Annotated in this window: 37 protein-coding genes; 17 read left to right on the top strand and 20 right to left on the bottom strand. The window is 64.5% G+C overall.

The window, feature by feature from the left end:
* Positions 1-373: 373 nt before the first annotated feature.
* From GNK13_RS06050 to GNK13_RS06035, 4 genes are all read left to right on the top strand, one after another.
* Positions 374-2,116, top strand: coding sequence for a calcineurin-like phosphoesterase C-terminal domain-containing protein (locus GNK13_RS06050; RefSeq protein WP_164101607.1), 1,743 nt, complete (start codon positions 374-376; stop codon positions 2,114-2,116).
* A gap of 349 nt (positions 2,117-2,465) precedes the next feature.
* A complete protein-coding gene (locus GNK13_RS06045; RefSeq protein ID WP_203328945.1) occupies positions 2,466-3,455 on the top strand; it encodes a helix-turn-helix domain-containing protein in 990 nt (329 codons plus the stop codon).
* Between the two features lie 58 nt (positions 3,456-3,513).
* A complete protein-coding gene (locus GNK13_RS06040; RefSeq protein WP_164101606.1) occupies positions 3,514-4,161 on the top strand; it encodes a DUF417 family protein in 648 nt (215 codons plus the stop codon).
* Between the two features lie 56 nt (positions 4,162-4,217).
* Positions 4,218-4,601, top strand: coding sequence for a group I truncated hemoglobin (locus GNK13_RS06035; protein WP_164101605.1), 384 nt, complete (start codon positions 4,218-4,220; stop codon positions 4,599-4,601).
* 181 nt (positions 4,602-4,782) lie between these two features.
* On the opposite strand, the gene GNK13_RS06030 is transcribed toward GNK13_RS06035, so the two are convergent.
* The 4 genes from GNK13_RS06030 to GNK13_RS06015 form a co-directional block, all read right to left on the bottom strand.
* A complete protein-coding gene (locus GNK13_RS06030) occupies positions 4,783-5,397 on the bottom strand; it encodes a cysteine hydrolase family protein (RefSeq protein WP_235934814.1) in 615 nt (204 codons plus the stop codon).
* 34 nt (positions 5,398-5,431) lie between these two features.
* Positions 5,432-6,457: an SDR family NAD(P)-dependent oxidoreductase gene (locus GNK13_RS06025; RefSeq protein WP_164101604.1), complete on the bottom strand. Its 1,026-nt coding sequence runs from the start codon at positions 6,455-6,457 to the stop codon at positions 5,432-5,434.
* A gap of 63 nt (positions 6,458-6,520) precedes the next feature.
* Positions 6,521-8,404, bottom strand: a complete 1,884-nt coding sequence (locus tag GNK13_RS06020; protein ID WP_164101603.1) for an FMN-binding protein — start codon at positions 8,402-8,404, stop codon at positions 6,521-6,523.
* Positions 8,405-8,638: 234 nt separating this feature from the next.
* On the bottom strand, positions 8,639-11,056 hold the full coding sequence (locus GNK13_RS06015; protein WP_164101602.1) for an FAD-dependent oxidoreductase: 2,418 nt from the start codon (positions 11,054-11,056) through the stop codon (positions 8,639-8,641).
* Positions 11,057-11,313: 257 nt separating this feature from the next.
* Between GNK13_RS06015 and aroF the strand changes: the two genes are divergently transcribed.
* The 7 genes from aroF to GNK13_RS05980 all read left to right on the top strand — a co-directional run bounded on the left by aroF (position 11,314) and on the right by GNK13_RS05980 (position 16,140).
* Complete coding sequence (gene aroF / locus GNK13_RS06010) at positions 11,314-12,351, top strand: 3-deoxy-7-phosphoheptulonate synthase (RefSeq protein WP_164101610.1); 1,038 nt, start codon at positions 11,314-11,316, stop codon at positions 12,349-12,351.
* The gene (tpiA, locus tag GNK13_RS06005) at positions 12,348-13,112 is read left to right on the top strand and encodes a triose-phosphate isomerase (RefSeq protein WP_164101601.1); all 765 of its coding nucleotides are present in this window, start codon (positions 12,348-12,350) and stop codon (positions 13,110-13,112) included. Before aroF ends, tpiA begins: the two co-directional genes overlap by 4 nt.
* Before the next feature lie 31 nt (positions 13,113-13,143).
* On the top strand, positions 13,144-13,755 hold the full coding sequence (secG, locus tag GNK13_RS06000; protein ID WP_164101600.1) for a preprotein translocase subunit SecG: 612 nt from the start codon (positions 13,144-13,146) through the stop codon (positions 13,753-13,755).
* Positions 13,756-13,819: 64 nt separating this feature from the next.
* Positions 13,820-14,704, top strand: coding sequence for a YicC/YloC family endoribonuclease (locus GNK13_RS05995; RefSeq protein ID WP_164101599.1), 885 nt, complete (start codon positions 13,820-13,822; stop codon positions 14,702-14,704).
* 5 nt (positions 14,705-14,709) lie between these two features.
* Positions 14,710-15,309: a guanylate kinase gene (gene gmk / locus GNK13_RS05990; protein WP_164101598.1), complete on the top strand. Its 600-nt coding sequence runs from the start codon at positions 14,710-14,712 to the stop codon at positions 15,307-15,309.
* Positions 15,294-15,557 carry a DNA-directed RNA polymerase subunit omega gene (locus tag GNK13_RS05985; RefSeq protein ID WP_164101597.1) on the top strand — a complete coding sequence of 88 codons (264 nt, stop codon included), beginning with the start codon at positions 15,294-15,296 and terminating at the stop codon, positions 15,555-15,557. The genes gmk and GNK13_RS05985 overlap by 16 nt, the downstream gene beginning before the upstream one ends.
* Before the next feature lie 7 nt (positions 15,558-15,564).
* A complete protein-coding gene (locus tag GNK13_RS05980; RefSeq protein ID WP_164101596.1) occupies positions 15,565-16,140 on the top strand; it encodes a flavoprotein in 576 nt (191 codons plus the stop codon).
* Positions 16,141-16,280: 140 nt separating this feature from the next.
* Here the strand turns inward: GNK13_RS05980 and GNK13_RS05975 are convergent, their stop codons facing one another.
* Positions 16,281-17,453, bottom strand: a complete 1,173-nt coding sequence (locus GNK13_RS05975; RefSeq protein WP_164101595.1) for a metallophosphoesterase — start codon at positions 17,451-17,453, stop codon at positions 16,281-16,283.
* 159 nt (positions 17,454-17,612) lie between these two features.
* The gene (locus GNK13_RS05970; protein ID WP_164101594.1) at positions 17,613-18,095 is read right to left on the bottom strand and encodes a SixA phosphatase family protein; all 483 of its coding nucleotides are present in this window, start codon (positions 18,093-18,095) and stop codon (positions 17,613-17,615) included.
* Between the two features lie 214 nt (positions 18,096-18,309).
* Here GNK13_RS05970 and GNK13_RS05965 point away from each other — a divergent pair, with 214 nt between their 5' ends.
* From GNK13_RS05965 to GNK13_RS05955, 3 genes are read left to right on the top strand one after another with little or no spacing between them, the layout of a single operon-like run.
* Positions 18,310-19,659 (top strand): PQQ-binding-like beta-propeller repeat protein, encoded by a 1,350-nt coding sequence (locus tag GNK13_RS05965; RefSeq protein ID WP_235934810.1) that lies wholly within the window; start codon positions 18,310-18,312, stop codon positions 19,657-19,659.
* Positions 19,649-20,020: a DUF6384 family protein gene (locus GNK13_RS05960; protein WP_164101593.1), complete on the top strand. Its 372-nt coding sequence runs from the start codon at positions 19,649-19,651 to the stop codon at positions 20,018-20,020. The genes GNK13_RS05965 and GNK13_RS05960 overlap by 11 nt, the downstream gene beginning before the upstream one ends.
* A 24-nt stretch (positions 20,021-20,044) precedes the next feature.
* Positions 20,045-21,472: a hypothetical protein gene (locus GNK13_RS05955; protein ID WP_164101592.1), complete on the top strand. Its 1,428-nt coding sequence runs from the start codon at positions 20,045-20,047 to the stop codon at positions 21,470-21,472.
* 104 nt (positions 21,473-21,576) lie between these two features.
* Here GNK13_RS05955 and GNK13_RS05950 read toward each other — a convergent pair whose 3' ends face one another.
* Positions 21,577-22,941: a glucuronyl esterase domain-containing protein gene (locus GNK13_RS05950; RefSeq protein ID WP_164101591.1), complete on the bottom strand. Its 1,365-nt coding sequence runs from the start codon at positions 22,939-22,941 to the stop codon at positions 21,577-21,579.
* A 128-nt stretch (positions 22,942-23,069) separates the two neighbouring features.
* Between GNK13_RS05950 and GNK13_RS21655 the strand changes: the two genes are divergently transcribed.
* Both GNK13_RS21655 and GNK13_RS05940 read left to right on the top strand, forming a co-directional pair.
* Entirely contained in the window at positions 23,070-23,789 is a 720-nt protein-coding gene (locus tag GNK13_RS21655) for a tributyrin esterase (RefSeq protein WP_164101590.1), read from the top strand.
* 53 nt (positions 23,790-23,842) lie between these two features.
* The gene (locus GNK13_RS05940; protein ID WP_164101589.1) at positions 23,843-25,231 is read left to right on the top strand and encodes a hypothetical protein; all 1,389 of its coding nucleotides are present in this window, start codon (positions 23,843-23,845) and stop codon (positions 25,229-25,231) included.
* Between the two features lie 73 nt (positions 25,232-25,304).
* Here the strand turns inward: GNK13_RS05940 and GNK13_RS05935 are convergent, their stop codons facing one another.
* The 10 genes from GNK13_RS05935 to GNK13_RS05890 all read right to left on the bottom strand — a co-directional run bounded on the left by GNK13_RS05935 (position 25,305) and on the right by GNK13_RS05890 (position 40,790).
* On the bottom strand, positions 25,305-25,760 hold the full coding sequence (locus tag GNK13_RS05935) for a carboxypeptidase-like regulatory domain-containing protein (RefSeq protein ID WP_164101588.1): 456 nt from the start codon (positions 25,758-25,760) through the stop codon (positions 25,305-25,307).
* Positions 25,761-26,207: 447 nt separating this feature from the next.
* Positions 26,208-27,182: a DUF1559 domain-containing protein gene (locus tag GNK13_RS05930; RefSeq protein WP_164101587.1), complete on the bottom strand. Its 975-nt coding sequence runs from the start codon at positions 27,180-27,182 to the stop codon at positions 26,208-26,210.
* Positions 27,183-27,389: 207 nt separating this feature from the next.
* Complete coding sequence (locus tag GNK13_RS05925; RefSeq protein WP_164101585.1) at positions 27,390-28,088, bottom strand: pirin family protein; 699 nt, start codon at positions 28,086-28,088, stop codon at positions 27,390-27,392.
* 14 nt (positions 28,089-28,102) lie between these two features.
* Positions 28,103-29,926: a hypothetical protein gene (locus GNK13_RS05920; protein WP_164101583.1), complete on the bottom strand. Its 1,824-nt coding sequence runs from the start codon at positions 29,924-29,926 to the stop codon at positions 28,103-28,105.
* 25 nt (positions 29,927-29,951) lie between these two features.
* Positions 29,952-31,607, bottom strand: coding sequence for an ABC transporter permease (locus GNK13_RS05915; protein WP_203328944.1), 1,656 nt, complete (start codon positions 31,605-31,607; stop codon positions 29,952-29,954).
* 10 nt (positions 31,608-31,617) lie between these two features.
* Positions 31,618-32,619 (bottom strand): ABC transporter ATP-binding protein, encoded by a 1,002-nt coding sequence (locus GNK13_RS05910; protein ID WP_164101581.1) that lies wholly within the window; start codon positions 32,617-32,619, stop codon positions 31,618-31,620.
* Positions 32,616-35,273 carry a hypothetical protein gene (locus GNK13_RS05905; RefSeq protein WP_164101579.1) on the bottom strand — a complete coding sequence of 886 codons (2,658 nt, stop codon included), beginning with the start codon at positions 35,271-35,273 and terminating at the stop codon, positions 32,616-32,618. The genes GNK13_RS05910 and GNK13_RS05905 overlap by 4 nt, the downstream gene beginning before the upstream one ends.
* A gap of 107 nt (positions 35,274-35,380) precedes the next feature.
* Positions 35,381-38,434: a PVC-type heme-binding CxxCH protein gene (locus GNK13_RS05900; protein ID WP_164101578.1), complete on the bottom strand. Its 3,054-nt coding sequence runs from the start codon at positions 38,432-38,434 to the stop codon at positions 35,381-35,383.
* Positions 38,435-38,459: 25 nt separating this feature from the next.
* Positions 38,460-39,752, bottom strand: a complete 1,293-nt coding sequence (locus GNK13_RS05895) for a glucose-1-phosphate adenylyltransferase (protein WP_164101576.1) — start codon at positions 39,750-39,752, stop codon at positions 38,460-38,462.
* A gap of 72 nt (positions 39,753-39,824) precedes the next feature.
* On the bottom strand, positions 39,825-40,790 hold the full coding sequence (locus GNK13_RS05890) for a ferredoxin--NADP reductase (protein ID WP_164101575.1): 966 nt from the start codon (positions 40,788-40,790) through the stop codon (positions 39,825-39,827).
* A 232-nt stretch (positions 40,791-41,022) separates the two neighbouring features.
* Here GNK13_RS05890 and GNK13_RS05885 point away from each other — a divergent pair, with 232 nt between their 5' ends.
* Positions 41,023-42,369, top strand: a complete 1,347-nt coding sequence (locus GNK13_RS05885) for a hypothetical protein (protein WP_164101573.1) — start codon at positions 41,023-41,025, stop codon at positions 42,367-42,369.
* Between the two features lie 294 nt (positions 42,370-42,663).
* Here GNK13_RS05885 and GNK13_RS05880 read toward each other — a convergent pair whose 3' ends face one another.
* The 3 genes from GNK13_RS05880 to GNK13_RS05870 form a co-directional block, all read right to left on the bottom strand.
* Positions 42,664-43,557, bottom strand: a complete 894-nt coding sequence (locus tag GNK13_RS05880; RefSeq protein WP_164101571.1) for a DUF1559 family PulG-like putative transporter — start codon at positions 43,555-43,557, stop codon at positions 42,664-42,666.
* 308 nt (positions 43,558-43,865) lie between these two features.
* Entirely contained in the window at positions 43,866-46,922 is a 3,057-nt protein-coding gene (locus GNK13_RS05875) for a zinc-dependent metalloprotease (protein WP_164101569.1), read from the bottom strand.
* A gap of 345 nt (positions 46,923-47,267) precedes the next feature.
* Complete coding sequence (locus tag GNK13_RS05870) at positions 47,268-53,768, bottom strand: hypothetical protein (protein ID WP_164101567.1); 6,501 nt, start codon at positions 53,766-53,768, stop codon at positions 47,268-47,270.
* Positions 53,769-54,012: the final 244 nt, after the last annotated feature.

The following is a 54,012-nucleotide window of genomic DNA, read 5'->3' as shown; positions in this document are numbered from 1 at the left end:
TCGGCTTGCCGTTAAACGACTTGGTAGCCAACTGCTGGGCACTGCTGACTTTATGGCAATTCAGCGTGAGAAAGTGGCGCTGTCCAGCTAGGCTCTGTCAGAAAACCCTGAGCCGACGGCGCTAGCCGCGGGTGCTGCAGCGGAAATCCCGGGGCTGCGAGGCCCGAGGCTAGCGCCTACGGCTCACCCGAGGCTAGCGCCTACGGCTCAAAAGACCTCCCCGCGGCAAGGGTGGCGGTGACGTGGGTTTCGGTCCCTCCTTCATGCGATCCTCACCAAACCTTCGCCGGTTTCGGCTCTGGGCGATCGCTGGGCTGAGGGATTAGGCTAGGGGGCGTTTGAAGGCCAACCCCTCCTTTCGAGAGTCCACCGAATGTCCTGCGTTGTTGCTCTTCCGACGTTCTGCAGCCGCTCGCGGCGCTGCTGGCCCCGGCTGTTGGCCGTCCTCCTCGTCGCTGGGCTCGTGTCCGCCGCATCGAGTGGTCCGGCGGCGGCTCATGAAGGGCACCACGGGCCCGATGACTCTACCGAGCAGGCTCTCGAGGGGAAGATTCAAGTCGCCACCGGCTACGTCTTCCACGACACCAATGGCAACCGGCGGCGCGACGCTGGCGAACCCGGTTTGCCCGACGTCCGCGTCTCCAATGGAAGCGACATTGTCCGCACCGACGCCGAGGGGCGGTATGAGCTGAAGGTCGACGACGATCAGATCCTGTTCGTGATCAAGCCACGCAACTGGAAGACGCCGGTCAACCAAAACCAATTGCCCCAGTTCTACTACATCCACAAACCGGCCGGTTCGCCCGATTCGCATTTTCCTGGTGTCGAACCGACCGGTCCGCTCCCCGATTCAGTCGATTTCCCGCTCTACCCGAATGACGAGCCCGATACGTTCCGTGCATTGTTGTTCGGGGACACGCAGCCGCGAAACTTGAAAGAGGTCGACTACATCACCCATGACGTGGTCGCTCAGATTGTTCGCGAGGAGGGACACGATGCTTCGTTCGGAGTCACGTTGGGTGATATTGCATTCGACGATCTCAATACCATGGAGCCCCTGAATCGCGCGATCGCGCTGATCGGCATTCCTTGGTACAACGTGATCGGCAACCACGATCTCAATTATGACTCACCCGACGATGAGCATTCGGATGAGACTTTTGAACGAATCTATGGCCCCAGTTACTACTCGTTCGATTATGGCGCCGTGCATTTCATGGTGCTCGACGATGTGAGGTGGACGGGTGGGGAGAATGGGCAGCGAGGCAAATACCATGGCGGTCTGGGCGAGACGCAGATGGAGTTTATCCGCAACGATCTCGCAATGATCCCTGAGAACCAGCTCGTCGTGCTGATGATGCACATTCCACTGGTCAATGTGGAAGATCGACACGAGCTGTATCGATTGATTGAACAACGTCCCTTCTCGTTGTCCTTCTCGGCGCATACGCATTACATGGAACACCGCTTCATCGGCGAGGAAGACGGTTGGCAAGGACCCGAGCCGCATCACCATGTGATCAATGTCACTGCCTGTGGAAGCTGGTGGCGCGGAGCCCCCGATGAGAACGGTATCCCGCACGCGACGATGAGCGACGGAGGTCCCAACGGTTACTCGATCATCAGCTTCGATGGTCACCAGTACTCGCTGGAATTTCGCGCCGCCCGACGCCCGGCCCATCACCAGATGAATATTCACGTCCCGTATGAGATTGCCGCAGATGCCACCGCGGAGACGGAAGTCCTCGTTAACGTGTTTGCAGGTTCGGAACGCTCGAAGACGGAGATTCGCTTTTCCGCCGATGGCCCCTGGGTGCCGATGGAGCGGGTTGTCCGCAGCGACCCCTACTTTGAGGAGCTGAAGCAGCGCGAAGCGGCGCTTGCCGAGCGGTTGCCGGTGAAGGAGGGTCAGAAGGTCGGAGCCAATCTCCCCTGGATCGCTCTGCCCGGTGCCCATGCCACGGAGCATTTGTGGCAAGCGATGCTGCCGGCCGAGATGCCAGTGGGAATTGCAACGATCGATGTCCGCACCACCGATATGTCGGGCAAGACCTACACCGACCAGCGCTCGATCCGCATCACCGAGCCGGCCCAAGCAACAGCCGGTAGCCGGTAGCCGGTAGCCGGTAGCCGGTAGCCGGTAGCCGGTAGCCGGTAGGGAAATCGTTGAACGGCAAGTCGAAGGCGACAGGTTGCCGAGTGACGGGGAACCACGAAGGACACGAAGAGCACGAAGAAAGAGTGGAGAACGGAACCGCGGATAGCGCAGATATCGCCGATTGTTGGTTCTCGATCGTCCCCTTTCATCCGCGTTCTCCGTGCTATTCGCGGTCCTTCCATTTTTCGTGCGTTTCCGTGTCCTTCCGTGGCCACCATTCGTTGAATTCGTGTTATTCGTGGTTGTTTCCCCAGCCAAGCCCGGTCGTCGATTCGGCGAGAGTCAGTAAATCGTGTAACCTGACACCATGCACGCAGACGACCCGACCGACAGCACTCCCGACGAGAGCGAGGCTTTTTATGATCCTCGCCGGCGGATGGAGGCGTTTCGGCTGAGCCCGCTGGCGAACCGCAAGTTCGACTTCGAGCCGCCGCGGACGAACTATTTCACCGTCGTATGGGTCGAAGCGGGGTCGGGCTTCTTTTGGGCGGACGCCGCGCAGCACAATTTTGGCCCCGACCAACTGCTATTCTTCGTCCCCTACCAGTATCTCCGTTTTCGTCAGGAGCAGCCCGCGCGGGGCAGCGTGCTGTGCTTTCACGCAAACTTTCTCTGCGTCGAAACCTTTCATGAAGAGACCGGATGCAGCGGCGCGCTATTCAACGATCCGTACGGTCCGCCGATCGTCAGGCTCGATGAGCGGACGAAGGAAGACGTGACCGCGATCGTGTCTTGGATGCGTCGAGAGCAGGAGGAGCGGCAACTCGCCTACCAGGACACGTTGCTCTCTTATATGAAAATTCTGCTGGTCTTGGCTGCCCGACGGAAGGCCGCATCATCGCCGAGCTGCGACGCGGCCAAAGTGGAATTTCGGCATCCGGTGATCAACCGGCTGCGGGATCTGATCGAAGAGCATTATCGCGTCTTGCACGCTCCTTCGGATTACGCCGCCCTGTTGCACATGACCCCCAAGGCACTCGGTCGCTGTGTGCGTCAACAGCTTGGCACCACGTTGACAGAGCTAATCCGCGGGCGAATTCTTACACACGCCAAGTGGCAATTGCTGCATACGCTCAAACCCGTCAAGGAAGTGGCTGCGGAAGTTGGGTTTCAGGACGAGCTGTACTTTAGCCGGCTGTTCAAAAAAGCGACCGGCGTCTCTCCAAAGTTCTTTCGCCAGTTCGAAACGGAAATTCGCGGAGGAAGCAATCTGTCCATGTCTTCGGCCCATGCGCCCATTCCGGGGCCTGCCGAGGATGCCGAAGATGCCAGGAACTCGACGCGCGGCGGCGAGTAACGAGGCTCCGGACACTCCGGTGCGGACGGATTGGAAGACTGAATTTTGGAGAGAGATGATGAGCGTTGTGCGGCTGTACCAGTGGGCGTCCCGGCTGGACCGCGTGGGGATCGCGCTGACGCGGTTGGGATTGATTATCGTGCTGCTGTGGATTGGCGGCCTGAAAGCGTTCGAATACGAAGCCGAAGGGATCATGCCATTTGTTGCCAACAGCCCGTTGATGAGCTTTTTGATTTCCGATCCGGAGAACTACGCCGCCCACCGCAATCCCGAGGGAGCGCTTGTGCCGGAGAACCGCGCCTGGCACCAGAGCAATGGGACGTACGTGTTTGCCTATGGACTCGGTAGCATTATCGTGCTTTATGGCCTGCTGCTTTGCACCCATCCCTGGCTGCCCCAAGTGGCGGCGGCGGGCAGCTTTCTGGTGCTCGTGATGTCATTCGTGACGCTGTCGTTTTTGATTACGACGCCCGAATGCTGGGTCCCAGCACTCGGGGGCGACCACCATGGGTTTCCCTATCTGAGCGGTGCCGGCCGACTGGTCCTCAAGGATGCGATCATGATGGGGGCCGCGGTAGTCACGATGGCCGATTCAGCGCAAGCGTACCTGGCGCGGCGCGCGGTGAAGGTCCCGCGAGTGTCCTCGCTGGACGGCGGCAGGTCCCAGCCCGCGGACGAGCCGGTCGAGCAGTTGGAAACCGCCTGAAGTGGTACAATTTGGGCGTTTCCGCTCGTTCCCTTCAGACCATCGCAGCCCTCGCCATGCCGACCGATTCTCCGACGCTGTTTGACCGAGTGGGGGGCCGCGAAGAATTGCCCCGGATCGTCGAGGAATTCTATCGCCGCGTGCTCGCCGACCCGCTGCTCGCTCCTTTTTTTGAAGAGGTCGATATGGAACGGTTGAAGCTGCGACAGATCCGTTTTCTGACCTCGGTGTTCGATGGCCCGGGAACCGCCAGCGGTGAGGATCTGGCGGCGGCGCATCACGGCCGAGGGATCGAACGGGAGCACGTCTCGGCGTTTGTCGAACATCTGGCCGACGTGCTCGAGCAACACGGCGTCCAGCCGCACGACGTCGATGACGTCCGCGGACGACTGGCGACCTACGTCCCTGAAATCACCGGCCGCCCCATCAGCGACGGTTAGGGTCTGTCAGCGAACAGCAACGACACCCACCCTCCGGGAGGGTCGCGAGGAACGAGCGGGGAGGGCGAAGCGTGACGTAGAGTCTGGGGCGAGTCTGCGTTCAGCTTGGCCCTCCCCGGGCCCGAAAGCCCGGCCCTCACGGGAGGAGGGTAACGGTGAATGCCCGGTGTTCCGCGGGAGTCTAGCTGTAGCGGGCGAGCAGAGCGGAGAGGTCGATCTCGGTCGAGGAGGTGATCTCGGCTTTCATCACTCGCTCCATCTGAGTCAGAGCGAACTGGTTCAGCGACTTCTCTTCCGAGGCGATGCAGTCTCGGGGAACGATCAAGTCGTACTGCCGCATGTAGGCGTCGTGCGCAGTAAAGAGGACGCAGATGTTGCCGGCCAGTCCGGTCAGGATCAGCCCCTGCACATTCATCGATTCGAGCAGGAGCGAGAGCGGCGTCAGGTGGAACCCGGAGTGCTTGGGTTTGAGGATGAAGTAGTCGTGCTCGTCGGGTTGCAGCAGTTCGGCAATCCGCTGGCCGCGCACCCCGTCCTCGAGGCAGTGCCGCACCTGGAGTGCGAAATCGCCTCGCCAGCGTCCAAAGTTATCGTTCACATAGATCACCGGGACCTGCTGCTCGTGCGCTTGCCGGCGGAGCTCGGCGAGCCTTTCGGCCATCGGCTCTGCGTATCGCTGCAGTGCTTCGGCGCCTGGGAACTCAAGGTCGTTGATGACGTCGATCAGGACCAGCGCGAGCGGGCAGTGGTCCGGCGCCATGCCGCTCAAGGTGTCATTGTCAGCGGTTTTCCGCACGTCTCAGGACCTGTCCAGCAAAGGCGACGACTGATTAGAAGACTTCGTTGTTTCTCGCGGCGGCCTGTTCCCCCAGGACCGTCAGCGACGAAGGAGACCACTCGGAATAACTTTCGCTGCCGCTGAAGCGACTCGCGCGGTCGCCGTTGGAAGAGGGCAGGAAGCGATTGACGATGCCGAGCAGGTTCGCCGTCAGGCCCGGTGCGACCCCCGCCGCGCGGGCCGCGATTTGGGCGGGCAGGCCGATGATCAGATCCGACTGGCCCACCCGGCAGGCATGCATAATCTTCGCCGCCGCTTCGTGGGCGTCGGCTGATAAAAATGGCAGCGAATCGGAGATACTGAACCAGGCGTATTCTTCGCGGTGCTTGCCTTTGAAAGTCGCTTTGTGGGGGCTCCCGGTTCGCATCAGCCCTGGGCAGACGGTGGTGACTCGCACACCGCTCGAAGCCAGTTCCGCACGAAGCCCTTGGGAGTAGCCAACGAGGGCAAATTTACTGGCGCTGTAGGGCAATAGGTGGGGTACGGCCATTCGCCCACCGACCGAAGCGATATTCGCAATCCGGCCAAAGCGGCGAGCTCGCATGCTGGGCAAGACGGCGTCGATCAAGTTCATCGCGCCGTACAAATTAACCTTCAGTGCCTCGTCGAAGTCGCCGCGCGACATCGTGTCGGCCGGGCCAACTTGGATCACTCCCGCATTATTGATCAGGACATCGATCGGTCCCAGCCGTTGCTGGACCGTGCGGACGAGCTCCTCGACGCGCTCTCGGTCGGTGATGTCGCACTCGACGGCCATCACCAGAATCCCCTGTTCGCGGAGATACGACGCGGCTCGCTCCAGCTCTTCTTGATTGCGGGCGCATATCACCACGCGCGCCCCTTCGTTGCCGAACAAGCGGGCCAGCACCAGCCCGAGCCCACGAGAGCCACCGGTGATCAGCACGACGCGGTCACGAAAGCTGATGGCCCGCATCCGACGAATCATTGCTCGGGTGAGCAGGGAAGTCGCAAGGGCCCCGGCCAATAAGGTCGTCGCTCGGTTGCGTGTGAGTCGCATGGAGTCGCTCCGGAAGTCTCGCAAAATACACCCACCGCAGAGACGAGCATTTGCCGTACCGAATCAGCCGCCGAGGACCCACAGCCAGCCGATGATCGTCAGGGCGGCGACGACCGCGTCCCGCCGCGTGAAGCGGTCGCTGCGGGCGGTGCGGCGGACGTAATCGAGCAAGCGGCCGGTGGGGCATCCAAAGCGGCAATAACCCATCGGCACCACTGCGGCGACGGCCAACGAACCGATCGCCAGCACAACGCTCCCCCAGGCAGCCACGGGCCACAGATAGGCATCGAACGGTTCCCAGTGAGCCAGCGGAACGCTGGGAGCCGATGGAACGCTCAGCCCAAACAGGGTGAGGAGATAGGCAGCGACGAGCAGCACGCCGGGGATCGTCGTCAGCGCGGCGGTCGCTCGCGGCCCCGGCTGCCAACTCCATCGCCGCCGACCCCGGAGCAACTGCTGGGCAGCTCCGTGGGGACAGAGATGATGGCAGTAGACGTTGCGTTTGCTCAGCGGCGGCAGCAGCATCGCCATTGCGACGACGAACGCCAGGCCCGGCGCCAGCCGCCACGCAACCCCCTGCTCTGCCCAACCGACCAAGAGCGCCTGCGAGAGCAGGTTGCCGGTCCACAGCCCAAACCCCACGACGAGCGCGATCTGCCACGCAATGCGGAGGGAGCGGATGCCGCGGAGCCGAGTGCTGCTGATAGCGATCGCGCCGACGACGAACAGCACCGACACCAGATCTTTGCCCGTCCACCGGATCGACTGCCACATTTCTTGCAGCCTGCCCCAGTTCAGCCAACCATCTTCACTGGCTGCGAACTCCGCGGCGGACGCCTCAGCCGCCGCTCGACGGTCCACCAGATATCGCTCGGCCGCCACCTGGATCGTCTCGGCGACCGTTTGGCTGGTCATCGTCGCTCCCGAAACGCCTTCGATCCCCGCGGCGTCGAGGGCTGCGAGTTCGGCGAGCGTACGACCGCGGAAGTGGTTCCAAAAGTATCTCTCGTCGCGAACGTAATCGACGTACGGCTCGTTGTCATAGGTCGCCCGCAAACGGGCATCGAGCACCCGCTCTTCGGGATCGAGGACGAGCAGGACTTCGCTCGGCCCTTGGTAACCGACCAGGGAATCGACCAGCGGGCCGGTTCGCAGCAGGCGGCCGAGCGGTTTGCCCGCCGCGTCGAAAATCGTCAGCTCGGTCTCGCTGGCAGGGCCGCCGGGAGCTACGACCGGAAGTCGATCCGAAGGGGAACGGGGAGCCCGATCGGATGCCGGTGCACTGCCCGTTGTCGATTTATTGGCCGTTGTCGATGCACTGGCCGCGGTCGATTTATTGGCCCCCGCGGCTGCGAGAGCATCGCCAGCTTCGGCGGCGGTGAGCGGGCGCGGGAACCGCAGCGAGGGACGCTGGCCGGCGAGTCGCAACGAGACCGCTTCGGCGATCGCGTAGCTGGTCAGCGTCGCACCGCTGACTGCGTCGACCGGCTCGATTGCCTCGCCGATCCGCAGCCCCTGGAACTGGTCGAAGAACGTGGCCGAGCCGGTGACTGCCGCGACATGCTCGGGGGTATCGCGGCTGGAAATCAGTTCCGCGGCGACGATTCTCTGGTCGGTGTCGGCGAGCAGCAGCACGTTGCTCGGTCCGCGGTAACCGATCGCCGCATCGCCGGCGGGCGAAGTCTGAGCGACCAGAGCGAGCGGCTCCTCGTCGCCGCCGAGCACGCTCCACCAAGCCTCGCGGGCATCGAGCGGCGCGAGTGAGGCCGCAGCAGGCAGTAGCCGCTGCACGCGCTCCAGCGACGGAGCCCCGCGGGTCCCGATCGCTTCCGCGTGCCGCTCGGCCACGATCCGCAGCGGCACCGCCAACGCGACCAGCAAGCCGATCCGCAGCAAGTGGACCAGCCAAGGCTTCCACGCTCCAGTTGTTGCACTTTTAGCCGCCACGCGTCCTCCTTTGAGCCGACGGCGCTAGCCGCGGGTTCCGTCGCGCTGCCGGATGGATCGAATTTTGATCAAACGCCGCTGCAGCCTAATGCTTTTCCGCGGCGCGGACCTGAAGGGACCCGAGGCTAGCGCCTACGGCTCACCCGAGGCTAGCGCTCTGTCAGAAAACTCCCTTTTGGCATTACCCTCCCCCCGGGAGGGTGTCGTTGCGGGTTTTCTGACAGAGGCCAGCGCCTACGGCAGGGGCAGGAGCTGGACCGCGTCGGCGTGGACGGTTCCTTTGGCGTCGTCCGAGCCGATCAGGACGCGGACGTCCTGCCCGGCTGCGAGCTGGACTTCGGCGACTTTCTGAAAACCCTCCTGCGGTGCCGCGGTTCGCTGGTTGATCCGCGTCGTCTCGGTGTAGTCGCCGACTTCGACCAGCACCGGAACTTGCGTCCCTCGGTTTTCGTGCGAGAGGTAGTGGATGCGGACGGCGTAGCGACCGGGCTTCTTCGCCGCCAAGCGATACTCGAGCGAAGCACCCGAATCAGGCGACGCGTAGCGATATCCCCAGCCGATGTAGCCTTTCAGTCCCGTTCCTTCGGTCCAGTTGCCGGTGCTTTTGGCTTGGCGATCGTCCACGACGACTCCCGGCAGCGAACGCATTTCCACGCCGCTCTCGGGACCGAATGGGCCGGCGTTGGGGAGGGCGTCGTCGGGAATCGTCACCGGACCGCCGACCGTGTCGCGATAGGCCTTGCCGGGCAATTCGAGCAGCCCCAGCAGATCCGGGAGGTAGTCCTCGTACACTCGCCGCGGCGTGCACTGGTTCAACACGCACAGCGACGCCGCCTTGCCGACGACTTCCCCCATCATCCCGCAGGTCTTCATCACCCGCGTGGTTCCGAGCGCCTCGTGGGTGACGCTGATGTTGCGTCCTGCCATAAACAGGTTGTCGATGTTCCGCGAGTAGAAGCAGCGATAGGGCACCGGGTAGCCGTAGGAGCGATCGACGCGGCGGTCGTGGACGGCGATCGAGATGAAGGGGTTGTCGGGGAACTTTTTGGCGTACTGTTCCTTCGGATAGTGGAGGTCGATCGACCAGGTGCTGGGGACGCAGCCGTCGGGAAATTCCCGCTTCTCGACGATGTCATCCTGTGTCAGAACGACGTCGCCCAACAGCCGCCGGCTCTCGCGGGGGCCGCCGATGTAGGCGACCCAGGTCAGGATCGCGTTGCGGTGATCGGCCGCTCCGTCGCGATTTTTCATCGCATTAAACGCCCCGTAGACGGCGCGGAGATTCCAGTCGCGGATCGCTTCGGCATCACCGATCGCATCTTTATTGAACCCGCTCTCCCAGAACCATTGGCCGTGGTGATCGCGAGGATAGGGAAAATCCTCCATCGTCAGGTCGAGCGCCCAGGGCGTTTCGGGAAACTCGGTCTCCGTTTCCGCTTCGTCCCACCGCCACATGTTGCTCATCCCCATTCGGCCTTCGGGCGTCATCTCCCAATCGGCATCGGCCCAGAAGCCGAGCGAACCGTGGCCGGTGCAGTCGGCGAACAATTGCCCGCTAAACCGCTTTTGCTGGCCGCTGCGGGTATCGAAGGCCCAGACCGCCGTGACCTGCGAACCGGTCGTCTCGGCTCGATAGGCGTGGTGGTTCAGGAACAGGTCGATATTCTTTTCCGCACGCACGATCTGCTCTTTCAGCTCATCGCCGAACTCTTCGGCGCGGCCTGGCGACTTGGTCGCTTCGTCAGCGAATTCCTCGACAATCTCACCGATCCGCGGGAAGCGACCGCGGCGGATCAGGCCCTGGGCCCAGACCCGCACTTCGCTGCTGCCGTTGCCGCCGAGCACCGGGCGGTTTTGAATCAGAGCCACCTTGCAGCCCATCCGCGCGGCGCTGATCGCCGCTCCGAGCCCCGCGTAACCGCCGCCGACGACGACCAAATCGTAGGGACCCTTCTCGGCCGGCTCCGCTGGCAGATTCAGTTTCTCCAGCCGCCAGGTGGGGAGGACTTCGGAGAGGTTCGGGGGCGGCTGGTCGGCCGCGGTGGTCAGGTAGATCGCATCGCAGCGACCGTCGAAACCGGTCAAGTCGCGAAGCTTCAGCTCGACCTTGCCCGGGGCGAGCTCGACCGCGCCGCCGGGCTGCCAATCCCACGCGGCACCGCGGGTTCCGAAAGTCTCCTCGAGCGGCTGGTCATCGACGAGGACCTGGAACCGTCCCGGCGTCCCCGGCGCGTCCCAGCGGGCGACCCAGTCGAGGGTCCGGACGAACACGTGGTAGCGGCCCGCTGCGGGGACTTCGATCGTCGTCGTCGCGTCGGCCACTGGACGGCCCAGCCCGTGAGCGAGCAGGTAGGGCGAACCCATCTGGTTGATAAACTGCGTATCGAGCTTCCAGCCGCCGGGGTCGGTGAACGACTCGGCCTCGACCAAGATATCAGCCGAGTTCGCTGGCTGAGCCCACAGGGCCAGCGGCGCGGCGGCGGAGGCGAGCAGCAAGAGGGCGAGACGGTGCAGCACGAGTGACTCCCGAAAGTAAGCCGTGGGGGGAAGGGAATGGCTGAATCTTAACCCAAGCGGCCACGGTTGTCGTTGTTCTCGCCCCCCAGGCCAGCGGGTTCTGCCCTGGGATCCTCCGCATCGAGTCCCCCGCATCGAATCCCCCACATCCGGCCTCCCCCTCTCGATCCGGCCTCGACGCAACTTGGTGAGCTTTGCTAGATTAGGGACCCGCCCATTCTCCATGTGCTCTCGTCGATTAGCCGCCACGCGCCAGCGTCCGGTTCTTGCGAGCTCTCGGGAAACCGGACGCTAGCGCGTGGCGGCTGATGCGAATGCTCCACGAAGCCACGATGCGGCTGGGCCAAATCCCCCTTCCTGCGTTTTTTTCCTCCATTCTGCTGGCGCTGACTGTGATCCTGATTCTCAAGAGTGGTGTCTCCGAGGACCAGGTCACGCATGTCCTGGAACGCGTCGAAGCCCTCGGTTTCCAAGCCCACCTGAGCCGGGGGACGTACCGAACGATCGTCGGCATCATCGGCGATGAGTCGCAGTTGACTCCCGAGTCGCTGAGCGCGATCCCCGGCGTGTCCAAAGTGATCCCCGTGCTTCCCCCCTACAAGTTGGCCTCGCTCGAAGCCCATCCCGAGCCGAGCGTGATCGATGTGTCCGGGGTCAAGGTCGGTGGTGGGCACTTGGCGATGATCGCCGGCCCCTGCTCGGTGGAAGACCCCGAGCGGATGGACCGGATCGCTGGCCTGGTGCGTGCCGCCGGAGCGAATTTGTTCCGAGGTGGCGCGTTCAAACCGCGGACCAGCCCCTACGCCTTCCAAGGACTCGGCGAAGAAGGGCTGCGAATCCTCCGCGACGTCGGCCGCAAGCACCAGATGCCGACGGTGACCGAAGTCACCGACCCGCGGAACGTCGAACTGGTCGCCGAGTACTGCGACATGCTCCAGGTCGGGGCTCGCAACATGCAGAACTTCGTCCTCCTGACCGAGGTCGGGCGGACCCAACGCCCGGTGCTGCTCAAACGCGGGATGAGCGCCACGATCACCGATCTGCTGATGAGCGCCGAGTACGTGCTCTCGCAGGGCAACCCGAACGTCGTGCTCTGCGAACGGGGCGTCAAAGGTTTTGATAGCGCCACCCGAAATCTGTTTGACGTCGCCGCCGTGCCAGCGGTCAAGACGCTCAGCCACTTGCCGATCATCGTCGACCCGAGCCACGCGACCGGCCGGCCTGATCTGATTCCCGCCTGTGCGATGGCTGGGCTGGCGGCCGGTGCCGACGGAGTGCACATCGAAGTGCACGATTGTCCCGAAGAAGCCAAGAGCGATGGGCCGCAGGCGCTGTTGCCCGGCCAGTACGCCGAATTGATGCACCAGCTCCGCGATCTCGCCCACTTGCTCGGCAAATCCATTTCACCTCTTCCCGGAGTAGCGGCGTGAGTCGACGGACGTTTGTGGCAGGCAATTGGAAGATGAACACGCGGGCTGACGCCGCGGTGGCCCTGGCTGGGGCGGTCCGCGACGGGTTGCCCAGCGACAGCCGCTGCGAAGTCGCCCTTTGTCCGCCGAGCTTGTACCTGCACGCGGTCCGCCAAACGCTCGGCGACTCGCCGATCGGCGTCGGCGGCCAGAACCTGTATCCCGAAGCCGATGGCGCTTTTACTGGCGAGATCAACGCCGCGATGCTGGTCGACGTCGGTTGCCGCTATGTGATCCTCGGCCACAGCGAACGCCGCCAACTGATGGGTGAGACCGATCAGGACGTGGCGTCCAAATGCCGCGCGGCGCTCGACGCCGGGCTGACTCCGATCGTGTGCATCGGCGAGACGCTTGAGCAGCGCGAAGCGGAGATGACCAACTCGGTCGTCGATTCGCAGATCCGCGGTTCGCTGCATGGCCTCTCGCCCGAGGATGCTGCGAGAATCGTGCTCGCCTACGAACCGGTCTGGGCGATCGGCACCGGGCGGACCGCGACTCCCGAGCAGGCCGAAGCGGTGCACGCGTTCATCCGCGCGCTGCTCGGCGAACTGTTCGGCGAAGCGGTCGCCAATCAGATCCGGATCCAGTACGGCGGAAGCGTCAAACCGGGCAACGCCGCCGAATTGCTCGGCCAGCCGAATATCGATGGAGCCTTGGTCGGGGGAGCCAGCCTGAAGGCGGAGGACTTCCTCGGGATCATTGCCGCCGCTCCCCAATCCTGAACACATTTTCTGAATTCTAAGGGTGATTGAGATGGTTCTCGGCCTTTTGGCCAGCTTTATCGGCGGCCTGTTCGGCTGGTTGATGGGGCTGCTGTCGGTGTTCTTGATTCTGCTGGTGCTGGTCCAGCGGGGCCGCGGCGGTGGATTGACCGGAGCCCTCGGTGGACCCGGCGGCCAAAGCGCCTTCGGCAGCAAAGCGGGAGACATGTTCACCCGCATCACGTTCGTCGTTGCTGGCGTCTGGATTCTGCTCTGCGCCCTGGCGATGTGGTCGCTCGGCAACGCCCGGAGCGTCGTCGCCGTTCCTCCCGAAGGTGTGGTCGGTGAAACTGGACCGGCCGGCGGCGTCGTGCCGGCTCGCGAAGGGGACGCCGCGGCTCCCGGAGCCACGCCCGACTTGAGCGGACTGGGCGACCTGAGCGAACTGCTCAACCAGTCGGCGGGCGATGCCCCCGACGCGGAAGCTACTGACGCGGAAGCTACTGACGCGGAAGCTACTGACGCGGAAGCCGCGCCGGCCGAGGAGCCAGCGGCTGAGGAAGCACCGGTGGTCGAGCCAGCGGCTGAGGAAGCACCGGCTGAGGAAGCATCGGCTGAGGAAGCACCGGCTGAGGAAGCGGCACCCGCGGCCGATCCGTCGTAATTTCCATCCTGCCGAATCTACGTCCGCTTGGGCCTCGCCCGGGCGGGCTCATGGAACACGCCGAATGCTGCGGAGCATGACTGGCCAGGGCCAGGCACAACAGGACGGACCGCTGGGGACGTTCAGCGTCGAGTTGCGGACGGTCAACAATCGGGGACTGAAGGTCTCACCGCGGCTGGGCGACGCGCTGGGGCGATTCGAGCCGCGGATCGAAGCGACGGTCCGGGGGCACGTGCATCGCGGCAGTGTCCAGCTGAACGCAAATTGGAAACGCGTTCACGCCGAGGGGAGTTATCGGATCGATACGCACGTCGTGGCGGGCTATTTTCGCCAGCTCGAAAAGCTGCGGGCCAAGCTCGGAGCGGCCGCTCCGATCGATCTGACGCGGTTGGCGACGCTTCCCGGGGTGATCGTCGACGCGGCCAGCGAAGCGGTCGACGACGAGGTCGTGTGGAGCTTTCTCGAGTCGGCCCTGGTCGCGGCGCTTGAGGATCTCAACGCGATGCGGGCGACCGAAGGGGAGGCGATGGAGCGGCAGCTGCAGCTCGATCTCGAGCGGATCAGCGAAGAGGCGGCAGCGGTCGCCGGTCGGGCGCCGCAGGTGGTCGAGGGGTATCGCGACCGGATGCGGACGAAAGTCGCCAAAGTGCTTGCCCAGGAAGGACTGGAAGTCGCTCCGGGGGATCTGCTCCGCGAGGTCCAGCTGTTTGCCGACCGCAGCGACATCAGCGAAGAATTGACGCGGCTCGAGAGCCATGTCGAACTGTTTCGCGAAACGATCTCCGGCACCGCGGCCAGCGGACGCAAGCTAGATTTCGTTATCCAGGAGATGTTCCGGGAGACGAACACGATCGGCAGCAAAGCATCCGATGCCGAAATCGCTCGCCACGTGGTCGAGATGAAGTGTGCACTGGAGCGGATGCGGGAACTCGTTCAGAACGTCGAGTGAATTTCATGAGCGATGGCGAACCGGGGCGGCTGATCGTCATCTCCGGGCCGAGCGGGGCCGGGAAGAGTACGATCGTGCGCCGGCTGCTCCGCGAATGCCCCCTGCCGCTGACGCTCAGCATTTCGGCCACCACGCGCGCTCCCCGCCCCGGCGAGCTCGACGGCCGCGACTATTACTTTTTGAGCGACAGCGAATTCGCCGAGATGCGGCAGAGAGGCGAATTCCTCGAGTGCAAGGAAGTTTTTGGCCGCGGGCACTGGTATGGAACCCTCTACGATCAGGTTGCCACTGGTCTCCGGGAGGGTCGGTGGGTTATTCTTGAGATCGACGTGGAAGGAGCGGCCGCGGTCATCGAACGCGACCTGCACCCGATCACGATCTTTCTCCACCCTGGCGGCATGTCGGAGTTAGAGACCCGCCTCCGAAAACGGGGGACGGAGTCCGAGGCGGCGATCGAGCGACGCTTGGAAGTCGCCGCCCGGGAGATGCGCGCCCTGCCCCGCTACGATCACGAAGTCATCAACCGCAACATCGGGCCCACGGTGGCCGAGGTCTGCGAGATCCTCCAGCGCTACAAGGAACCGAGTTCATGCTCGAAGAACTGAAAGAAGAAGCGATCGTCAAGAAAGTCGGCGGTCGGTTCAAACTCAGTACGCTCATTCAAAAGCGGTTGGTCCAGCTCAATCAGGGCAGCCGGGCCCTGGTGCACGTCGACACGCACGACAAGATGGCGATCGTGCTGCAGGAGATCATGCAGGACAAGATCTTCCTGAATATGCAGAACGAGGTCATGACGCTCGACGATTACGCGGCCTACGCCGAAGGTCCCGACCTGAGCTCGATGGATCTGTAACTCCCCGGTGTCCGCGAATCGAGTCTCCGCTACCAAACGCATCCTGCTCGGCATCGGCGGCGGGATCGCTGCGTACAAGGCAGCGACCGTCGTCAGCCGCTTGGCCCAGCAGGGGCATCAAGTCCAGGTCGCCATGTCCCCGGCGGCGACCGCCTTCATTGGGCCAGCGACCCTCTCCGCGCTCAGCGGCCGCCCGGTCGCCACCGAGATGTTCGCCCCCGAGCAGTGGCCGCTCGGCCCGCACATCGAGCTGGCCGCCGACATCGATTTGATGGTCGTCGCACCGGCGACCGCCGATCTGATGGCCCGCTTCGCCCTGGGGCTGGCCGACAATCTGATCGCCGCCCTCTACCTGCAGCGCGATTGTCCGGTGCTGCTCGCTCCAGCGATGAGCGCCTCGATGTGGAGCAAACCGTCGGTCCAGCGGAACGTCGCGCAACTGCGGAGCGACGGCGTCGCCTGGGTCGGTCCCGAGGAAGGCTGGCTCAGCTGCCGAGAGCGCGGAGCCGGCCGGATGGCCGAGCCCGAAACCATCCTGCAAGCGATCGAACAGCAGTTGGCGTCTGGAGGCTTTGAGCCGTAGGCGCTAGCCTCGGGCCCGTTGCGGTCCGCGGCGAGGCAAGATGCTGCGCCGTCGCAGCACTGCATCACAGGCTCAAACCGTTCGGCGGCGCGGCGAAACCCGCGGCTAGCGCCGTCGGCTCAGAAGAGCGTGACAGGCGGTTATTGCAGCTGAGCTCGTGTCAGCGTTAGCAGGGCCAGCTCCGGGGGGCAGCGGAGACGGAGCAGGTGGACGGCGCTCAGCCCTCGTGAGACGTGCAGCGTCGTCGGCTCGATGTAGAACGATCCCGAAGCGTACCGGCTCCCAAACCGGCTCGGGGAGAGAACCGGGCCGATCCACGGCAGCCTCCCCTGCCCTCCGTGGGTATGCCCGGCGAGCATCAAGCGGACGTCGCGGCGGCGGGCCCATGGCAACTGGTCGGGCGAGTGGCTCAGCAGCAGCCGGAACTCATCGGTCGCCGCGGGACCCTCGGCGAGCTCGGCGGCCGGAAACCAGGGAGCTTCGTTGCCGAGGAGCCGCAGCCGCAGCCCGTCGAGCGAAAGCACTCGCTCGCGGCCGCCGAGGTCCTCCCAGCCGGCGGCCACCATTCCGCTTCGCACCGCTCCGGGATCGGGGACGCGGAGGTCGTGATTGCCGAGCACGAAATAGCATCCGTGGCGGGCGCGGGCGGAGGAGAAGCAGCCGCCGAGCCACTCGAGACAGGGCTGTTTGTCGACGAGGTCACCGGTCAGCGCAAACAAGTCGGGCTGCCAAGCCGTCGCCACTTCGACGGCGTAGCGGACAAAATCGGGAGCGATGTGGCCGGTCAGGTGGATGTCCGAGAGGTGGGCGATGCGAAACTGCTCCAGCTCCTCTGGCAGCCCTGCGACCGGGAGCGTTTTGTGCTCGATCGCCAAATCGAAGATCTGATTCGCTGGAAACCTCGCCTCCCAGCGGCACTTGGCGGTCCGCGCTAGCGACATGCCCAGCTCGCGGTCGACCCGGACTTGCCGCACTTCCCGAGCGACGTCGAGCGACTCGCGATGCAGCGGGGGACGAGAGAGCAACCAGGGCGGTCCGAAGATGGCGACCGTGGCGATGCAGACCGCCGAGTAGACGGCTAGCGGCCAAGGCAGATCGCCGAGCGTCAATGAGCCATAGGCGAGGGCGAGCAGATGCTCCGAGTAGAAAACGACGACCGCCAGCGGAATCAGCAGCGTCGTCGCAAAAAATCCCATCTCGATCCGCTTCAGCCGTCGCCGCGGCAGCCCGGTCGCGTTGAGGCGATTGTAGATCGTCAGGTGCAGCCCAAAGTGACCCACGATCGCGACTAGGGCCAAGAACCAGCCGACCAATAATCTGTTCCTTTGAGAAGAAGCGAGAAGAGAGAAGCGAGAAGCGAGAAATCCGGATTTGAAATCTCAGATTTGAGATCTCCGATTTTCTAGAGGTCCGCGTCTCAATCGTTCGAGTCGTGTCATTCGTGGTTGTTTCCTCGGGTGCCTGCCCTGCCGCTAGGGGCAGCCGTAGGTGACTGCTGCGACCGGCGAGTGAGCCGAGAGCGGCTGCCAATCCTCGATCGGCAACTGGAACGCCGCGACCGCCGCGGTGGCCATCGCGTAGGAGTGGCTTTGGGCGAGCGACTCGACCAGGGCGGCTAGCCCCGGGTTGTGCCCCACGACCAGCACCCGCTGGGCGCCGAGTGAGTCGCTCCGCACGCACCGCAGAATCGTTTCGGGAGGAGCGAGGTAGAGGTCGTTGCTGTAGTGGACCGGCGGCGCGGCGCTCCACTGCTCAAGAATCGCGGCGACGGTTTCGCGGACTCGCACCGCCGTCGACGCCAGGACCACCTCGGGAATCAGCTCCTGCTGTTGCATCCACTGGCCCATCCGCGGCGCATCCCGCCGGCCGCGGGCGTTCAGCGTCCGCTGGTGATCGGAGAGCTCCGGAGCACTCCAGTCGCTCTTGGCATGACGCATCAGAATCAGGGTCCGCATGGTCGCAGTCGTATCCTTCCGGTGTTGGAACAAATCTCCTCGTTCTGGCAAATCTCCTCGTTCTGCCAAATCTCCTCGTTCTGGCAAATCTCTTCGCCGGGCGGTGGAGGAAATATAACGTCCCATTGGAGACTGTGGCTGTTGCCGCCGCGAGTGGCTTGCCATGATAGAGGCGTGCCCTACCTTTCTTCGACTACCCAAGGAGCCACCAGCCGTGCGTGTTCCATTGCTGCTCTCGCTAGGCTTTTGCATCCTGACCTGCACGCCGCTTGTGGCGGACGATTGGCCGCAGTGGATGGGACCGACGCGGGATGGAGAGTACCGCGAAACGGGTTTGGTCGAGTCCTTTCCCGACGGCAATGCCAAAATTCGCTGGCGGACGCCGATCGCGGGTGGGTATGCGGGACCGGCGGTGGCCGAGGGGCGAGTCTACGTGTTCGACTACCAGCGGAGTGAAGGGGACCCGGTCAACAATCCCGGGCAGCGGGCCACGCTCAAGGGCCGCGAGCGGCTGCTCTGCCTCGACCAGCAGTCGGGCGAGGTGCTGTGGGAGCACAGCTACGATTGCCCCTACAGCATTTCCTATCCGGCCGGCCCGCGATGCACGCCGACGGTCGACCAGGGGCGGGTCTATATCCTGGGCAGCGAAGGCGATCTGCGATGCCTCGACGCCAAAACGGGCAAACTTCAGTGGTCGAAGAATTTTCAGACCGACTACGGGGCGGAGGTCCCGATGTGGGGCTTTGCCGCCCATCCGCTGGTCGAGGGCGAGCAGCTGATTTGCATGGTCGGCGGCGACGGGCAGACGGTGGTTTCGTTCGACAAGCAGAGCGGTCGTGAGCTCTGGAAATCGCTGTCGGCTTCGGCGGTCGGTTACTGCCCCCCGGCGGTAATCGAAGCGGGCGGGACGCGGCAACTGATCGTCTGGCACGCCGATGCCCTGGCCAGTCTCAATCCCCGCGACGGCCAGCCCTACTGGGAGGTGCCGCTGCAGCCCGATTACGCGATGGCGATCGCTCGGCCCCAGCAGTCGGGCAATCTGCTCTACGCCAGCGGCATTGGCAACGTGGCCGTGATGCTCCGGCTGAAGAGCGATTCGCCGGCGGTTGAAGAGGAAGTTTGGTCGGGAGGGGCGCCGCGTCGGGCTGTCTACAGCGCCAACAGCACGCCGATTTTTTATCAGGGCGTGATTTATGGCAGCGACTGTGCGGTCGGGAAGCTGATCGCGGTCGATGCGAAGACCGGGGAGCGGTTGTGGGAAACGTTCGAGGGGACGCGGGCTGGGGAAACGCGCCGGATCAGTCACGGAACGGCCTTTGTGACCCACTTGGCCGGCAGCGATCGCTATCTTCTGTTTAGCGAGCTCGGCGACTTGATCCTCGCTCGGCTGACGGCGGAGGAGTACCAAGAGCTGAGCCGCGCCCACGTGATCGAGCCGACCGGTGACGCCTTTGGGCGGCCCGTCGTCTGGAGCCACCCGGCTTATGCAGGCCGGACGGCGTTCGTCCGCAACGACAAGGAAGTGGTCGCGGTGTCACTCGACGCGAAAGATTATGAGCCCTAGTCGTCCCGAACCGTCGGTACTCGAAACGCTGCGCGTGATGGACGTGGCTCGCGAGGTCCGCAAAAGCGGCCGGCCAGCCGAGCATGCGGTGGCCGACTCCGAGTTCCACGTCGAGCTTTGCGAGAATCTGCTGCAGACGGCTCACCGAGCGGGCGATTCGGCCGACGCGACGGACATCGACGCGGCGATCGATTCGTACTTGCTGAACCGTTTTGTCTACACCGATCCACCCTGGTCGTTCAGCCTGCTGGTGGCTCATCTTTGGGTCCGGCGGCGGGGAGCGATCCTCCTCGCCCTGGTGCTCCTCGTCAGTTTCCTGTTTCTCTGGCTGTTGTCGTTCCTGTTCGCAGCCGTCGGTTGATTGGTTCTCCGCGACGATTCTGAAATGCCCGTCACCGGCCCGGCCGCTTCGAAGCAGATTCAACTCGCTCGGCGCAGCGCTCAAGCCGCGCTCTGCGAAGCCCGCCGAGCGGCTGCGCTGACGGCCGAGGAATCCGTCGCGCTCGTCGAGGAGATCCGGCAGTCGCTCGCGGCGCTGCTCCCCTCGTTGCTTTCGAGCTCCAGCGGAGACGGAATGTCGGCAGCGGTCGACGTCGCGCAGCAGCATCTCGAGGAGATCTTGCATCGCCGCGAGCAGCACATCGCGCGGCTCGATCGCGAGCTGGCGCAGTTCGATCGCGAGCGGGCGGCGGGGGAGGAAGAGCTACAGCGGTGCACGGCGAGAATCGACGACTTGCATTCCCACCAACAGAAGCTCTCCGAATCGCTGGTGCGGCACCTTGCCGAGGATGAACGTTTTCGCGCCTGGAGCGACGCGGCGGCCGAAACCGAAGCCGCACTCGAGCGCGCCGAGGCCGGTCTGGCGGAGAGCGAATACGACGCCACGCAGAAGCTGCCGGCGTACGAGAACAGCCGACTCTTCAAATACCTCTACGACCGCCGCTGGGGCACGTCCCGCTATGTCGCCGGGGCGACTGGGCGTCGGATCGACGATTGGGTCGCCAGTTTGATCGATTATCCCCGAGCCCGAGCGGGATACGAATTTCTGAAGAAGACGCCCGACCAGATCCGGGCGGCGATGGCCATCGGTCGCGACCGCCTGGCACGGTTGATGAACCAGCTGGAACGCAGGCGGGACGACCAGGCAGTCCAGCTCGGATTGCTGAAGCTCGTCGGCGAAGTCCACGCGGCCGATCGTCAGCGTGAGGCGGTGCTCGCGAAGCTCGAACAGGTTCGACAGAAGAAGGATGCGACGCGCCGCGAGTTAGCCGAAATCGAAAACCCCAGTGGAAAATACTACCTCGCCGTGCTCGAGCAGATCGAATCGCTGTTGGAGCAAGCTGAACAGCGAGTGCTGAAGCTCGAGGGCGCGTCGGTTCCCGCGCCGCGCGCCAATCAGATTCTTGGGCAGCTGCACGCCTTCACCGCGCGGCGGCAAAACATCCAACTCCAGGCCGTTGCCCGCCAGCAGCGCCTGCTTGCGCTCAACCGACACCTCTCGGAGCTGGGTTATTTCCACCAGCGTTTTTGTGCGGCGGACTTCGACAGCAGGCGCAGCCTCTTTCCCGACTCGTTTGATCTGGTCGGCGAGCTGGAGCGCGTCCGCCAGGGAGACGACTCGATCGATCTGGTGTGGCAGCGGATGCGACGTCGCCAACAATTCCATTCCGCGGTGCGCAGCGATTCGCCGCTGCCCGAAGTTCTGGTCTCCGCGATGGCCCAAGCCGCCGAGGCGGAGATGAGTGGCTACGCGCGCCGCGCCGCAACCCGCTGGACCCACTCCCACCGAGGCGGCTGGAGCCCAGCCGGCTAAGTCGCATGGGTACGAAAGAATCGTTTAACGGCAAGCCGCAGGCGACTGTGTTTCAGAAACCGACGCCTTCGGCTCGCCGTTAAACGAATCGGCCTCGCTAGTTGCTACAGCGAAAACCGTCCCGCAGCGAACCTGAGGAACCGGCCCCAGTCGTCTCGCGTCAGGTTGTGTCCGCCGGAGCGGATGTGATAGCCGGTCGGGCCTTCGACGCGTTGCGTGTCGACCGGCGGCATCGTCGCTGTTTGGATCGACGGCTTGCCGAGCAGCTCGAAGACCGGGGCGGCATGCACCAGCGACAGATACTCGCCTCGCGGATCGGCCCACAGATCTTCCGCGGCGCTGGCGACATACGCCGAGCGGGGCGCGATCAGCGCCATCAATTGGTGCTGGTCGACCGGCAGCGCCGGCTCGCTCCCGGCATAAGTCGTCAGGTGCTCGCAGAACCAGTGCGGGAACGACGACGTGATCCGTGCGATCGTCTCGCCGAACCGTCGCCGCGAAAGGGCGGCGCCGCCACAGCCGGAGTTGTTGGAGTAGCTGATGGCGAACCGGGGATCCTCCGCCGCGGCCCAAAGCGCCGCTTTGCCACCCCGCGAGTGACCGACGACGGCTAGCCGCTGGGGATCGGTCTGCGGCACGTTTTCGATCGCGTAGTCGGCGATCCGGCTGGCCCCCCAGCCCCACGCCGAGAGCGCTCCCCAGGCGTCGCGAGCACGAGGTTGACCCTCGGCCAAAAAGCCGCGGATCCCTTCGAGATAGCCGTCGGCGCGGTCCGGGTCGACATCCGAAGTGTGGAACACGGCCGCGGCACAGCCCGCCTCGATGATCATGTCGAGCGGCCAGAAATCGTTCGGCGTCTCTAGCATCGCCTCCGGATCGGTCGGCGTGCGGTTGTTGATGAAGATGATCAGCGGAACCGGTTTGTCTGCCGTCGCGGTGGCTGGAACGTACAAGTAGAACGGAAACTTGAATGTCCGGTCTCCCTTGGTGACGACGCAAAACACCCGCTGGCCGCGAGCTTGACCTCGGGTGGGATCGACCGGTGGCTCGGCACGCTCGTAGCTGATCTCGGCATCGATCGTCGGCCGGTGACCATAGACGTGGCTGCGGAACAGCTCCAGGATCGCTGCCCGCCGCTCCGGCCAGCCTGCAGCATTGGCTGGCTTTCCGAGCGGGCCAAACACGTCGGGCAGCTCGTAGTCGGGAACTTCCGATTCGCGGTAATTGAAGTCTGGACGGGAACGCGAAAGTTTCTCGACGACCGCGGGATCGGCCGACCAACTCGGCGGAGACTTTTGCACGGGCTCTTCCGCTCGAGCGGCTCCCTGAACGGCAACGGCGAAAGTGAAAGCGGCGGCGGCAAGCAGGTACCGCCGCTGTCGATGCGACACGAAGCTTGCGGTGACGCGCTCGGTGACGCGCTCGGTAATCCGTTCGGGGACGCGTTCGGGAAAGGGATCGGTGAGCATCGGTGGCTGGTCTCCGCTCGGGATGCGATTCGCAACAGGGAAAGCACGAGGCGTCCTCGCTGAGTCAGCAAGGCGGCCGCTATGCTAAAGGGGCAGCATACTTCAGTGGTCGGGGGCAGAGGAGCAAGATGGAGCGTACATCCGGTAGTGCCGACGGCGTGGTGATCAATGCCGCGGGCCGTTCGCTCGACCAGCTGAGAGCCGCGCTGGCCAAAATTCCCGCGACCGCCGCTTCGGTCCAGATTCGCGGTGCCGCCGGGACGGATCGCTTCCTGATGGCCCTCGACACGCCACTGCAGCTGGTGGTCGAGGGACCGCTTGGCGATTATGCCTTTGCCTTTCACCGGCAAGCTCAAGTTCGCGTCAATGGCGCGGTGGGCGATGGCGTTGCCGAGGGGATGGCTTCGGGCGTCGTCCGCATCGATGGGGATGCTGGCGTGGGGGCGGGGACGGCGGTCAGCGGCGGCACGCTGGCGATCTACGGAGCGGCGGGGGCTCGGTGTGGCGCGGCTCTGCAAGGAGGCGAAATCTTTGTCCGCGGCAACGTGGGTCCCGGAGCCGCCTCGGGAGCGGTCGGCGGTACGATCGTGATCGGTGGAGACGCCGCCGAGGGACTTGGCGATGCGATGCGGGGGACCACGGTCTTCATTCGCGGACGCGTTGCGGCGCTCGGCCGTGGAGCCCGAGAAGCACCTCTGCGGGAACGCGAACGGTTACGATTAGGATTGCTGCTGATCAATGCGGGGATCCGCGGGGATGCCAAAGAATTCCGCCGAATCGTCTCCGACGCTCTGCTGCAGCACGAAGCTCGACGACCGCGCGGCGAACTCGATCCCAGTTGGCGGTGATTCCTCCGGCCGGGGGAATCGGTTGGTGTACCTAGCTTGCGGAGACCTAGGCCATGAATCGTCACCCTCTCAGACCTTTTGGTTCGCTCGGCCTGCTGCTGCTCGTCCTCGCCCCGTTGGTCCTCGCCAGCGGCGGCTGCGGGCAAAGCAGCTATGAACTGCGGCTGGTCCCCCAAGGCGAGTCGCTCTCCCGCACGCTCCTTTACCACGACCACCGTCAGGCAGAGAGCGAGGGCGACGCTCACGAGCCATCGGCCGAGGCGACGCGGCTGGCCAAAGTCTATGGCGGCGAAGTCCCCAAACCGGTCGACGGACGTTTTCAATACGAAGGAACCTTCACGGGTTCGATGCCCGACGACATCGGAGGCTCGGGACGCTTTGAGCGCAAGCAGACTTCGTTGGGCTCGCTCTGCATCTACACCGAGCGGTTTCGCGGCAGTTATGAGCTGGCCCAAAACCTTGAGGCCCGGTTCGCAAAAGTGGAGACGCTCGCCCAGCTTCTGTCCCACTGGGTGCGGACCGCGGGAAAGGAGTCGCCGCTCCGCGAGCGAGCGGAGCGCATGATCGAAGACGAGTTGCAGCGAGACTTGAAGGATGTCGTCGTGCTGATCATCGCGACGGGCGAAACGGATCGCGTGCAGGAAGCCCAGGATCTCTGGATGCAGCTCGCCCAATTTGCCGCCGAGCGAGGCTATATCGACCTCGACTTGGTCCTGAGAGGCTACGCCGGTGGCGAATCCGAGGCCCACACCCTGGCCCTATTGCGGCAAGCCGTTGTGCTGAAGCTGCAGCTCCAAGACGAGTCTGAATTGCTGCGGGTCTGGCCCGCGCTGGCGACGCCCGAATCGTTTGAGGCTTCCTTGGACGAGGTCGTCGAAGCAACAGACGTCTATACGCAAGAGGTTCGCCGGCTCACGCAAGCCGCGGGGCGCGATGAGAAACCGTCGGGCTCCGAAGTGCTTGCCGGTCTGCTGATGGAGATCCTCGCCATCAAGTTATTTCCGGGCGACAGTCTGACCGTTTACTTGCATTGCCCGCACGAGCCGCTGTCGACGAACGGCGTGTGGATGGCGGAAGACGAGCGAGTCCGCTGGGAAATGCAGTTGCCAGGTCGGGAGCCGCCGGTTCCGGCCTTCCCGCCCGACTTGTGCTATGCAATCTGGAGCGAGCCCGACCGCGAATACCAACAGCAGCACTTCGGCCAAGTGTTGTTCAAAGGGGAACCGCTGGCGATTTACTGCAGCTGGCGGGTGAGTCTCAAGAAAGAAGAGGCCGCCGAGTGGGATCAGTTTCTGGAAACCTTATCAGGTGGAGAGAACCTGGAAGCGAAGGTATTGCAATTCCAGTTCTCAGCGCCCGAAAAAAACCAATCCCCCGCCGCCCGGCAAATTGAAAGCGTCAAAGCGCGGTTTCAAAAAGAAGAAGCGGCGGAGGAGGCCTGAGAGGCCATCCCGTACGTCAGCCTTTCCAGGCTGACTTCTCCTCAAACTTCGTCAGGCTGGAAAGCCCGGCGTACTACGACTTGAGGTCGAAGTCGTACTCGGTTTGATCCGGCGTGACTTCGACCGTCAGTTCCGAATCTTTGTTGTATTTGGCGGGTACCTTTTCGCTCTCGGAGCTCGTCGGTGCGGCCGATCCTTCCTCTTCACTAACCTCTTCGGCTTCGCTTCCGTCGTCGGTGTTGAGTCCGAGGATCTTGCGAGTAGTGCTGATCTGCACAGTCTTGGGACCCTGCGTGACGCCCTGCATGTCGGAATCGAATTGCAGTTCGTAGTAACCGTCCGCGTCGGTCAGTCCATAGGAAAAGGTGCCATCGGGAGAGTCAAAGGTGACCACGGCACCGGGAAGGGGTTGCCCGTCGAGCGTGACCGTTCCCTCGGCGTCGACCAGCCCCACGGAGCTGTAATCCATGCGGGGCGTTGTGTCGCACCCGGTGAGGCTGACCGCAGCGGTCACGGCCAGAATTGCCATAGAAGAATGGATGGAATTGGAAAGCATGGTTTGCTGGATGTTGCCAGTAGAGATTGATTTGGTTGTTTGACGGTAAGCCGTAGGCGAAGTTTTTTCGGTAGCCGGTGGCGGGTAGCCGGTAGCCGGTAGCGGGTGGCCGGTAGTGAGGTGTTTGAGATTTAAAATCTGAGATTTGAGATTGGCGGATTCTACCGCATGCGATGTGCGCGAGCGGATTGCCACGGATTACCGAGAAACGGGGGAACCACGAAGGACACGAAGGAATGGTGGGGAGTTGGGGAGTTCAACCGCAGATAACACGGAGATCGCGGATTTTTGGCTTTCGGATTCCCCTTTCATTCGCGTTCTCCGTGTTATCCGCGGTCCTTCCCCTTTTCGTGCTTTTCCGTGTCCTTCCGTGGCCACCATTCGTTTCGTGGCATTCGTGGTTGCTTTCCCGACGCTGCCTTAGTACTCGCCGAGGACTTCGCCGCCGTTCCGCGATCCGAGGGCGTGGTAGGTGTCGATGTCGACGGTCTCGGCGATGAACCGCACCGAGCCGTCAGCCAAGCAGAACTGGGCACCGGCCGGATGGTAGCTGCCGAACGACATCTCCATCACCGTGCCGTGGGCGGTCGGGTCGAGGCGGCTATTGATTTTCGGTCCCGTCGAGCCGACCCCTTCGCTGTACTCGGTGCCACCCTTGCCGCCGGGATTCCAGCCACCGGTTTGCGGCGAGCCGAACTGCCAGTAATCCATTTGCTGGCCGTCTTTCACATACGTGTCGGTGTAAGACTCACCGATCAGAATCGTGTTGCTCGTACCGTCTTTGACGTCGGCGAAAGTCAACCAACTGTTGCCCCAGAGCATCCCGTCTTGCGGCACGAGTTCGAGCGCCGTGGCGTTGGCCGGCAGCCCCGAGATAAGGGTGCTCACGTCGTCGGAATAGATGTTCGATCCGCCGCAGCCGCGATAGCTGACCGGGACGCGGTTTTCGATGCTGTTGTTGTCACGCGGTGCGCCTTCGACGCCCATGCTCGGGCAACGGAAGACATCGACAACGGTGGCACAGGCGAGTTCGTTCGGCGAGTCGCTATTCCAGTTCCCGGGGCCGCTCTCTTGGAACGACAGCGTGTCGTACAAGTTCATCTGCTCGACGTAGGGCAGGATCGGGGCTTGCCAGAGCTTCTCGTGGTTATCAAATCCGGCCGGGAAGGCGCCGTGGGTGTCGTGATAGTTGTGCATCCCCAAGCCGATCTGCTTGAGGTTGTTCGAGCAGCTCATCCGGCGAGCCGCTTCGCGTGCCGCTTGCACTGCGGGCAGGAGGAGCCCGACGAGGATCCCGATGATGGCGATCACCACCAGAAGTTCCACCAGCGTGAAAGCGGCGCGGGGCGACGCAGTTCTGCTCCGCTGCCGGTTCCGACCATTCTCCAGCTTCATCACTCAAATCCGTAAATAATGCCGCAGGGCGGAGCAGGCTGGGCGCGGGAGGAACGAAACTTCGTCTCCCGCAGGCCCCTTCCCAGGCTCCGGCGATCGCCCCACAGCGACCGCGAGTACGGAACCCGCCCCGTCGATGGGCGGAAGTATCGCGATCGGTCGTTGGCCCTCCATGAAGGCTGTTTGAAGATTTGGTGAAGTCGACAGTCACGATAAATCGAACAGCATCAGCTCGGCCGGCTCGGTCGCTTCGATCGCTAGCTCGCTCTCGTCGCTGATCGCCGCCCCGTCGCTGGTCGCGAGCGGCTGGCCGTTGAGCGTGACCGCGCCGCGAAGGACTTGCAGCCATGCGTGGCGGCCCGCCTCCAGAGAGTGGGAAAGCCGCTGTCCGGCGTCCAATTCGGCGAGATAGATCTGAGCATCCTGATGGATTCGCAGCGCCCCGTCGGCGGCGTCCCGCGAGGCGACGCGCTGCCAGCGATTATGTCGCTCCTCTTCCGGGAACCGCTTCTGTTCGTAGCTCGGCTCGAGCCCTTTCCGTTCCGGCAGCAGCCAGATTTGATACAGATGCACCGGCTCGCTGTCGGAGGGATTGAACTCGCTGTGCGTGATCCCCGTCCCTGCCGTCATTCGCTGGAATTCACCCGGCTTGAGGACTTCGCCGTTGCCCATCGAATCGCGGTGCTCCAGGGCTCCCTCGAGCACGTAGGTGACGATTTCCATATCGCGATGGGGATGGGTGCCAAAACCTTGTCCCGGGGCGACCCAATCCTCATTCATCACTCGCAACGAGCGAAAGCTCATGTGGTTGCGGTCGTGGTAAGAGCCGAACGAAAAGGTGTGAAACGTTCGGAGCCAGCCATGATCCGCGGCGCCTCGGTCGCTGGCTTTGCGAATTTCCATCATCGAAGTCTCTCATCCTAAAGCGGTCGGAGGGGCCAATTCTCGATCAGGCGAATCCTCGGTGCCGGGTCTGGCAGTGGTTCGCCGGTGAGTTGTTCGATCGCCCAGCCACAGCAGCGGCCAAGGTAGGTGCTGGGGCCTTCGAGCCCGTACTCTTGGCGAAGTGCGGGCAGGGCCGATTCCTGCTGCATTCTGCCGAGGGAGACCGCCGAGATCGCCCGGACCTCGATCGCCTCCTGCATGATCGGGTTGTGATCGGTCAGCCGGTCTTGCAATTGACGGGCCAACTCCGGATCGGGCGATTCGGTGCCGAGGTGCCCGAGCGCCCAGATCGCCGCAGTGCGCACGTCGGTGTCGTAGGGTGCCGATTTGGGGATGAAGGTCTGCAGAAACGCCTCGGCCGGTCGGTGCGTGGTCCGACCCAGCGCTTCGAGCAAGTGGGCGAGAGCGAGCGACGTCGCGACTGCCGACTGCTCCGGCTCGGCTCCGACTCGGCCGCTGAGGCGCTGCGCTTCCTCGAAAACGGCGGGGCTCAGCTCGGGGACAGCCAGCGACTTGAGCCCCCAGGCCGCGGCAACCCTAACTTCGGGGCGTGGATGTTCGAGCAATTCCAAAAGCCGCCGGCCCACCTGCTTTTGATCCAGCTCGACGAGGATCAAGATCGCTTGCTCGATGCCCCGCCACGCGTCGCCAGCCAGCGAGTCCACGCTCTGCTCGACGACCCACCGCCGCCGTTCCTCCTGAGCCGCCATGCGGAGCAGGACTCGCCGAGCTTCTTGACGAACCGCGGGCACCCGATCGTCGAGCGCCGGCCCGAGCCGCTCGATCGATTCCTTCGCAGGCTCGGTTCCCAGGGCGCGGACCGTCAGGTGACGGATGCGGGCATCAGGAGCTTGAATCGTCGTGGCTGCCCGCGCGATCAACTCCGCGGGAGCGATTTCCAGCAACCGCTCCATCGCCTGGGCCGCCACAGTCGGCTCTGCACTCGCAGCGTACTCGACGAGCAGCTCCCGAGCGGCCTCGCCCGACTGCTCCGCCAGCAAATGCACCGCGAGTAGCTGAGTGAGCCGGGGCTGATTCGAAGCGGCAGCCGCCAGTTGCCGCGACATCTCCACCAGCCCTTCGGCGGGAAGCCGAGCCAGCGCTTTGGCGGCAGTCAGCCGAGTGGACGCGGCGACTGTCGGCGAGGTGACCAGCCGTGATAGTTCGGGGATGGCTCGAGGTTCGGCCACCTCTCCCAGTGCGTCGATCGACAAATGGAGCAGCGTGGCGGGAGTCGCAGGATCACCAAGCCGCTCGAGCCAGAGCTCTCGGGCGGGCTGAAAATCCCAGCGTGCCAGTGCCGGTTCGACCGCCAGGCTCAGCTCGAGCGGTCCGCGGCGGGCATGTTTGGTAAGCAGCTCCGCGGCCCCGCGTGCATCGATCGCCACGAGCGCCTGGGCGGCAGCCGTGCGAGCGACCGCCTGCTCGCCCGGCGTCTCCAGAACCTCCCGCAGGCCCGCGTCGAGCTGCTGGAGATCCGCCGGGCTGATGGGCATCTGCTCCGGGACCATCCGCTCGACTCGCGTGACCGAGTCGGCCGCCTCGCGACGGAGATCGGACTCCGAGTGCCGCAGCGCTTTGAGCCACAGCGCCTCGATCCCCTCGGGCAGCCGAATCTGAATCGGTCCCAGCTCGAGCGGTGGATCGGCCGTGCGGGCCCAGGTGATCCGCGGATCGGGATCGGGATCGCCCGCGTCTGCTTCGGCGGCGGACAGCGGGAGCCATAGCACGAGCAGCCAAGTCGCTGCCGCGGCGTGGAGTCCGAAGGCCGATCGCGGCGGTTCGGGGGAGGCGTTCATCGGTCGACTCGCAGAAGAAGCATCATCAGTCGGGACGGGTCAAGCGCCACACGCGGAACCGCAACACGATCGCCAGCACGGCGATTGTCCCGGCGGTGAAGTACCAGCTGCTCGGGGTCAGCTGGTAGGTTTGGAAACCGGGGACGTTGAAGACCGCCAGGGCTGCGGCCATCGCGTTGCCGGTGAGCACCGTTTCCACGGTCCGGTGGCCGAACGGGGCGTCGCGGGCCAGCCAAACGAGCATCGTGCCGACGAACACGAGCATCACGGCGATGTAAGCCGCCGTGGTCGCCGTCGCGGTGCGGCGAAACCAGCTGCCCACGGTCGCGCTGAGCATCAGCGCCAGCAGCCCCGCTAGCGCCAGGCTCAGTAGCGCCCGCACCACCTGCAACCACAGCGTCGGCTGGATGTACATCATCACCGCGTACCCGGGCAGCGTCGCCGAGAGCATCAGGAGCATCGGCCAAGCGACGCTGAGCAATTTGCCGCGGACGATCACCCCGGGCGAGAGCGGCGTCGAACGGAGCAGCGGCCAGGTCCCGCTCTCCTGTTCATGGCTGACCAATCCGGCGGCCAGGCTCGGAATGAAGACCACCATCAGGGCCGCCTGCAGCAACACGAGGGGCCCGGCCATCGTCTCCATTTCCCACTGCACTCCGCCGGTGGTCACCGAGAACGCGAGCAGCAGCGAGACGATCGCGCAGCCGCCGACGAGCCGCAGCATCCAGTGCGAACGCCCAAACCGCCGCGAGCGGAATTCCTTGACCATTACCGGATTGGTCCAGTTCCCCATGTGGCCGGTTCGCCGCCGCGGGTCGACCAGAAAAATCACTCGCCGCGCGGCGCGGACGCCGGTGGTTTGATCGTCGGTGATCGCCCCGCTACTCCGCGCCCGGTCGAGCAGATTGCTTTGCAGCCGATAGATGGTGAGGCCGGCGAAGGCGAGCGTCGTCAGTCCCGCTAGCAACAAAAAACGGGAGGCGAGCGGCGCTCCCGGACCCGCGTCGAGCATTCCGACGTCGCCGTGCCCGACGATCTGCATCACCGCCGGAATCGGCGACAGGCAGCGGAGCCATTCGGCCACCCGCGCCGCACTCCCCTCGCCTCCCTGCAAAAAGAAAAAGGGGGCCAGCGAGACGACCGACAGCCCCAGCACGCAGCCATACGTCACTCGCACCGCCGCGTCGGCCGAATTGGTCAGGCTGCTGACCCACATCGCCAGCGTCGCGTACTGCAAGGTCACGACCAGCAGAAGCCCGTAGAGGATCACCAATTGGTGCGTGAGCGAAACGCCTCCCATCGCATAACAGGCCGAGGCGGCCGGAAGGCTGAGCGCCAAGAGCAGCACGGCGAAGGCGAACACACCGGCCAGCTTGCCGGCATAGATTGCCCAGGGCTTGAGCGGCGAATTGAGCAGCAGGGCGAGCGTTCCGCGGCGCCGCTCCATGACGATCGTGGTCGCCGGAAAGATCGGCACGAGAAGCGTCACCGCGGCGAGGAGTCCGTAGGCGAACAGCCGAAAGACCTGCTGGGAATTCGCCCCCGAGAGTTCGACCCGCGCGTCGCTCGGCCAGCGGAGGACCACCAACAGCGTGAAGAACAGAGTGATCGCGACCTGCAGCGCAAACGCCTTCCGCGTCCGCAGGATGGTGATCAGCTCGCGGTGAATGATCGGGGTCACGAAGGCTGGCCTAACGTGTGGCGGCGGATGGGGTGGACGGGTCGGCGGGTTCGGCGGCCGTGTCGCTGCGAATCACCGAGAGGAACGCGTCCTCCAGATCCGACTGCAGTTCGCGGAACTGGGCGACGCGGACCCCCGCCTGGACGAGCGCGGTCAGCAGATCGCTCAGCTCGTCGTCGGAGCGGCCCGTCTCGAAACGCAGCGCCGCTTCGGCCGGCGAGGCGGTCACCGGTTCGCCCTCGCTGAGCTGCTCGCTCAGAATCCGCGAGGCGGCCGCCGCAGCTTCGCCCGAGGTCAGTTGGACCTCGATCGTCCGCCGCTGGCTGACCTGACGCATGATCTGGTCGAGCGGTCCGAACGCGCGGAGCTTGCCGTGCGTGACGATCGCGACTTGATCGCAGATTCGCGACAGCTCGGGCAAAATGTGGCTGGTCACGATCAGCGTCTTGCCGCTGGCTGCCAACTGCAGCAGCAGCTCGCGCATTTCGATCCGGGCTTGGGGATCGAGCCCATTGGCCGGTTCGTCGAAGATCAGCACTTCAGGGTCGTGCAGCAACGTCCGCGCGATCCCCACCCGCTGCTGCATCCCGTGGCTGAGACTCTCCACGTAGCGGTCCTGCATGTAGCGGGCACCGGCCGTCTCGAGGACTTCATCAATGCGGAGCTTGCGTTGCTGCCGCGAGAGGCCGAACGCGGCGGCGAAGAAATCCAAGTACTCGCGGACGCGCATGTTGTCATACGCGCCGAAGCCGTCGGGCATGTAGCCGACCAGCCGTTTGATCTTTCGCGACTCGCGGGCACAGTCCGCCCCGGCGATCCGGGCCGTCCCGCTGGTCGGCTTGGCCTGGCCGACCAGAATCTTGATCGTGGTCGTCTTGCCCGCGCCGTTGGGACCGATGAACCCCAGGATCTGGCCGCGGTGGACCGAGAGACTGAGGTCTTCGAGCGCCGTGAACTCGCCGTACCGCTTCGTGAGGTTGTGGATCTCGACAACCGGTGGTGTGCAATTCACTCATCCGCCTCACGAGTTGCAGGTTCTGTGGCTTCCGGAAATGTCCGTCCGGAGACTTCCAGACGCGTCGAGCGGATCGTCCAGCCGCTGTTCTGGAGCGTCTGCTGCTCGACTTCGGTCGTCAGCGGTCCGATCTCAATCTCCAGCTCCAAGCCTCCCTCGTCGTCGAGCACCAGAAACTCGGGATCGTCGATCGCGATGGAAATGGTGCCCGAGGGATTGGCTTGCCGTTCGATCAATCGCCGGCTGGAGCCGGAGACGGCGAACAGCTCGAGCACGCGCGAGGGAATGTTGCAGTCGATGACGAGCGTCGCGCGGTCGAGCGTCAGGGGCAACACCGACTCGGGCATCTGAAACCGCAGCCGGGTTGCCGACGATTGCGAGACCAGTCCGAGCCAGCGGCGAGTGCGATTGTCGAATGCCTGGGACTGACCGCGAATGCCGGCGACGGCGCGGACATCGATCATCGAAGCGGGAATCGTGACGGGTGAATCGGGCGGGGTGCGGAGGACGGTCAAGGGAATCGCCAGCAGCGTGGCGCCGACCTGCTCGACCTCTTCGGGCCACTCGAGCAACGTTTCGAGCGGGCCGGCCCAGGCCAAGAGCAGCGGAGGATGCGGCTGCTGCGACTCATTCTGCTGAGCGAACCAGGCTGCATACAGCGTTTGCCGTCGCCGCTGCTCTTCGCTGAGCAGCGCCGCGCCGATGAACTGCCCCTCGGCCATTCGGTCCGCGGGGGTTGCCTGGAAACTCCCATCGGCCTGGAGGTTCGCTGCGAGCGGCAGCGAGTACGGCATCGCGATCAAGGCGTCGTCCGCTTCGGTGAACGGACCGGGGTCAAAGTGTCCCGAAAAACCGTCGCTGTCGAACCGGCCCACAGCGCGGAGCGGAGTGGGCAGGCGAGCGGCGGACCGCGTCGAGAGCAACCGGACTCCCGGAGGCAGCTCCGTCCCCCGCCAATGCCAGTGGTCCAAATCGGTCCAGACCAAGCGGCGAATCTGTCCGCTCAGATCGGGCATCTCGAGCTCGATCCGACCGCCGCTGGACGACTCGAGCGCGACCGGCTGTTGCTCGGGAGCGTACCGCGCGACGAGTCCCGAGGCGACGTAATCACCGGTCTGAGGAAGCGCCCGCACCGTTTGCAGTTGAGCAGCCGTCGGCGGCACCGCCTGCCGACCGCTCCAGGCAATTGCGACCACCGAACCGCTGGCCACGACCGCCGCGACAACCGTGATCCACGAGAGATGTTCGAGCCGCTGGCGGTGGGCGAGGACGCCGCCGAGCAGCCCGATCGAACCACAAAAGCTGAGCAGGATCAGGAGGATCGTGCGGCGATTGGGAACCTCGTAGCCAATCCGCCGGGTGAGATAGTCACGCTGGAGCGATTCGGGAAGCTCGGTCGTCGGCGGCGGCATGTAGAGCCGATCGCCGAGGTGCCGCAGCGGATCGGTGGCGAGATAAGTCGTCTGCTGGTTGGGATTCGAGGCGACCGGATCGGCGGGCGTGCGGCGGCGCATCCAGCCATGGGCATCGAGCGTGGTCACGATCACTTCGCCGTGCCCAAAGGGAATCACAAAGCTGGCCGGCCACCCATCGACTTCGTGCAAGATCTCCGCACCCTCGACCAGGGCGCGAATCAGCTCGACCGGCTGTTCGACGTCCGGCTCGATCGGCTGGCTATCGTCCTCGACTCCGGGGCCGGTCAACGCAACCCGCGCTAGCGGCACGCGGTCGACCACCTCGACGCGAAAAGCATCTCCCAGCAGCCGCTGTGCGGTCTCGATCGAAACGCGGTTCAGCTGCAGCCAAATCCGCCCGCCGCCAGCGAGCCACTGACGGACCGCAATCTGGCCCGCCGAATCGTCCGCCAAGCGGTCGTCGGTGATGATCATGTAATCGACCGCGTCCCAGCCCTCCAAGTTGGGCGGCAGGAAATACTCATGCAGGCTCAGCAGCGTGCGGTCGAAATTGCGCGAGTCGCGGATCGCAATGGCGGCTTCGTAAGCGGCATCCTCCCAGGCCGGCCGCAGTCCAGCGGCGCTGATGTCCTGCGTCACCGTGATCCTCTGCCCAGGCGGCTGAGCGAGGAAAGCGGTGGACGAGGGATCCAGGGCGATCCGAATCGGCGTCCGCAGCGGCACCTCCGCGTCGCGGGTCCCGCTGACCCGGCCGATGATTTCCACCGGACCCTCGGTCGGCGCCGCGATCGGCAACTGCATCGGAACCCAGGTCGCTCGGACGCTGCGTGCCGGCACCCACAGCTGGCGGGCAAAACGCTGCTGCGGGTGATGCCGGAAATAGACTTCCGCCTCCAGCGAGCGATCCTCCGCAGAGCCATTGCGGACTTCCACTTCGACCAGCCCCCAGCGGCCGGGAGTGAACTTCCGCAGCCCCGTGGGAAAACCCGCCTGGGACGCCCGCAGCCCTTCTTGGCTCCCGGAACTCTCTTGGCTCCCGGAACTCTCTTGGCTCGCGGAACTCTCTTGGCTCGCGGGACTCTCTTGGCTCCCGGGACTCTCTTGGCTCGCGGGACTCTCTTGGCTCGCGGGACTTTGTTGGCTCGCGGGACTTTGTTGGCTCAGGGCGGGCGCGGCGCCCCAAGACTGCACCATCAGCAGCAACGACAGCGTGAGAACGCCAATGCGATTCATCATACGGGCGACGCACCGAGAGAAGGCTCAACCGCAGGAGGAGGTCCTCAGCTTATCGCGCCTCGCAGAGCCAGATGCACCAGCTGCGAAAAAAATCTTTGCCCCCGTGGCTACGGCGTGCTCTGCAGGTAGCCGAACAGGTCGCGGACCTCCGCGTCGCTGAGCGGTTCGAGCAACCCGACCGGCATGATCGAGACCGGTGAGCGTTTGCGGGCCACGATCTCGTCGACCGGCACCACGATCCGATCTTCGACCGTCAGGATCGTGAGCGAATGCGGATCCTCCGAGGCGAGCAGACCGGTGATGATCCGTCCGTCATCGGTTTGCACGATGTGCATCCGGTAGTCGTTAGAAACCGAGCCGCTCGGGTCGACGATGTTTTCGAGCAAGTAGTCGAGGTTGGTTCGCTGGGCGCCGGTGATGTCGGGACCGACGTTGCCCCCTTGGCCAAAGAACCGATGGCAGCCGGCGCAGTGCTGGGTAAATAGCGCCTTGCCGCGGACGAGATCGGCCTCTCCCGCTGCTTCGCTGCTCAGCCAGGCTTTGAGGCGATCGATCTGGGCGCGGCGATCCTCCGGCGTTTCCTGCACCTTGCCCCACAGCTGCTCGAGCCGTGAATCGATTCGCTGGCTGCCCAGGCTGCGGAGTTGGCGGGCGGTGAAGGCGGTCAGCTCCGCTGGAGGAATTCGCTTGGCTTGCACCGCGTCGAGCAGCGCCTCGGCCCACGCTTCCCGGGAGACGAGCGTCGCGAGCGCCACCTGCCGCTCGCTCGCCGAAAGTTTTTCATAGCGGTCCAAAATCGCCGCGGCCGTCTCCTCCTGGTCGTACGCGGCGAGCCCCCGCAGGACCGTCCGCACCACGCTCGGGTCGTCGAGCAGCGTGAGCAGGGCTCGGCCAAAGCCCTCGATCCTGCCTGCCACTAAGGCGTCGATCGTCGCGGTGCGGAGTGCCGGGGGAGCCGAGCGATCGATCGCCACGGCCCGCAGCGAGCGAATCGCCCCGGAGTCACTAAAGATCAGAGCCAGACGCATCGCCTGCTCTTGGACCCGCAGGTCCGCGTGCTTTTGCAGCTGTTGATAAGCGGCCTGCCACTGAGCGGGCATCGCCGCACTGCGTCGTCCCTCGAGCCCTTGCAATATGCCCTCGAGGAGTTCGCGCTGGACCGGGTTGGCCGCTCCGGCCTGCTCCAGCGGGAGACGCTGCAGCTGCTCGCCGAGCAATCGCAGACCGTCGGCCGAATCTTCCGACGAGGCGATGCGGCGGGCGATGTTCGTGCGGACGCGGGGGATCGCGGTGCTCGTGGCCAAGCGGACGTACCGCGGAAGATCGTCCTGGATCAGCGGTTCAACGCCGTACCACAGCATCAGCGGCAGGTTCGCATCGTCGACGTCTTCGCCGCGGCCCGCCAAGCCTTCGGCGATCGGCCAGCGGTCGCGCGGGGTCAAACGCTGGAGGGCGCTAGCCAACTCCAATCGGACCAGGGGCGAGTCGCCGTGGCGGGCCAGCGCGGCGAATCGCTGCAGGGCTTCCGCCGGAGGCTCGCCATCCTCGCAGAGCAACCGGATCGACCAACTGACGAGGTTCTCGTCGACTTGCGATGCGCTCCCTCGGGCCTGACGAGGCGGGTTCGAGTGGAGCGTACCCAACAGCGAGAGCAAGAACGCGTCGTCCAGTCCGCCGGTCGCGTGCAGCGCCCACAGCGCGCGGAGCCGCTTGGGAACCGCCGTCTGGGTGCGAAATTGTTCCCGCAGCGCCGCATGCACTTCGCCCATCGCCTCGCCGCGAGCGGCCCGTTCCTGGAGCAACCGCCGGGCGTGCCGCACGAACCAGTCGTTGTCGTGCAGCTGCAGGTCGACCAGCTCCGCATCGCTCGCTCGCGCCAGATCCATCGCCGGCCGAGCGACGGGCGAAGTTTCAGCATCTGCCGAAGACTCAGCCGCCTCGCGGTAGGTGATCCGATAGATTCGCCCGGTGTGCCGCCGCGTGTTGACCGTGCTGTGGCACTCGCCGGTGTCGGACCAGTCGCTAACGTAGACTTCCCCCTCTCGGCCATAGGTCAAGTTGACGCCCACGAACCAGGGATCGGCCGCGCGCATCAGATCGGGTCCGTGCGAAGCGATGTAGCCCGATCCGGAGCGGCGGAGCAAATCGCAATTGATTCGCCGCCCGTGGATATTGTTGGTGAACAATTGGTTCCGGTACTCGGGCGGGAAGCGATCGCCCAAGTAGATCATCGTCCCGCAGTGGGCGTGTCCACCGCCGGCGGTGTCTTCGGCCTCCGATCCCAACCCGTCCCGCACGTTGCTGACGCCGACGAAGTGCAGGTGGTCGGCGATCGTGTCGATCCGCTGGTAGGCAAACTCGCTGCTTTTGCGACCCCGCCACGGTTCGTAGTGCGCCCCCTGGATGACTTGAAACAGGTGCGGGTTGACGCAGTTGCAGACGAACGCGTGTCCGTAGTCATTCCAGTCGATGCCCCAGGGATTGGTCGTCCCATCGGCGAACGGTTCCCACTGGTGGCGGACCGGGTGGTAGCGGTAGACGCCACCATCGAAGCGGATGCGATCCGCTTCCGGCGTCCCCGGCTTTCCCACCAGCGACCAATTGGTTCGGCCATGCGTGCCGTACAGCCAGCCGTCGGGTCCCCAGGCGAGCGCGTTGGCCAGATTGTGGGCGTTGGCGTGATTGCCGAACCCGTCGAGCAAGACTTGGGGTGCGCCGTCCGGGCGGTCATTGCCATCGGCATCGGGGATAAAATAGAAGTAGGGGGGCGACATCACCCAGACGCCGCCAAACCCGACTTCGATCCCGGTGACGTAGTTCAGCCCTTCAAAGAACACCGTCCGCTTGTCGTGCCGGCCGTCCCCATCGCGGTCTTCGAGGATGATGATCCGGTCGCCCGCTCGCGTACCGTGGACCGGATAATTGTAAGCCTCGGCGACCCACAGCCGGCCGCGGTCGTCCAGACAGAACCCGATCGGCTGCATGACGTCCGGCTCGCCGGCGAACAGGCTGACCTCAAAGCCCTCGCTGACCTGCATCGAAGCGGCGGCGGCCGAAGGTTCCAGTGGAGCTTCGGCCGTATGGATCGTCGGCGACTTGGCCGAGAGCGGCGCGGCGGCAGCCACGGCGGCGCAGAGCAGCAGAGCAAGGAGGCGACGCATCGATCGACCGGGGAGAGGAAAGGAGTCAGTCGAGGCGGAAGCCGTCGTGGAGGACGGCGTCCTTGATCACGATCGGGATTCCGTCGCGGATCTGCAGCGGTTCGTCTTCGCCGAGATTTTCGATGCCCCGTTCGTTGCTGATGTGGACGTTCTTGCCGATGCAGCAGTTCTTGTCCAAGATCGCTCCGCTGATCGTGCTGCCGCTGCCGATCCCGACCGGGACGCGACCTTCGGCCAAGTCGGTGTCGCGTTCTTCTTCGCTCTGCATGAAGTCGGCTCCCATCACGACGCTGTCGCGGATGGTCACGCCTTCGCCGATCTTCGTTCGCAGTCCGATCACGCTGTTTTCGATCCGAGCGCCGCGTCCGATCTGGCAGCCGTCGGCGATCAGGCTGCCGCGAATCTGCGCGTCGTCCATCACCGAGGGGGGGAGGAACCGCGGGCGGCTGTAGACCGGAGCGGCCGAGGAGGTCAGGTCGAACGGCGGGTTGGCGCTGGCCAAGCTGAGGTTGGCTTCGTAGAACGCGCGGATCGTCCCGATGTCCTCCCAGTAGTCGTCGAACAAGTGCAGTTGAACGCGGTGTTGCTCGATCGCTGCCGGGAAGACTTCCTTGCCAAAGTCCTCATGCGTCGTCTGCTGCAGCAGTTCGACCAGGACGTCTTTGTTGAAGATGTAGAGCCCCATGTTGGCCAGGCAATCGCGTCCGCCGCTGGGAATCCCATGGGCGTCGATCCAGGCCGGATCGGTGCGGACCGGTTCGATCTCGGCATCGGTCTGTGGTTTTTCGACGAAGCCGAGGACGCGGCCCGAATCGTCGACCTTCATGATCCCCAGCGCCGCGGCCGCTTTGCGAGCGACCGGGATGCCGGCGATCGTGACGTCGGCGTTCGAATCGCAGTGGGTCTGCATCATGTCGCGAAAGTCCATCCGGTAGAGCTGGTCGCCCGAGAGGATCAAGACGTGCTTGACCCATTTCTGCTCCAGATAGCGGAGGTTCTTGCGGACTGCGTCAGCGGTCCCCTGATACCAGTCGGTTCCCGCGTCGACGGTCTGCTGAGCGGCCAAGAGCTCGACGAAGCCGCCGTTGAAATGGTCGAACCGGTAGGTCTGGCGAATGTGCCGGTGGAGGCTGACCGAGAGGAATTGGGTCAGCACGTAGATGCGGTTCAGTTCGCTGTTGATGCAGTTGCTGATCGGGATATCGATCAAGCGATACTTGGCAGCGAGCGGGACGGCCGGTTTGGCGCGGATTTTCGTGAGCGGAAACAACCGAGTCCCGCGTCCGCCACCCAAAATCAATGAAATCGTATCTCGCATCGCTGTCCCATCCTGTGGTGATTCGCGCCTGTCATGATTCGCGCCTGTGGTGATTCGTGGCTATCTTAACGATCACCAGTACTTCTCATACCGCACCAACCCGGGTCCCGCCTCGCCTTCCTCGCGAAAGCCATCGCTGAGCAGAAGCTGCAGCATGCCTGGCTCGAGCAGCGGCGGATCGGAGCCGCGCCGCAAACCGATCATCAACGGATTGCCACAGAGGAACACGTGCGTGGTCCGCGGATCGATGGCGAAGCCCGCTTCGCTCTCCAGGCGGCCGCTGCGATAGACGGTCTGCAATCGCTCGTTCCCGACGTAGTCACCGCGGGAAGAATCGAGATTCCGAGGTTCGCGGGTGGTGTATGGCAGGTATCGGTAGTTGGCATAGCGGTTCATCAGCACATCGTGTGCCCGGGTGTAGCCGAGGTCGTCCGCCAGCCGGGCGCAGCAGGCGACGGCGATCCGTCCCTGGTGCCCCTGTTTGAGCAACGCCGCCGCCATCGCGTTATGCGGAGCTTCGCCGGTGCCGGTGCCGAGCAGCAAGACGTTCTCGTGCGGAGCGATCCCCTCGAGCGTGTAGGTCCCCACGACCCGCGGCTGGACGAACAGCCGGTCGCCGGGGTGCAAGGCGAACAGCCGCGGCGTCAGCGCCGGGGGTTCCTCAGCGGTGCGAATCAAGGTCACGTAGAACTCGAGGAAGTCGATGTCATCGCAGGTCACCAGCGCCTCGGACGCGTCGACGAGCGGACAGGAGATCGAGTACGCACGGCGGACCATCCGCCAATGTTTCTTGGCCGGCAACGTCTCGGCTTGCGTTCCCGGCAGCCGCCGCTCCCAGTACCCCAGCCCCAAGGCGACGTACTGGCCGGGAGCGAATCGCGGTACGCCCCGGTCGGGACGGATCTGGAACCGCGCCAAGTCGTCGTGGATGTCGATCCGCCCCACGACCGCCGCGTTGTAATGCACCGCTCGCAGCTCGCTGATCTCCTGCTCGTCGGGAACGCGATCGCTGCAGACCTTTGTATTGCCGTGGTTCAATCCGGTGACTCCCGCAGCTTGATGTGACCGCCTACCGCCTCGGCTGGACCGCGTCCGATTCTGCCGTCGCCCAAGGCTACCAGGGCCGCGCGGCCGGAGCAAAATCTTTAAGCTCCAATCGGTGCCACGCTCCGGTTATCATTGACGATTCTCCGCGAACCGATCGCGCCGCTTCTCCTCTCCCCCGTGTTCCGTTTCCCGATTCTCGTCGCCCGCGCCGCCCGACAGCGTTATGCCCATCCACTCGAAGCGCAACTCCTCGCCCCGCTCCTTCGCCACCCCCGCCGATGCGCAACGTTCCGCCCGAGCAGCATTGCGGCGGTGCCTGGCGGGCTGCCTGGGAATCGCCCTGGCCGCGGCGCCGCTGGTCACGCCGGTCGCCGCCGAAGAATGGACCAACCTCGCTGGGACGGTGACGATCGAAGCCGATTTCGTGGGAGTCTGGGACGGCAAAGTCATTCTCCAACGCCCCGATGGAACTCGGGTCAGTGTCGACAAGGCGAATCTGCAGGCACTCAGTCGGTTGCGGGTCGACGAGTTGGTAGCCGAACGGGCCTCCCAGCGTGAGCAGCGGATCGCCGAACTCCGCGACCAGCCCGTCGAAGTCGCTGCGATTCCGGCGGCCGAAGCTTCGGCACCCTATCAGGAGTGGCCCGCTTCGGCCCCACCGGAAGAGCTCCTGCAGCACGTTTCGGCGCAGCTCCAAGCCGGCCACCCACGCGTGATCTGGGACGCGCTGCCCGCCACTTACCAGAAAGACATCCAGGCGCTCGTGCGGTTGTTCGCCGAAGAGATGGATCCCGAGCGGTACGCTGCCACGCGGCAGATCTTGTCGCGAATCGCGCACGTCCTCTACGACAAACAGGAGTTCGTGCTCGGCTACCCCAAGCTGGCGATGCTGCCGCCCGAGGCCCGGGAGACGGTCGCCGCGGGACTGACGCCGATCGCCGGTATGATGGCTGGAGTGATGGACTCCGAAGCGCTTTCGCTGGAGAGTCTCCAGAGCGCGGAGCTGGCTGAGGTCATCGCTCAACTGGACGAATCGACCGGACCCTACCTGGCCCAGTTGCTCGTCGCAGGCGGCACCCAGCCGGGGCTCCTGCAAGCCCTCGCCGAAGGCCAGGGGACGATCACTCTCGAGGGAGAAGAGCGGGCAAAATTGACCCTCCCCACTCCGGCTCCCGAAACGTCAGAACAACCCGCCGAGCCGGGGCGGCCGGTTCCGCCGAGCGTCGCGGCGGCGGCTCAGCCGAATCGGCCGGGCGTCCGCAACCAGCCGGCTCCGACGATCACCCTGGTCCGGGTCGAAGAACGGTGGGTGCCCGAAACAATGGCCAAGAATTGGGCTCCTGGCGTGGCCCGTTTGCATGAGCAGCTCACGGGACTCTCGGAGCAATTCAGTGGCGACGGCGGAGGAACCTCCGTGGCCGCAGCTCTCGAGCCGTTGGTGGCCCAGCTCGAAGCGGCCAACACCCAGGAAGAGTTCAACGCCGTGATCGACCCCTACGTCAATCTGCTGATGCTGATGATGCCACAGCAGAATCGCGGCGGAAGCCAATTCCCAGGAATGGCGCCCTGAGAGGGGAGCGGCCATCAGCCGCCACGCGCTAGCGTCCGGTTGTCACGGCTTTCGCCTCTCCGTTGAGCCGTAGGCGCTAGCCTCGGGTCCGATCCGCCTCTCCGTTGAGCCGTAGGCGCTAGCCTCGGGTCCGATCCGCCTCTCCGTTGAGCCGTAGGCGCTAGCCTCGGGTCCGATCCGGTCCGCCCCGTAGCAAAGCGTTGCTCAGCAGCAGCGGCGAAACACGAGCTCAATCCGTTGGGCACCGCAACGGAACCCGCGGCTAGCGCCTTGCGGCTCATGGATGCGTGACAATCAACTTCCGGTGGCGGCACTCTCGGGTCTGGACCCAGCGGGACTGGACCCCGCGGGACTTGGGCCTACCGACACGTCGGGACTGTCGCGGCGGTCGGCGAGCTGCGTCAGCACGCGGCTGTCGGTCGTCGGAGCCATTACCCGCACGCTTCCGTCGCCATGGAGGAAGTTGACGCCGGAGGGATGCTCGCTGGCAAACCCTCCCACAAACAGTTCCGAGATCTCTTCGCCCTCGGCTAAGGGACTCGCGCCGCTGCCGAGCGGATGACCGAGGTTTCGCAGGGTCGCCCGAGTACCGCTGAGCCAGCCGAGGTTCTGCGGATCGTCGTCGAGCTTTTCACCGACCAGCAACGTCGCACCGAGGCCGTCCGGCACATCCTCCACGCTCAGCGTGCGGTTGAGGATCAGCATCCCCAGGTTGTCCTCGTCGATCGGCGTCTCGGTCGGATGATGCACCCCCGCATAGTTCGACGCTTTGTCGACGACGGTGGTGGCGGACGGGCACCGCAGGACCGGGAGCTGCGTCTGCATTGCGTCGGCATTCTCCACCGCGTAGACGCTGACGCTCGGATCGATCATCGCATGCACCGCGGGATAATCGAGCGAGGGAAGAATCGCTCCGATCCAGTTGTGGTGAAACCCGCTCGGCTCGTTGCGAATCGGGCCGGTCGGGTTGATCGATCCAGCCGGAAAATGGTTGAAGCTGGCCGAGTAACTGGCGAGCCCGACGCCGATCTGCGTCAGATTCTGGACGCAATTGTTCTGGCGACTCGACTCGCGAAGTCGCTGGATCGCCGGAAACATGATGCCGCCGAGGAAGGCGAGCAGAACGAGGACGACCAGCAATTCTTTGAACGCAAACGCACGGCGGCTGGGGGCGGATGAGGTGGACATGGGGCTTCGACTATCGGAGGCGGGATCGAAATCATCAGGAGTCGATGATTTCCAACCCTGCAAATGCGAAGCCGACCGTACGTCAGCCAGCTACCCTGCCCCCCGGGAGGGTAGGGCTCTCAGGCCCGGGGAGGGTTAGCCACGGCTTCCCCTCCCCGCTCGTTCCTCGCGACCCTCTCTGAGGGAGGGTACCGATGGGATTTCCTGACAGGGCCTAACTCCCGGTTCACGATTGTTCGCGAGAACCGGACGCTAGCGCGTGGCGGCTGATAACCGTTGGGCTTGTGCCCTGTGCGAGGCTGACGCGCCTACTCCTGCGGCTCTTGGCCGGCTCGGAGCATCAGGATCATCGGCTGCTGGGCCGCAGCGCCGCCGATCGTGAAGCCAGCCGAGAGGACTTGCTCGATCCGTTGCTGCGAGCTGACCAGGTGGGCGCGGGTGTAGGCGTCCATCTTGTCGCCGCAGCTATTGAGCGAGTGATCGACCTTGAGCTTCAGATTCCGTAGCTCCATTGCCGCCAGGTTGTTGATCGGCTTGTAAGCTGCCGTCGTATCGTTCGGCTGCAAGACGAGGTCGGTCAATCGTTCGAGGTGCTCGCGCTGCAAGTTGCGACGCAAGCTGCTGATCATCGGTCGGCGGTCGTCGCGATTCTCCGGGCACTCTTTCTCGAGCTCGCTCCAGACCTCTTCGCTGACGCGGCCGAGCAATTCCGGCAGGGTCAGCGTGTCTTGGTCGGCGGGCAGCCGCAGTTCGTTGTCGTACACCCGACGCAGCGTGGTCGGATTCATCAGCATCGTCAGCGTGGAGGCTTGGATACCGAGGATCCGGTCGTGGATCGGCCAAGTCGCTTCGTTCGACAGGGCACTTGACGGACCTTGGTCGAGCCACTGATCGACGCTCATCCGTGCGAGCAGTTCGGGACGGAGCCCGTATGCTTCGTCCTTGAACGTGGTGTTCATCACGAAGTCGAGAGCGCTCCGCTGCTGCTCGGCCGGGACGACTTCGATCGGGTTCCGGTCGCCCGGGTCCCCTTTCTTGTCGCGGTGCACGAATGCGCCTCCGACCCATCCGCTCATCATGCTGACCGCTCGCATCTGCAGTCCGAGCGTCAGCTCATAACCGCGGCGGGCTTTGGCCCAGCTGTCACCGTCCTTGACAAATTTATCGAGGATCCGCGCCCGGTAGACCTCGACCAACTTCATCTGCTCGACCGCATAATCGAGCGGCTCCTTGGTGAAGTCGTAGCGGCGAGCCAACGGATCAGGACCGCCGGTGTCTTCGTCGGTCGCGTAGGCCAATTCGGGCTCGCTGCACCGCTTGAGGATCTCCGGAAGCCGCTTTTCGTCGCTGGTGTAACCGTACTCGATCGCCCAGAAGTCGTAGGGGCCGATGTCGACCATCCCGTAGTCGCCTTGGACTTCCCCCGACTCGAGACGGTAGTTGATCGGGATGTAATCCATCACCGAAGCGGTGAAGGTCTTTTTCCCCTTGAACTTTTCGCTGTTGATTTCGTCGAGCGAGTAGACGCCCGAGGCTTTGAAGTTGTGCCGCAGGCCGAGCGTGTGGCCGACTTCGTGAGCGACCAGGTCCGCCAGCAGCGGCCCCACGAACCATTCGGGCATGCCGTCGAGCATGTTGAATTCTTCTTCGCTCTTGGCCTCCGGCTTGGCTTCCGCCTTGGCGGCAGTCGCTTCCTTCGCCGGCTCTTCCTTTTCGTTCTTGTCTTCGGCGTCCTTGTCTTCGGCGTCCTTGTCTTCGCCTTCCTTAGGTTCTTCCTTCTCCGCCGACTCGCCTTCGGCGGCTTCTTCAGCCTTTTTCTTTTCCTCTTCCTTCTCCTTCTCGGCTTCCTCCTCCGCGGCGGCCTCTTCCATCCCGAGGAGCGCCAATTCCCAGTTCATGCGGGTCAGGGCCAAGTCCATTTGCCGGCCCGTGGCTGCTTGGCAGTAACCGTTGACTTGGCTCAGCCGACTGTAGAGCCCGTCGAACTCGTCGTCACCGATGAGCGCCGCGTCGGCACCGGCCAAGCGATGTCCGGCGTGCGGTTCGAGCGCTTGCTGGGCGTATTCCTGCTGCAGGTACTTCCGCTCGTCGGCACGAGCCAGTCGCTGCCGCGGGTCCCACCTCGGGTTTTGGTTGAGCCACGCGAGCGTCTCGCTGTTGACCCCTTCCATCGCCAGCTGGGGCATCAGGTCGTGGTAGTTGAAGTTGAAGTGACGGATCCAGCCGTCGGTCAGGATGATGTCGGCGTCCAGAATCTCACCGGTTTCGGGATGCACCCGGCTCGGTCCGATCGCCGTCCCGATGTCGTTGTTGAGCCAACGGATAAAGTTGTAGCGGACGTCTTCGGGATCCTTCTCCATGTGGGCGCCACTTTGAGCGTCCTGGTACTCGACGACGATCGCGTCGAGGATCCCGACCTTTTCGAAGGCTTTGTTCCAGTACTCGACCCCCTCTTTCACCCACCGCCGATAGCGGACCGGCGTGGTGTGTTCGACGAAAAACCGGATCGGCTCCTTCGGCGGACTGAGCTTCAACCGCGGATCGCGCTTCTCGAGGTTCCAGCGGTTGATATAGCGGACGCGGGTATCGTCCTGGTCGTACTGCCCCAGATCGGTAAAGGCGGTGGTGAAGTAGCCAATCCGCTCATCGGCCACGCGAGGCTTGAAGGTGCTCCCGCTGGGAACTTCGCTGAAGGAGTAGTGCAGAACTTGCAGACGCCCCGCGGAGCCGACGACCTCGTAGGCCAGCTCGACGTTATTGGGGAACACCTTGGCGCGGTTGATCGAGAACAGCCGCGGGTTGCTGATCTGGACGCTTTGCCCAAAAAACTGCTGGGCGTTGTTGACCATCAGATTGTCGGCGTCGATCACCGGACCGCCGGAGGGACCCATCGCCAGGATCGGCATGTCCAACAGGACGCGGTCGGTGAACAATCGCTCGACCGACGCTTTGCCTTCCGGGTCGCCCGTCGCGCGGACTTCCAGGTTCGGCGAGATCAGCGCGATGCGGTTGTCATACCGCCGCCACTCGACGACCATGTCCCCCGATTGCAGGCCGGCAAACCGGTCGCCGCTGCTGACCGTCAGCGCGATGAAAAATCGCTTGCCCGCAAAGTTCTTGGGAAGCTCCAGCAGCATCTGGGCGTCGGACTCCCGCTGCCAAATATCGAACAGTCCCTTTTCGCTCTCTTGATCGGAGCTGGACAGTTTTTCGTACCCCTCGGACACTTTCGCAAACGGGGGCAGCTCCGCGGCGGTGGCGGTTTGCGGCGCGTTGACAAAGGTCGCCAAGACGGCCGCCGTGGCCACACCGCTGAGCAAACGCAGACGGCGCGGCAGCGATCGAGTCAGTCCAGAACTATTCATTAGCGATAACTCTCTGCGTGTGCAGGACAGTCCATGAGCAGGGGGAGCGGTAGAGCGTAGCCATCCAAGCCTAGGTCGAAACTCCGCGACGCAGTCGCCGAGAATCGAGCACGCCCCAGGTGTTGTACCGCTGAGATGCGCGCCTAGTTCATTTTTATCCGCAAAACCGGATCGAATCCAAACAATCCGCAGAAAGAAAAGTTGGCGTCTCGGGAGCAACATACCACCCACCCGCTTGCGGGAGGGTCGGGCTCTCAGGCCCGGGGAGGGCCGCGTCGCTCCAATGCCCTCCCCGCTCGTTCCTCGCGACCCTCCCGGGGGGAGGGTAACATGCGGATCCCCCCTCTACTTCGGCGGTGCCACGTCGTGCAGCGTTGCTCCTCGCTCGGGGTCGAGGACCAGGATCGCCATCCGCTCGACGTCGCTCAGCTCGCTCGTGCTCAGCGTGCTGTAGTCGAAGCGGCCCCGCAGGTCGGTGTAGCCATCCTTGTAGAACTTCACCGAACCGTCGTGATAGCGAGCGTAGACCTTCACGTAAGCCCCGACGACCGCCGCCCCGCCCGAGCGATCCTTCGTCTGCAGCTGGCCAAAGCCTTCCGATACGTAGGTCGTCAACCGCCCGCCGTAGTACAGCGTGGTGTCGCGGGCTGAGCCGGCGACCGCTTCGACCAACAGCGTTTGACGGCTGAGCGCGTCGTCCAAGCGGTACTCGCTGGTCCCGTCGCCGGCCGCCGTTTCCACGCGGATGATCTTGCCCGGCCGGACGGTCGCCATCCGCTCGAGCCCCTCGCGGACAAACGGCGTTTTGCTGAACAGCAGTTCGAGGTCGACGCCGTAGAACCGCAGCGTCACTTCGCGGGTGTTGCGGTGATCGATCACCAACCGGTCTCCCTCGACGCGAACGCGGACATCGGGCGACTGGGCCGCTCCTTCGGCTTGGCGCCGCTCGCGATCGATCGTTTGCAAGTCGGCTACGTTCTCGCCCGCTGCTTCGCTCGATCCATCGGCCGGCGAATCCTCTTCCTCGCCGATGACCTGGGTGTCGCTTTGCAACAGACGGTGCTGGCGGAGTTGGCTTCGCAGCTCCGCGAACCGCTCATTCCACCGCGGCACCGGATGCTCCGATCCGCGAGAGGCTAACTCCTCGGCACTCGCGTAGTCGCCGCGGTGCAGCGCCAGGTACGCAGCCATGTACTGGTATTGGACGTCCAGCTCGAGCCCTTCGGCGTCAGCTCCGTTGGTGCCGAGCGACTCGAACCGCTCGAGCGCCTCCTCGATCCGATTCTGCAGCAGCATGTAGTAGACCAACGCCATCTGCTGCTCGGGACGCGGCGTCCGCTGGTAGGCCAGGATCCGCATCAGCGCGCGGTACTGGGCCAGGAAGCGATCATTGAGAATCTCCGGCTCTTCGCGGAGCGAGTGGATCCGAGCCCGGACGAGCGGGGCGTACTCGAGATGCTCGTACACCTTCCGCTCGATCGGCTCGACCGAGAGCAGCGGACTCTCGAAGACCGGACCGACCGAAGCGACCAAGTCCTGCCGCAGCTCGAGATAGCTCTCCATCCGCGGCTGGTCGCGGTACAGGAACGAGTACGCCCACAGTTCGGGAGCCCAGACTCGAGCCGAGTCGAGCACGCCGAGCACCGCGTCGTAGACCGGCCGCTCACGGAGCCGATGGGTCACCAGCGAGAGATCGAGGCGACGCAGATTCGCGTCCTTCAGGAACGCTGCGATCCGCTCGGCCGAACCGTGGCGGGCGATCTGCTCCCACGAGGTCTCGTCAACCGATGACGGCTGGTCGACGACGGTGAAAGTCCGCTCCGGTCCTCGCGCGATCGCCTTCCCATCGCGGGAGATGCAGACTGGATAATGGGTGAAGGTTCCCGGCTCGGGGAAGTAGAACTGGAACTGGATCTGGGCGACCGCGAACGGCTCGACCCGCAGCGTGCGGCTGTCGGTGGCTTGCGAACCGGCGACCGGCAGGCTCCCCTCGGGAATCTGCCAGAGCACATCCACGGTGCGTGGCTGCGGCGTCGGGTTGGTCAGCACGATCTGGCCGCGGTAGGCGCGCCCGGTGAGGAATTCATCGGGGGCGATTTTGACTTCGGTCTCGTCGCCCGGTTGCGGCGGCTGGGCATCGGCCGCTTCGAACCGCTGGCCGACCAGCAGCGACGGGTCGCCCGAGAGCGGCGCGAGCGACTGCAGCCGCTTGCTGATGATCGCCACCGGGTGGGGCGGCGTGAACATCGCATCGGCTTCGCTCGGCAACTCCACTCCTTCGCTCTCGAGCGGCAATCCGATCAGAGCCAGCGCGACGAGCGCTTCGTGGCGGTTGCCGCTCGGCCGCAGCAAGTGCTCCGAGAGGAACGGCTGCGAACCATCGGCGGTGGCCCAGTCGAGCCAGAAGGGATTGATCCGGATCAAGGTTTCATTGGCCGCGGCGACGCGGACGTGATCCCAGTGGTTGTCGGCCCACTGCTTGGTCGAATCGACCTGCTGGAAGAAATACATTTTTCGTCCCGCTTGCCGTTCACGCAGACGATTCATTCGGCGACCCGAGGCGGCTTTCTCCATCTCCAGCGCTGCTTCAGCGGGCGCGTCGGCGGCCTTCGCTTCGTCGCGTGCAGGCTCGGCGGCCCCTGGAGGCTGCCTCGCGGAATCGCCCAAAGCGCCCCCCATGCCTCCCATGGCGGACAAGCCTTCCATGGCGGGCATGCCGTATGCGCCTCGAGCGTTGTAGTTCCAGGTCTGGCTGAATTCCTGGGAGAATCGCTGTTGCAATCCGAGCACTACATTCTCTTCGAGCGCCTTGCCGGCCAGCCCGACATCGACGAGCCGCCGCAGGACTTCCGGATCGACATCGTCCAGCGCGATCCGTTCTCGCAGCTCTCGCAGGACCGCCTCGCGGACGTCGGGGACCGCTCGGGCCAAGATCGCTTTCTCAAACGCGTTCAGCTGCGAGTACTGCCACAGCTCGGTCCAGCCCGTGAGGTCTTGGTCGAGCAACCACGCATCGACCAGCTTCTTCTCTTTCTTGTTCTCCAGGTAAGGCCGCACGACGTCGGCAAAGAATTTGGGATCGTGACCTTTGAGGAAGACGTGCAGTTCATGGCTGGCCAGTCGTCCGTAGGCGGCCCGTTTGGCGGCTTCGTCCAGGGTGTGCCAGCGGCCGAGATCGCGGAACTCGTCGAGCCGAGCGTCACCGGAGATCGTGCGGTAGAGCTGCAGTAGATCCGCGACTTGCGTGTAGAGCTGGATCTGTGCGGTGCCGACCGTCTTCATGTCGAGCGGCCGATCGGGACCAGCAATCAGGACTCCCCGTTCGAACGCGAGCGGCTTGTCGGCCGGTAGCGCATCGGCCAGCCGCAGGTCGCGCGGCTCGAGCGGCTTGAGCTCGCGAACCACCGTTCGTTCGACGGTCGAGAAGGGATCGACGACGACGATCCGCAGCAGCGCCGCGTCGCCCAGTTTGTCGGCTGGGATCCGCACTTGGCCGTCGGCGTCAGCGCGAAGGTTCGCCAGGACGACGCCGCCGTCGGGCAGGAAGGAAAGATTCTGGGTCGTCGGTCCCTCTTCGCGGAGTTGGCGTGACAAGGCGTCCATGCGGTCGCCGCCCATCGGCGCGGCGGGAGAGGCCGACGGCCGCGGCGCCTCCCCTTCGGCCGCTTCCTGCGTGACGTTCCGCGTCTCGTCGGTGATCCAGGGAGCGATCAGCAGCGAGGGCTGGGGGAGCATTACGCCGGGATACTTTTTGGCGTACTGCCGCCGCAGCACGTACAGATACTCGTCGCCCAGCCGCAGTCCGCTGATGTAGCCGCTGTGGGCCAGCTCCACGCCGCCCACCGTCGGCAGCGGCGCCGGTAGCTGCAGCGAATCGTAGCTGGGCAAGTAGCGGCTGCCGAAGACGTGCACGCGGGCCAGCGACGCGTCGCCGCTGAGCTGGATCACCAGCGTTTCCTTTTTCTCGTCCTCCTCCTCGTCCTGGTCATTGCCATCGGCGGCCTCCGATTCGATCGAGCGGATGCCGACCGGCTCGCCCCACTGGAGTTCCAGGTTGCGGATTTTGCCCGCCGCGACCGAACCGATCACCGGGCCTTCGGTCACCGCGATCTGCGTCGTGTGGAACTGGCCGTCGCGGCGGTCGAGCAAGCGGTAATCGCCGGCGGGGAGCGGCCCGATGACCACCATCCCCGCTTCGATCTTCAGCCCGTCCTCCGTCACGTCCTCGTGCGGGCGGTCCCAGCGGAGAGCGAGCAAGCGATACTGGTCGTCGACTTCCTCGGAGGTCTCGCTCGGCTCCTGCGCTTCGCGGAGGGGCAAGCGGATCGGCGCGTCGCTAGTGGTGTGAACGCGGGTCGGCCAGACGGCGTCGGACAGCTCGAGGGAGCGCGACTGGACCATGCCTTGGTCGCTCTGGAGCGTCACGCGGACCACTCCCGGCAGCGGACCGAGGACGAGCCGGCCGGCGTCATCGGTCTCGAGCGTCGCCTCGACCGGATGGGCCCGATAGACGGTTTGGAGCGACACTCGCACGACCGCTCCAGGCACTGGTTCCCCATTGAGCCCGCGGACTTCAGTGATCCACTCTTCCCCGGAGCGGGTGAGGTGCAGGTCGGAGACGAGCGAAGTGGCGTCGATCCCGTTGACGTCCCACGACTGCGAGTCGCTGACTTCCACTTCGCGGTCCGTAGCGATTTGAGCCAGCTTGCCGCTGACCGTGGCGGTCACCTTGGCCAACCGCCCCGAGGCTCGAAACCGGACCACGGTCTCGCCCGCTTGGTCCAGCTCGATGTCGCTGAACCGCCGCGTCGTGGCGATTCCATCGCGGTCGGTCGCCGTGACCGTGATCGCCGGTTGCTTGAGCATCGAGGGGGCGACGGGCGTGTCGCCGAGCATCAGCCGCGGCCGCACGACCAGCTCGACCATTTGCCCGGCCTGCAACTGTTCGCGGTTCAGTTTCATCGCCGCGGCAAGCGAGTACGATTCGCTGCGGTGTTCAAACTGGACGGGCACGGCGAGCACGTCGTCCAAGAGGATCGCTTGCCGGGTTTGCGTCTGGTCGACCGGCGGAATCGTGATCTGACCTTCCTCATCGGCCGTCCACTCCTGGCCAGCGACCAGCATCCGCGCTCCCGCGACCGGTTTGCGATCCTGGTCGAGGATCGTGAAGCGGTGCCCATCGACGGTCCACTGCTGGGCGTACCGCAGATCCCCGCGGCGAATCAGCGCCCGGGCTCGCAGCCCACCGCCGAGCAGGTCGACGATCCACACTCCTCGACCTTCGACGCCGGGGATCTCGATCGATTCGCGATGGCGACGGACTGCCGGCAGGGTGTACGGAATCCGCTTCTCGGCCGTCGCCACCAGTCCGTCGAGGTCGATGTCGGTGTCGATCGGCTGGGTATGCGTGCGGTAGTAAGCGTGGGTGTTGATCTCGTAGACCCGGACGACCAGTTCATCGACGTGCTTGACGTCCAGCTCCAAGACCGCCGGAGTGGAGAGGTCACGGATCCGCGGATTGGTTTCGCTAAGCGAAAGCTCGACGCGTTCATTGAGAGCCTGCCGCTGCTGGGCGTCGAGCATCCGATACCAGCGGTCGGCCGGGCCGACGCCGTAGAGCAGTTTGGTTTCGGCAAACACGCGGTTGAGATATTCCGGCCGCAGTAACCCGCGAAATGCGTCGGGCGTTTCCGCGTCGCGCAGGAAGTGTTCGAGGTAGGCTCGGACCAACGGCTCCTCGTCCACGATCGGCGGGATCAGCGCTCGCTCGGCGAAGTCCTGGTTGAGATCGGCCGGATTGCGGAGCCGTTCGTTGCGAGGCACGAAGATGATCGGGCTCTGTCGCGGCAGTCGCAGGTACCGCAGGAACAGTTCGCGGTCGTAGCGGCCACGAGCCCGGTTGGCCTCGAGCAATTGATAGAGCATCGCCGCCTTGAGGCTGTTGTAGGCCTCGGGCAGCGTCCGCACGTAGTTCTCGGCGCGCTGCAAGTAGGCCAGCCGGACTTCGGGTTGTTGGCTGGGGTCGCTGTCGGCGTCGGGCCGCAAACGGAGCAGGATCTCTGAGACCAGCCGGTCGTGATGAGCGACTTGGGGGACTTCGCGGGCGACTCGCTGGAGTTCGTCGAGCGTCAAATGGGCATGGGCCGCTCGGTCGCCAAACTCGGGAGCGAACGGGGTCTGCGTGCGGGCCTTGAGTTCGGCGATCACCAGGTCGGCCAGCCGCGGGTACCAAGGGCCGTCGATCTTCTGCGTGAGCCACTCCAGATCGACCGGCGCATTCCCCTGGCCAGCCAGCAGGCGGTCGGCCAAGCGGGAGAGGCCGAGTGGCGTCAGCTCTTGACTGTGGCGAACCGCTTCATCGATCACGCGGTCGATTTCGAGCTGTGCGGTGTCGAGCCGCTCGGGCCAGCGACGCTCGCCCGCGGCCGGGGGAGCTGCGTGGTTGTGGCGGATGTTCAGCCGGTTTTTGAGGTACTCGATCGTCCGCTCCGGCGAGGCTCCGTAAGTCAGCAGCCGCTGGCGGTCGCGGATTGCTTGGATGTCTTGAGGCTGTCCCGAAACGTGCCCTTCTTGTCGGGCCTTTTCCCAGTCGCTGAGGATCGCTTCGGCCCGCTCGAGCTCCCCGGTCACCTGGTAATGCAGGGCGTGGAAGAAGAAATACTCTTCGCTGCCCGGAATCAGCTCGGCCAGCACGGCGCTCCGGTCGGGCGCCAAGGCGTAGCGTTCGATCCAGCCAATCGGTTCCGCGACGGCCGCCCGAGGGGACGCGAGGGCGGCCAGTGCGAGCAGCGTCAGCGAGAGAATCGGACGCCGAGTGGGGAGGGCCGCAAGGGTCGGGATCGCCATGGGAAAAGGCCTCGCAAGAAAAGTCGAAGGCGGACTGAGGGCGCACCATTCGCCGCGAACAATCCAATCTAGCTTGCTCGCAGCCGGTGATAGACGCAGTCTTCCCGGAGCGGTTCCCATGGGAGAGGCAAAGAAATTGCCCCGCACGTTACCCTCCCCCCGGAGGTCGTGCAGTTTTCCGGTCCCCTCTCCCCCGCGGCTTGGCTGCGAACGAAAGTTCCGCAGCCAAGCCGTGGGGGAGAGG

The organism is Candidatus Laterigemmans baculatus (genome assembly GCF_010367455.1).
In the GTDB taxonomy this organism is placed as follows: Bacteria; Planctomycetota; Planctomycetia; order Pirellulales; family Pirellulaceae; genus Laterigemmans; species Laterigemmans baculatus.
Note: the sequence above shows the minus strand (reverse complement) of the source record. Positions and strands in the feature narration are given on the sequence as shown.

Coding starts and splice junctions, on each gene's coding strand:
- GNK13_RS06050 (WP_164101607.1), top strand. CDS start 374: ATGTCCTGCGTTGTTGCTCTTCCGACGTTCTGCAGCCGCTCGCGGCGC.
- GNK13_RS06045 (WP_203328945.1), top strand. CDS start 2,466: ATGCACGCAGACGACCCGACCGACAGCACTCCCGACGAGAGCGAGGCT.
- GNK13_RS06040 (WP_164101606.1), top strand. CDS start 3,514: ATGAGCGTTGTGCGGCTGTACCAGTGGGCGTCCCGGCTGGACCGCGTG.
- GNK13_RS06035 (WP_164101605.1), top strand. CDS start 4,218: ATGCCGACCGATTCTCCGACGCTGTTTGACCGAGTGGGGGGCCGCGAA.
- GNK13_RS06025 (WP_164101604.1), bottom strand. CDS start 6,457: ATGCGACTCACACGCAACCGAGCGACGACCTTATTGGCCGGGGCCCTT.
- GNK13_RS06015 (WP_164101602.1), bottom strand. CDS start 11,056: ATGCGGGGGACTCGATGCGGAGGATCCCAGGGCAGAACCCGCTGGCCT.
- secG (WP_164101600.1), top strand. CDS start 13,144: ATGGTTCTCGGCCTTTTGGCCAGCTTTATCGGCGGCCTGTTCGGCTGG.
- GNK13_RS05995 (WP_164101599.1), top strand. CDS start 13,820: ATGCTGCGGAGCATGACTGGCCAGGGCCAGGCACAACAGGACGGACCG.
- gmk (WP_164101598.1), top strand. CDS start 14,710: ATGAGCGATGGCGAACCGGGGCGGCTGATCGTCATCTCCGGGCCGAGC.
- GNK13_RS05985 (WP_164101597.1), top strand. CDS start 15,294: ATGCTCGAAGAACTGAAAGAAGAAGCGATCGTCAAGAAAGTCGGCGGT.
- GNK13_RS05970 (WP_164101594.1), bottom strand. CDS start 18,095: ATGCGGACCCTGATTCTGATGCGTCATGCCAAGAGCGACTGGAGTGCT.
- GNK13_RS05960 (WP_164101593.1), top strand. CDS start 19,649: ATGAGCCCTAGTCGTCCCGAACCGTCGGTACTCGAAACGCTGCGCGTG.
- GNK13_RS05955 (WP_164101592.1), top strand. CDS start 20,045: ATGCCCGTCACCGGCCCGGCCGCTTCGAAGCAGATTCAACTCGCTCGG.
- GNK13_RS05950 (WP_164101591.1), bottom strand. CDS start 22,941: ATGCTCACCGATCCCTTTCCCGAACGCGTCCCCGAACGGATTACCGAG.
- GNK13_RS21655 (WP_164101590.1), top strand. CDS start 23,070: ATGGAGCGTACATCCGGTAGTGCCGACGGCGTGGTGATCAATGCCGCG.
- GNK13_RS05940 (WP_164101589.1), top strand. CDS start 23,843: ATGAATCGTCACCCTCTCAGACCTTTTGGTTCGCTCGGCCTGCTGCTG.
- GNK13_RS05935 (WP_164101588.1), bottom strand. CDS start 25,760: ATGGCAATTCTGGCCGTGACCGCTGCGGTCAGCCTCACCGGGTGCGAC.
- GNK13_RS05930 (WP_164101587.1), bottom strand. CDS start 27,182: ATGAAGCTGGAGAATGGTCGGAACCGGCAGCGGAGCAGAACTGCGTCG.
- GNK13_RS05925 (WP_164101585.1), bottom strand. CDS start 28,088: ATGATGGAAATTCGCAAAGCCAGCGACCGAGGCGCCGCGGATCATGGC.
- GNK13_RS05920 (WP_164101583.1), bottom strand. CDS start 29,926: ATGAACGCCTCCCCCGAACCGCCGCGATCGGCCTTCGGACTCCACGCC.
- GNK13_RS05905 (WP_164101579.1), bottom strand. CDS start 35,273: ATGATGAATCGCATTGGCGTTCTCACGCTGTCGTTGCTGCTGATGGTG.
- GNK13_RS05900 (WP_164101578.1), bottom strand. CDS start 38,434: ATGCGTCGCCTCCTTGCTCTGCTGCTCTGCGCCGCCGTGGCTGCCGCC.
- GNK13_RS05895 (WP_164101576.1), bottom strand. CDS start 39,752: ATGCGAGATACGATTTCATTGATTTTGGGTGGCGGACGCGGGACTCGG.
- GNK13_RS05885 (WP_164101573.1), top strand. CDS start 41,023: ATGCCCATCCACTCGAAGCGCAACTCCTCGCCCCGCTCCTTCGCCACC.
- GNK13_RS05880 (WP_164101571.1), bottom strand. CDS start 43,557: ATGTCCACCTCATCCGCCCCCAGCCGCCGTGCGTTTGCGTTCAAAGAA.
- GNK13_RS05875 (WP_164101569.1), bottom strand. CDS start 46,922: ATGAATAGTTCTGGACTGACTCGATCGCTGCCGCGCCGTCTGCGTTTG.
- GNK13_RS05870 (WP_164101567.1), bottom strand. CDS start 53,768: ATGGCGATCCCGACCCTTGCGGCCCTCCCCACTCGGCGTCCGATTCTC.